36 protein-coding genes are annotated in these 40,629 nt (G+C 72.7%); 24 read left to right on the forward strand and 12 right to left on the reverse strand.

Annotated elements, in window-relative coordinates:
* From MILUP08_RS03725 to MILUP08_RS03755, 7 genes are all read left to right on the forward strand, one after another.
* On the forward strand, positions 1-1,640 hold a 1,640-nt coding region (locus MILUP08_RS03725), incomplete at its 5' end, for a DUF5941 domain-containing protein (protein ID WP_083915798.1).
* 16 nt (positions 1,641-1,656) lie between these two features.
* Positions 1,657-3,867, forward strand: a complete 2,211-nt coding sequence (locus MILUP08_RS03730) for a bifunctional glycosyltransferase/CDP-glycerol:glycerophosphate glycerophosphotransferase (RefSeq protein WP_039905315.1) — start codon at positions 1,657-1,659, stop codon at positions 3,865-3,867.
* A gap of 132 nt (positions 3,868-3,999) precedes the next feature.
* Complete coding sequence (locus tag MILUP08_RS03735; protein ID WP_007454867.1) at positions 4,000-5,298, forward strand: ABC transporter ATP-binding protein; 1,299 nt, start codon at positions 4,000-4,002, stop codon at positions 5,296-5,298.
* 93 nt (positions 5,299-5,391) lie between these two features.
* Positions 5,392-6,417, forward strand: a complete 1,026-nt coding sequence (locus MILUP08_RS03740; protein WP_007454869.1) for a hypothetical protein — start codon at positions 5,392-5,394, stop codon at positions 6,415-6,417.
* Between the two features lie 62 nt (positions 6,418-6,479).
* Positions 6,480-6,944, forward strand: a complete 465-nt coding sequence (locus MILUP08_RS03745; RefSeq protein WP_007454871.1) for a DUF4442 domain-containing protein — start codon at positions 6,480-6,482, stop codon at positions 6,942-6,944.
* A gap of 60 nt (positions 6,945-7,004) precedes the next feature.
* Positions 7,005-7,811, forward strand: coding sequence for an HAD family hydrolase (locus MILUP08_RS03750; protein ID WP_007454873.1), 807 nt, complete (start codon positions 7,005-7,007; stop codon positions 7,809-7,811).
* Positions 7,808-10,180: a glycoside hydrolase family 65 protein gene (locus tag MILUP08_RS03755; protein ID WP_007454874.1), complete on the forward strand. Its 2,373-nt coding sequence runs from the start codon at positions 7,808-7,810 to the stop codon at positions 10,178-10,180. Before MILUP08_RS03750 ends, MILUP08_RS03755 begins: the two co-directional genes overlap by 4 nt.
* Before the next feature lie 45 nt (positions 10,181-10,225).
* Here the strand turns inward: MILUP08_RS03755 and MILUP08_RS03760 are convergent, their stop codons facing one another.
* Complete coding sequence (locus MILUP08_RS03760; RefSeq protein WP_007454876.1) at positions 10,226-10,405, reverse strand: hypothetical protein; 180 nt, start codon at positions 10,403-10,405, stop codon at positions 10,226-10,228.
* 168 nt (positions 10,406-10,573) lie between these two features.
* On the opposite strand from MILUP08_RS03760, the gene MILUP08_RS03765 reads away from it, so the two are divergent.
* Positions 10,574-11,251 (forward strand): dienelactone hydrolase family protein, encoded by a 678-nt coding sequence (locus MILUP08_RS03765; protein WP_007454878.1) that lies wholly within the window; start codon positions 10,574-10,576, stop codon positions 11,249-11,251.
* A 20-nt stretch (positions 11,252-11,271) separates the two neighbouring features.
* On the opposite strand, the gene MILUP08_RS03770 is transcribed toward MILUP08_RS03765, so the two are convergent.
* Entirely contained in the window at positions 11,272-12,465 is a 1,194-nt protein-coding gene (locus MILUP08_RS03770) for an AI-2E family transporter (RefSeq protein ID WP_007454880.1), read from the reverse strand.
* A 262-nt stretch (positions 12,466-12,727) separates the two neighbouring features.
* Between MILUP08_RS03770 and MILUP08_RS03775 the strand changes: the two genes are divergently transcribed.
* Positions 12,728-12,898, forward strand: coding sequence for an antitoxin (locus MILUP08_RS03775; protein WP_255787856.1), 171 nt, complete (start codon positions 12,728-12,730; stop codon positions 12,896-12,898).
* 70 nt (positions 12,899-12,968) lie between these two features.
* Here MILUP08_RS03775 and MILUP08_RS03780 read toward each other — a convergent pair whose 3' ends face one another.
* Positions 12,969-13,574 carry a hemerythrin domain-containing protein gene (locus tag MILUP08_RS03780; RefSeq protein ID WP_007454884.1) on the reverse strand — a complete coding sequence of 202 codons (606 nt, stop codon included), beginning with the start codon at positions 13,572-13,574 and terminating at the stop codon, positions 12,969-12,971.
* A gap of 168 nt (positions 13,575-13,742) precedes the next feature.
* Here MILUP08_RS03780 and MILUP08_RS03785 point away from each other — a divergent pair, with 168 nt between their 5' ends.
* From MILUP08_RS03785 to MILUP08_RS03820, 8 genes are all read left to right on the forward strand, one after another.
* Positions 13,743-14,996, forward strand: a complete 1,254-nt coding sequence (locus MILUP08_RS03785; protein WP_007454886.1) for a cyanophycinase — start codon at positions 13,743-13,745, stop codon at positions 14,994-14,996.
* A gap of 174 nt (positions 14,997-15,170) precedes the next feature.
* Positions 15,171-16,601, forward strand: coding sequence for a hypothetical protein (locus MILUP08_RS03790; RefSeq protein WP_007454888.1), 1,431 nt, complete (start codon positions 15,171-15,173; stop codon positions 16,599-16,601).
* Between the two features lie 66 nt (positions 16,602-16,667).
* Positions 16,668-17,606, forward strand: a complete 939-nt coding sequence (locus MILUP08_RS03795) for a MurR/RpiR family transcriptional regulator (protein ID WP_007454891.1) — start codon at positions 16,668-16,670, stop codon at positions 17,604-17,606.
* 90 nt (positions 17,607-17,696) lie between these two features.
* Complete coding sequence (locus tag MILUP08_RS03800) at positions 17,697-18,644, forward strand: transporter substrate-binding domain-containing protein (protein ID WP_007454893.1); 948 nt, start codon at positions 17,697-17,699, stop codon at positions 18,642-18,644.
* Between the two features lie 114 nt (positions 18,645-18,758).
* Entirely contained in the window at positions 18,759-19,610 is an 852-nt protein-coding gene (locus tag MILUP08_RS03805; protein WP_007454897.1) for an amino acid ABC transporter permease, read from the forward strand.
* Positions 19,607-20,374, forward strand: coding sequence for an amino acid ABC transporter ATP-binding protein (locus MILUP08_RS03810; RefSeq protein ID WP_007454898.1), 768 nt, complete (start codon positions 19,607-19,609; stop codon positions 20,372-20,374). Before MILUP08_RS03805 ends, MILUP08_RS03810 begins: the two co-directional genes overlap by 4 nt.
* Positions 20,374-21,543 (forward strand): M20 family metallopeptidase, encoded by a 1,170-nt coding sequence (locus MILUP08_RS03815; protein WP_007454901.1) that lies wholly within the window; start codon positions 20,374-20,376, stop codon positions 21,541-21,543. The genes MILUP08_RS03810 and MILUP08_RS03815 overlap by 1 nt, the downstream gene beginning before the upstream one ends.
* 86 nt (positions 21,544-21,629) lie before the next feature.
* On the forward strand, positions 21,630-22,955 hold the full coding sequence (locus MILUP08_RS03820; RefSeq protein WP_007454902.1) for an FUSC family protein: 1,326 nt from the start codon (positions 21,630-21,632) through the stop codon (positions 22,953-22,955).
* A gap of 10 nt (positions 22,956-22,965) precedes the next feature.
* Here MILUP08_RS03820 and MILUP08_RS03825 read toward each other — a convergent pair whose 3' ends face one another.
* The 8 genes from MILUP08_RS03825 to eccB form a co-directional block, all read right to left on the reverse strand.
* Positions 22,966-23,610 carry a C39 family peptidase gene (locus MILUP08_RS03825; RefSeq protein WP_007454904.1) on the reverse strand — a complete coding sequence of 215 codons (645 nt, stop codon included), beginning with the start codon at positions 23,608-23,610 and terminating at the stop codon, positions 22,966-22,968.
* 208 nt (positions 23,611-23,818) lie between these two features.
* Positions 23,819-24,226 carry a pyridoxamine 5'-phosphate oxidase family protein gene (locus tag MILUP08_RS03830; RefSeq protein ID WP_039905318.1) on the reverse strand — a complete coding sequence of 136 codons (408 nt, stop codon included), beginning with the start codon at positions 24,224-24,226 and terminating at the stop codon, positions 23,819-23,821.
* A 32-nt stretch (positions 24,227-24,258) separates the two neighbouring features.
* The gene (locus MILUP08_RS03835) at positions 24,259-24,597 is read right to left on the reverse strand and encodes a YkvA family protein (protein WP_007454907.1); all 339 of its coding nucleotides are present in this window, start codon (positions 24,595-24,597) and stop codon (positions 24,259-24,261) included.
* A 175-nt stretch (positions 24,598-24,772) separates the two neighbouring features.
* Positions 24,773-25,570, reverse strand: a complete 798-nt coding sequence (locus MILUP08_RS03840) for a hypothetical protein (RefSeq protein WP_007454908.1) — start codon at positions 25,568-25,570, stop codon at positions 24,773-24,775.
* Between the two features lie 275 nt (positions 25,571-25,845).
* Entirely contained in the window at positions 25,846-26,205 is a 360-nt protein-coding gene (locus tag MILUP08_RS03845; protein WP_007454910.1) for a hypothetical protein, read from the reverse strand.
* 209 nt (positions 26,206-26,414) lie between these two features.
* A complete protein-coding gene (locus MILUP08_RS03850; RefSeq protein ID WP_007454912.1) occupies positions 26,415-27,668 on the reverse strand; it encodes a WXG100 family type VII secretion target in 1,254 nt (417 codons plus the stop codon).
* Entirely contained in the window at positions 27,661-28,029 is a 369-nt protein-coding gene (locus MILUP08_RS03855) for a hypothetical protein (RefSeq protein ID WP_007454914.1), read from the reverse strand. The genes MILUP08_RS03850 and MILUP08_RS03855 overlap by 8 nt, the downstream gene beginning before the upstream one ends.
* A gap of 87 nt (positions 28,030-28,116) precedes the next feature.
* Positions 28,117-29,658 (reverse strand): type VII secretion protein EccB, encoded by a 1,542-nt coding sequence (eccB, locus tag MILUP08_RS03860; protein WP_007454916.1) that lies wholly within the window; start codon positions 29,656-29,658, stop codon positions 28,117-28,119.
* 159 nt (positions 29,659-29,817) lie between these two features.
* On the opposite strand from eccB, the gene MILUP08_RS03865 reads away from it, so the two are divergent.
* Complete coding sequence (locus MILUP08_RS03865; RefSeq protein ID WP_007454918.1) at positions 29,818-31,005, forward strand: type VII secretion protein EccE; 1,188 nt, start codon at positions 29,818-29,820, stop codon at positions 31,003-31,005.
* A gap of 21 nt (positions 31,006-31,026) precedes the next feature.
* On the opposite strand, the gene eccD is transcribed toward MILUP08_RS03865, so the two are convergent.
* Positions 31,027-32,424: a type VII secretion integral membrane protein EccD gene (eccD, locus tag MILUP08_RS03870; RefSeq protein WP_007454919.1), complete on the reverse strand. Its 1,398-nt coding sequence runs from the start codon at positions 32,422-32,424 to the stop codon at positions 31,027-31,029.
* Positions 32,425-32,590: 166 nt separating this feature from the next.
* On the opposite strand from eccD, the gene MILUP08_RS03875 reads away from it, so the two are divergent.
* The 6 genes from MILUP08_RS03875 to MILUP08_RS35110 form a co-directional block, all read left to right on the forward strand.
* Complete coding sequence (locus MILUP08_RS03875; protein WP_007454920.1) at positions 32,591-36,553, forward strand: type VII secretion protein EccC; 3,963 nt, start codon at positions 32,591-32,593, stop codon at positions 36,551-36,553.
* Positions 36,554-36,765: 212 nt separating this feature from the next.
* Complete coding sequence (locus MILUP08_RS03880; RefSeq protein ID WP_007454921.1) at positions 36,766-37,074, forward strand: WXG100 family type VII secretion target; 309 nt, start codon at positions 36,766-36,768, stop codon at positions 37,072-37,074.
* 25 nt (positions 37,075-37,099) lie between these two features.
* Positions 37,100-37,378, forward strand: coding sequence for a WXG100 family type VII secretion target (locus MILUP08_RS03885; protein WP_007454922.1), 279 nt, complete (start codon positions 37,100-37,102; stop codon positions 37,376-37,378).
* Positions 37,379-37,495: 117 nt separating this feature from the next.
* Complete coding sequence (locus MILUP08_RS03890) at positions 37,496-38,995, forward strand: S8 family serine peptidase (protein WP_051065657.1); 1,500 nt, start codon at positions 37,496-37,498, stop codon at positions 38,993-38,995.
* Positions 38,996-39,032: 37 nt separating this feature from the next.
* Positions 39,033-39,596 (forward strand): hypothetical protein, encoded by a 564-nt coding sequence (locus tag MILUP08_RS03895; protein WP_007454924.1) that lies wholly within the window; start codon positions 39,033-39,035, stop codon positions 39,594-39,596.
* An 18-nt stretch (positions 39,597-39,614) separates the two neighbouring features.
* Positions 39,615-40,629 (forward strand): WXG100 family type VII secretion target (locus MILUP08_RS35110; RefSeq protein ID WP_039905325.1); only part of this gene is annotated, 1,015 nt, incomplete at its 3' end.

The following is a 40,629-nucleotide window of genomic DNA, read 5'->3' on the forward strand; positions in this document are numbered from 1 at the left end:
ACCTGCCGACCCTGGCCGCCGCCGCGCGGGCCGCCGCCGTCGGCGCGCGGCCCGTCACCGCGCCGCTCGGCCCCGCCGGCGACGTGTCGCCGCTGCCGGCCGCAGGGGAGGCCGGACCGGGCGACCCCGGGTCCGCCGTGGACCGGCTCGTCGCGGGTCTCGCGGCGCTCGGCACCCTGATCTTCGCTCAGCGGGTACGTCTGCTCGTGGCGCACCGGGTCGAGGACAGCGCCGGGCTGGTCGCCGCCGAGGCGGCGGTGACGGCTGTCGACGAGGACCGTGCCGAGCTGCGGCTGTCGGTGAAGGAGAAGGACGACTTCTTCTCCACGTACTTCGTCAGCACCTGGTCTCCGTACGTGGTCCGGCTGGCGGCCCGGCTGCGGCTCACCCCGACCGGGGTCACGGTGATCTCGGTGCTGTTCGCGCTTGCCGCCGCGGTGCTGTTCGGGGTCGGCGGGCGGCCGGCGCTTGTCGGCGGCGCGGTGCTGCTCTACCTCGGCTTCGTGCTGGACTGTGTCGACGGCCAGTTGGCCCGCTACACCCGGCACTTCAGCGCGTGGGGCGGCTGGCTGGACACGATGGCCGACCGGGCGAAGGAGTACCTGGTCTACGCCGGCCTCGGCTTCGGGGTGAGTCACGCCGGGCTGGGCAACGGCTGGGCGTTGGCGATCGCGGCGATGACGTTGCAGACCGTCCGGCACATGACCGACACCTGGTACGGGGTGCTGCACGACGAGGCGGCACGCCGGCCCCGGACGACGGCGGGCGCCAGCGGCGGAATCGGTGACCGGCTGAACGCCGCCTCGACGCGGGTGCAGGCGGACACGGGCTCGCTGTCGTACTGGCTGAAGCGGACCGTGGTGTTCCCGATCGGCGAGCGGTGGGCGCTGATCGCGCTCACCGTGGCGCTGTTCAACCCGCTTGTCAGCCTCGTCGCGGTGCTGGTCTGGGGTGGGTTGGCGTTCGCGTACACCGGGGCGTTGCGCACGTTGCGGGCCCGCTGGATGTGGGTGCCGGTGCTGGACACGGTAGACGCGACGCTGCACCGCGACGACGGCCCGTTGGCCCGCCGGCTGCCGGTGGTCCGCCCGATGGGGCCGCTCACCCTGGCGGTGCTCGCCGCGCTCGGCCCGGCGGTGCTGCTGGTCGCGGCCCTGGTCGGCGACTCGCCGACGGGGCTGCGCTGGGCGGTGCCGGTGGCGTTGCTGGTGCTGCTGGCCGGTGGCCTCGGCGCCGGTGCCGCGCACAACGGCCCGCTTGACTGGCTGGTGCCGGCGGCGCTGCGGGCCGCCGAGTACCTGTTCGCGATAGCGGTCGGGGTGGTCGGCGGCGCGCCGGGGTGGCTGATCTTCGGCTACGTCTTCGTGCTCACCGTGCACCACTACGACCTGACCGCCCGGCTGGAGAAGCGGCAGACCGCGCCGCCGCTGCACGGCGCCACGCTGGGCTGGGACGGACGTTCGGTGCTGCTGGCCCTCGCGGCGATTGCCGGCATCGTGAGTATCGGCATGGCTACACTCGGTGCGTACCTTCTCGTGGTTTTCGTGGCGAGCGTCGTCCTGGCCTGGTTCGTCCGGCCGGCCCGTAGCGCGCGGGCGTCGGCCGCGCCGGTGGGCGCGGGAGGTGTCGCGCCGCGCTGACGGAGGGACGGCCCGGATGACCCTGATCAGTTTCGTGGTGCCGGCCTTCCGGGTGCAGGGATACCTGCGCGAGTGCCTGGACTCGATCCTCGGCCAGCCGGAGACCGACCTCGAGGTGATCGCCGTCGACGACTGCTCGCCCGACGCCAGCGGCGAGATCATCGACGAGTACGCGGCCCGCGACCAGCGGGTCCGGTCGGTCCGTCTGTCGGAGAACGTCGGCCTCGGTCCAGCCCGCAACATCGGGCTGGACCAGGCCGTCGGCGAGTACGTGTGGTTCGTCGACGGGGACGACTGGCTGGTGCCGGACTGCCTGCGGGAGGTCGCCGAGCGGCTGCGCGCGACCCGGCCGGACGTGCTCCTGGTGGACCACGTCCGGACGCACTGGAACGACACCGCCACCCGCAGCGCGATGGCCGAGGTGTTCCCGGAGTCGCCAGGTGCGGCCACCTTCCGCCTGCGGGACCGGCCGGAGGCGATGCGGCTGCTGCACACCGCCTGGAACCGGCTGGTCCGCCGGGAGTTCCTGGTCGAGCTGGGGCTGCGCTTCTCGGACGGCTGGTACGAGGACGTCTCGTTCAGCTACCCGGTGCTGATGGCGGCGCAGCGGATCGGCGTACTGGATCGGGTCTGCGTCAACTACCGACAGCGCCGCGCCGGCGCGATCACGAAGACCCGCGGGGACCGGCACTTCGAGGTGTTCCCGCAGTGGCACCGGGTCTTCCACCTGATGGACGCCTGGTCGCCGGCGGTGGACGCGCTGCGGCCGGCGGTCTTCGAGCGGATGGTCTGGCACTACCTGACCGTGCTCGGCAACGGTCAGCGGATCGCCCCGGAACTGCGGCCGGCGTTCTTCGCGCAGATCACCGCCGACTACGCGCGGTGGCTGCCGGACGGCGGGTACCCGGTGCCGGAGGGCGTCGAGGGAGTCAAGCACCGACTGGTGGCAGCCGGCCGGTGGCGGACGTTCAGCGCGTTGCGGGCCGCCAGCCGGGCCCGCGACACGGCCCGGAGGCAGGCGCGTACGGCCCGCCGTCGGGTCGGGCCGGTGGCCCGGCGCGGCGCACGGCTGACCCGCGACGGGCTGCTGCGCGAGTACTACCGGGCCGAGCTGCGCCGGCCCGTCGATCCGACGCTCGCCGTGTACGCGGCCTACTGGTACCGGGGATACTCCTGCAACCCGGCGGCGATCTACGAGGTGGCCCGCCGGCTGGCGCCCGGGGTGCGGGGCGTGTGGATCGTGCGCCGGGACAGGGTGGACGCCGTACCGGCCGGGGTGGAGTACGTCGTCGCCGGCACCCCGGCGTACTACCGGGTCCTCGCGCGGGCCCGGTGGTTGGTCAACAACGTCAACTACCCGGACTTCGTGCGCAAGCGGCCGGAGCAGGTGCACGTGCAGACCCACCACGGCACTCCGGTGAAGGTGATGGGGCTGGACCAGCAGCGCTACCCGATCGGCGCGGGCCGGATGGACTTCGCCGGCCTGCTGCGCCGGGTGGACCGCTGGGACTACAGCGTCAGCGCCAACAGCTTCTCCACCCAGATGTGGGACCGGGCCTACCCGGCCACGTACACGACGCTGGAGGTGGGCTACCCGCGCAACGACCGGCTGGTCACCGCCAGTCCGGAGGAGGTACGCCGGCTGCGCGCGGAGTTCGGCCTCGGGCCCGACGAGCAGGTGGTGCTGTACGCCCCGACGCACCGCGAGCACCTGCCCGGCTACCGGCCGCCCTTCGACCCGGACCGGTTCGTCGCCGCGCTCGGTGACTCGGGGCGGCTGCTGATGCGCAGCCACTACTTCCACGATCGGGAGCGTCGACCCGGCCGGCCGCTGGACGTCCAGCGGGTGCGCGACGTCAGCGGCTACCAGCGGGTGGAGGACCTCTACCTGGTCGCCGACGTGCTGGTCACCGACTACTCCTCGGCGATGTTCGACTATGCGGTGCTGGACCGGCCCATCGTGCTCTACGCGCCGGACTGGGAGGCGTACCGCCTGGCCCGCGGTGTCTACTTCGACGTCACCGCGGAGCCACCGGGGGCCGTGGCCACCACGTTCGCCGACCTGCTCGACCTGTTCCGCACCGACGCGGTGCGCTCGGACGCGGCGGACAAGGCCCGCCAGCACTTCCGGGGCCGGTTCTGCCACCTGGACGACGGGCGGGCGGCCGAGCGGGTGGTGCGCCGGGTGTTCCTCGGCGAGCAGCCCGAGCCGTCGGCGGGCTGCTGACCGCATCGGCACCCCCGTGCCGCGTAATAGCGGTGTCATGGCCCGAACATGAGACGTTTACCCGATGTGCGAAACGAATGATCCTGGTCACAGTCTTGTGGGGGTTCGGCCGACGACCTGGGGGAGGTGACGGTGAGCACCGTCGCGCTCAAAGATGTGACCAAAGTTTTCAAGGACGGCACGTTGGCCGTCGACAGCATAAATCTGGATGTGAACGACGGCGAGTTCATGGTGTTGCTGGGGCCATCCGGCTGCGGCAAGTCCACAGTGCTGCGCATGATTGCCGGTTTGGAGGACCCGACAACGGGCGCGGTGCTGCTGGACGGGGAGCTGGCGAACGACCTGCCGCCACGCGACCGCAAGATCGCGATGGTCTTCCAGGACTTCGCGCTCTATCCGCACATGACCGTGGGCGATAACATCGCCTTCCCGCTGCGGCTGGCCGGTGTGGAACCGGAGCCGCGCGGTGAGCGGGTCACCGACGTGGCGAGTGCCCTGGGCATCAGCGACGTGCTCGCCCGCAAGCCGGGCCAGCTCTCCGGCGGCCAGCGCCAGCGGGTGGCCATGGGCCGCGCAATCGTCCGACGACCGGGGCTGTTCCTGATGGACGAGCCCCTGTCGAACCTGGACAGTGGGCTGCGCGCCGAGCTGCGCGCGGAGATCTCCGGGCTGACCAGGGAGCTGGGCGTCACCACCGTCTACGTCACCCACGACCAGGCCGAGGCGCTGACCATGGCCGACCGGGTGGCCATCATGCGCCGGGGCGTGCTCCAGGACGTGGGCACACCCACCCAGGTGTACGGCCGCCCGGCGACGCTCTACGTGGCCGCCTTCCTGGGCAGCCCCCGGATGAACCTGCTGGAGGCGTCGGTCTACGTCCACCTGGACCGGTACGTCACGCTGAACCTCGGTGACCAGTCGCTCTACCTGCCGTGGAACGACATCCGCAGCCGGGCGGTGGCGCACTACCACGGTGAGCGGATCGTGGTCGGGATGCGAGCCGAGGCGCTCACCCCGGTCGCCCCGGACAGCCCCGGTGACGTGCTGCGCGGCCGGATCCGCTACCTGGAGCACCACGGGCACGAGTCGCTGGCGTTCCTCGACATCGGGGCGACCGCGATCATGGTGGACGAGATGGGCGCGCCCCTGGATCCGCCGCCGGTGGGCCAGCGAGGCCTGCGGCGGTTCGGCTCGGTGATGCAGCGACTCACCGGTAAGCCGGTGGACCCGCAGGAGCCGCCGAGCAGTGGCACCCAGACCAGCGTCCTGCCCGACCCGGGCCGGCACCACCGTCGCCCGGCGGAGCTTGCGGTGCGGCTGGCGCCGTACCCGGCGGTCACCGCCGGTCACCCGCTCGCCGTTTCGGTTCGGATGGACGCGCTGCACTTCTTCGACGAGCGTGGCGCCCGGATCGACGTGGGTTGGCGGTGACGCCACGCCGCAGCGGGGTGGCGGGACGCCCGTCCGGTGTCCTACCGTCTGCGCACCTAGTCCAGTATGTGACACACCGAGAGGGGTACACCCGTGTCGGGTGACCGTCCCAGCCCGCTCGTCATCGAGCGCATCCTGCGCGACCGGCAGGGCATCTGGCAGCAGATCGTGGCCGAGGGCGACCTCAATGCCCTGACCGGGCGGATGCTGGCCAGCTCCGCCGTCGCGCTCGCCTGCTACGGGGCGGTGCTCGGGGCGTTCCACAGCCCGTTGATGGCGCTCACGTCCGCGCTGAAGCTGCCGCTGCTGTTCCTGGTCACGTTGGCCATCTGCCTGCCCACGCTCTACCTGTTCAACCTGGTGTTCGGCGCCCGGCTGTCGGTGCGCCAGTCGCTGGCGCTGGTGATGGTCGCGATCACTGTCACCTCGATGCTGGCGGTGGCGTTCGCGCCGATCAGCCTCTTCTTCCTGATCACCGCGCCCGACTACGGCTTCTTCAAGCTGCTCAACGTGGCGATCCTGACGCTGTCGGCGCTTGTCGGGTTGCGTTTCCTGACCGGCGGGATGCAGGTGCTCAACGACCACGGCCTGCTCGCCCCGGCGACGAGCAGCGCCCCGGCCCAGGCCACGGTGCCCGCCGGCGCCGTTCCCGCCACGGTGCCCGCCGGCGTCGTTCCGGCCGCGGTGCCCGCCGGGTCGACGGGGGCCGCCGGCGCGGTTGCCGAGCCGGTCGCCGTTCCGGCCGGAGCGGCTGCCGGGTCGACGGCGAACGGCGCCGCGCCCGACGCCACGACCGCCGCGCCGGCCCCGGGGCAGGTTCCCGCGCAGTGGAACGGTCAGCCGGCCGGCGCCTCGTTCCCGCCCGGCATGATGCCCCCCGGCTACCCGGCGGCGCAGCGCCCGTTCGGCACCCCGCCGGTCCGGCGCGGCGAGCCGACGCAGCGTCCGGCCAGCATGACGCTGCTCTACATCTGGATTCTGCTCTTCGGGTTCGTCGGCACCCAGTTGGCGTGGACGCTGCGGCCGTTCTTCGGTGACCCGGACAAGGACTTCTCCCTCTTCCGCAGCATCGACGGCAACTTCTACGCGGAGATCCTGCGGACGATCGCCAACCTCTGACCCGTCCGCGTCCAGGGAAAACCCTGGTTGCCGCCCTGGTTACCGAGAAGTAACGTCGGGCCATGACCATCGACTCCCGCCAGGTGGCGGCCGGCATCCTGGAAGCGGTGCCGTTCGCCCGTACGCTCGGCATCGAATTCGTCGAGGTGGCACCGGAGGCGGACGGCGGGGTGCGGGCCGTCGTCCGGCTCCCCGACACGCCGGCCACCCACAACCACGTCGGCGGCCCGCACGCCGGGGCGATGTTCACGCTCGGCGAGACGGCCTCCGGCGCGGTCGTGCTGGCCGCCTTCGGGCAGCTGCTCGACCGGGCCGTGCCGCTCGCCGTCCGTGCCGAGATCGCCTACCGCAAGCTGGCTCGGGGGTCGGTGCTGGCCACCGCGCGGCTCGGGCGGCCCGCCCCGGAGGTGATCGCCGAGCTGGAGGCCGGTCGGCGGCCCGAGTTCGCCGTGGAGGTGGAGATCGCCACCGAGGACGGCACGCCCACCTCGGCGCTGACGGTGATCTGGACGCTGCGGCCGAACTGAGCCCGCCACGGGCGGCCGAAAACGGGTTTGCGGGCACTGCCGGGTGGTTAGATTCGTACCGTGCTGGGCCTACCTGCTCATGTGACCGCCTGTCTCTTCGATCTGGACGGTGTGCTGACGCAGACCGCCCGGGTGCACAACGCCGCCTGGACGAAGACGTTCGACGAGTTCCTGCGGCAGCGCGCCGCGGCAACCGGAGAACCCTTCCAGCCGTTCGACCCCGGTCCGGACTACAACCGCTACGTCGACGGCCGGCCCCGCGCCGACGGCGTCCGGTCGTTCCTCGCCTCCCGGGGGATCGTGCTCCCCGAGGGCAGCCCGGACGACCCACCGGACGCCGACACCGTCAACGGCGTCGGCAACCGCAAGAATGTCCTGCTGCTGGAACAGCTGCGCACCGCAGGCGTCGAGGTCTACCCGGGCTCGGTGCGCTACCTGAAGGCGGCGACCGCCGCCGGGCTGCGTCGGGCGGTGGTCACCGCGAGCGCCAACGGGCGCGAGGTGGTCGCCGCGGCCGGTCTGGAGGCCCTGCTGGAGGCGCGCGTCGACGGGCTCGTCGCCCGCGAGCAGAAGCTGCGCGGCAAGCCGCAACCCGACACCTTCCTGGCCGGGGCGAGGATCCTCGGGGTGGACCCGGCCCAGGCCGCCGTCTTCGAGGACGCACTCTCCGGGGTGGCCGCCGGCCGGGCCGGCGGCTTCGGGTACGTGATCGGTGTCGACCGGGTGGGGCAGGCCGACGAACTGCTCGCACACGGCGCCGACGTCGTCGTCAAGGACCTCGCCGACCTGCTCGACGCGGGCGACGCCGCCCCACCGGTGCCGCGCACGCCCGGCCAGGCACCGACCGGCGAGCGGGGTCTCGCGTGATCCGGGAACGGGCCTATCCCGTCGAGCCGTGGCACATCCGGGAGACCCGCCTGGACATGGACGTGCTGGCCCAGTCGGAGTCGGTCTTCGCGCTCTCCAACGGGCACGTCGGTCTGCGCGGCAACCTCGACGAGGGCGAGCCGCACGGCCTGCCCGGCACGTACCTCAACTCGTTCTACGAGCTGCGTCCACTGCCGTACGCGGAGGCCGGCTACGGGTTCCCCGAGTCCGGGCAGACCATCGTCAACGTCACCAACGGCAAGCTGATCCGGCTGCTCGTCGACGACGAACCGCTCGACGTCCGCTACGGCGAGCTGCTGTCCCACGAGCGGATCCTCGACATGCGGGCCGGCACCCTGCACCGGGAGCTGCACTGGCGCTCGCCGGCCGGTCGCGAGGTCAAGGTCCGCAGCACCCGGCTCGTGTCGTTCACCCAGCGGTCGGTCGCCGCGATCAGCTACGAGGTGGAGGCCGTCGACCGTCCGCTGCGGCTGATCGTCCAGTCCGAACTGGTCGCCAACGAGTCACTGCCGGCGCAGAGCAAGGACCCCCGGGTCGCGGCGGTGCTGGAGTCACCGCTCCAGGCCGAGGAGGAGCTGACCACCCCGGACGGCGGGCAGTTGATCCACCGCACCAAGGTCTCCGGGCTGCGGGTGGCCGCCGCCATGGAGCACGAGGTGCACGGCCCGGACCACACCACGATCGAGTCCGAGGGGTACGAGGACTGGGTGCGCACCACCATCGGCTGCGTGCTCAAGCCCGGCGAGAAGCTGCGGGTGGTCAAGTACCTGACGTACGGCTGGTCCAGCCGTCGTTCGCTGCCCGCGCTCCGCGACCAGGTCGGCGCGGCGCTGGCCGGGGCCCGCCTGGACGGCTGGGACGGGCTGCACCGGGAGCAGCGCAACTACCTCGACGAGTTCTGGGACGCGGCCGACGTGCTGGTCGAGGGCGACCCGGAGATCCAGCAGGCCGTGCGGTTCGGTCTGTTCCACGTGCTCCAGGCCGGCGCCCGGGCCGAGCAGCGGCCGATCTCGGCGAAGGGACTGACCGGCCCCGGTTACGACGGGCACGCCTTCTGGGACACCGAGATGTTCGTCCTGCCGGTGCTCACGTACACCCAGCCCAGCGCGGTGCGTAGCGCCCTGCAGTGGCGGCACAGCACGCTGGGGCTGGCCCGGGAGCGGGCCGAGACGTTGAACCTCAAGGGCGCCGCCTTCCCCTGGCGGACCATCGAGGGACCGGAGTCCTCCGGGTACTGGCCGGCCGGCACGGCGGCGTTCCACATCGCCGCCGACATCGCCGACGCGGTACGCCGGTACGTGCTGGTCACCGGGGACACCGCGATGGAGCGGGAGATCGGGCTGGACCTGCTTGTGGAGACCGCCCGGCTGTGGCGTTCGATCGGGCACCACGACCGGCACGGCCGCTTCCACATCGACGGTGTCACAGGCCCCGACGAGTACACCGCGGTGAAGAACGACAACATCTACACCAACCTGATGGCGCAGCGGAACCTGCTGACCGCCGCCGAGGTGGTGATGCGCTACCGGGACGAGGCGTTCCACCTCGGGGTCACCGACGAGGAGGCGGCAAGCTGGCGGGACGCGGCAACCTCGATGCACGTGCCGTACGACGACGAGTTGGACGTGCACCAGCAGGTGGAGGGGTTCACCCGGCTCCAGGAGTGGGACTTCCCGCACACGCCCGTCGAGAAGTACCCGCTGCTGCTGCATTATCCGTACTTCGAGCTGTACCGGAAGCAGGTCGTCAAGCAGGCCGATCTGGTCCTGGCGATGCACTGGCGGGGGGACGCGTTCACCCCCGAACAGAAGGTGCGCAACTTCCTCTACTACGAACGGCGGACGGTGCGGGACTCGTCGCTGTCGGCCTGCACCCAGTCGGTGCTCGCCGCCGAGGTGGGTCATCCCGACCTGGCGCACATCTACCTGCGCGAGGCCGCGCTGATGGATCTGCACGACCTGAACGAGAACACCCGCGACGGCGTGCACATGGCCTCGCTGGCCGGCGCGTGGCTCGCCCTGGTCAGCGGGTTCGGCGGCCTGCGCGACCACGACGGCGAGTTGTCGTTCGCGCCCCGGCTCTCCAGCCGGCTCAGTCGCCTGGAGTTCTCCCTCCAGTGGCGCGGGCTGGCGCTGCGGGTGGACGTCCGGCCGCACCAGACGACGTACTCGCTGCGCCACGGTGGCCCGGACGACGTGGTGGAACTGCGTCACCACGACCAGACGCTGCGGGTCACCTGCAACGAACCGGTGACCGTGCCGGTCCCTCCGGCCGAACCGTCGGGACCGCCGCCGGAGCAGCCGCCGGGCCGGTCGCCGCTGCTCCGGTTGCCCGAGCACGAGCAGTGACGGCCGGGGCGGGAGTGCTCCCGCCCCGGCCGTCGTCCGCGTACGTCAGATCGGCTCGCCTGTCGACGGGCGTCCGATCGCGTCCCGCGGCGCAGCCGCCTTGGGATCGTCGGGCAGCCGGGCCGAGGCGGCCTGGTCCCCGAAGTCCTGGTTGCGCTCGGCGTCCTGTTCACGCTTGGCGCGTTCGGTCATCTGCTGCTGCCGGGAAATCTGCTGCTTGGCCATCGTGATCCTCGCGATCCGTCGGGGCGCGGGTGCGCCTACACGGTCTGCGGTCGGTCGTCGCGTACCCGGCGGCCCACCCGGCAAACGCCGCGCCCGGTGACGGGCGGGCGCGCGTGCGACGCGGTGGCCGGGGTAAGCGGGCCGGAGGCGAGCACGTGGAGGTGCGGCATGGACGAGCAACGCAGCACGGTGACCATTCCGGTGCGGGACGCGCAGCTTCCCGCCGATCTGATGCTTCCCGCCGAGCCGGTGGGCGTGGTGCTGTTCGCGCACGGCAGCGGTAGCTCGCGGCACAGCCCGCGCAACGTCGCGGTGGCCCGGACGCTCACCGGTCGCGGCCTCGCGACGGTGCTGGTGGATCTGCTCACCCCGGCCGAGGACGAGGTGGACACGCGTACCGCCGAACTGCGGTTCGACATCGGGATGTTGGCCAGCCGGTTGGCCGGGATCGTCGACTGGTTGGCCGCCGAGCGCCCCGCCGGTGACGTGCCGATCGGTCTCTTCGGTGCGAGCACGGGTGCCGCCGCCGCGCTTGTCGCGGCCGCGTCCCGCGCCGAGCGGGTGGGCGCGGTGGTCTCCCGGGGCGGCCGACCCGATCTGGCCGGCGCCGCCCTGGCCCAGGTGCGTACCCCGACGCTGCTGCTGGTCGGCGGTCTGGACGAGGAAGTGATCACGCTCAACGAGCGGGCGCTCACCGAGCTGGGCGACGTCGGCGAGCTGTGGGTGGTGCCGGGGGCCACCCACCTCTTCGAGGAGCCCGGCGCGCTCGACCAGGTCGCCGAGCACGCCGGCGCCTGGTTCACCACCCATCTCGCCCGGACGACGGCCGCGCCGCGCCGCTCGTGAGCGACGCGGCGCGGCCGCCTTCAGGAGCGTGCCGGCGTGTCCGTGGTGGAGCGGCGGCGCTGGACGGTGTCGATGACCCGCCAGAGGACGGCGGTGATCGGAACGCTGACGAAGGCGCCGGCGATGCCCGCGATGAGGGTGCCGGCGGTGACCGCCACCAGGATCACGGCCGGGTGCAGGCGTACCTGGCGCTTCATGACCAGCGGCTCCAGCAGGTTGCCCTCGATCTGCTGCACGGCGACCACCGCGGCGAGGGTGAGCAGAGCGGTCGTCGGCCCGTTGGCCGCCAGCGCCACCAGCACCGCCACCGCGCCGGCCACCGTCGCCCCGATGATCGGTATGAAGCCGCCGAGGAAGGTGATCAGGGCCAGTGGCAGGGCCAGCGGCACCCGCAGCACCACCAGGGCCAGGCCGATGCCGATGGCGTCGATCGCGGCGATCAGCATCGTGCCCCGGCTGTACGCGCCAAGCGTCTGCCAGCCGGCCCGACCGGCCTCGGCCACCACGGGTCGGTTCGGGCCGGTCATCCGGGACAGCGTCCAGTGCCACATCGACCGGCCGTCCTTGAGCAGGAAGAAGAGCAGCACCAGGGCCAGCAGTGCGGAGCCGACGACCTCGCTGGCCGTCCGGGCACCCGCCACCGGGTCCGGAGAGCTGCCGCTGAGCCCTTCCCGGGCCTGGTCGATCAGCTTGTCGAGTTGGGCGTCGCTGACCGGCAGGGTGGACGTGACGAAGTCGCGGCTGCGGTCGAGCCCCTGGGTCAGCTCCTGACTGAGCTGGTCGAACTGGCTGGCGGTCAGGTTCCACACCAGCGCGCCGACCCCCACCAGGATGCCGAGCAGCAGCAGCACGGTGAGCAGCGCGGCCAGTGCCGCGGGCAGGCGCAGCCGGCGTAGCCGGAGCAGCACCGGGTCGAGCAGCGCGGTGAGGAAGATGGTGGCGGCCAGGGCGATGGCCAGCGGAGCCAGCAGGACGGCGATCCGACCCAGCAGGTAGAGCCCGGCGATGATCACCACCAGACAGGCGCTCCACAGCACCGCGTTCCGCACCAGCCAGGGCAGGGCCGCCCAGGCCTGGCGGGGCCCGGTCTCACCGGGCGCCGTGGTGCCGGCCGTGGGAGTGGCGCCGGTTGTCCCGGTGGCCTGCGCGGTGCCGGTCGTCGGCGCGGTGCTGCTTGTCGGCCCGGCGTCCGCCCCGGGTTCGTCTGCCGTCATGTCGGCCCTCCTCGATCTCGGCGAGGTCGGTACCCGGCCGGCGACGCGCCGACACCCGAATCGCGCCAGCGCTGGGCCGGCCCTCGGAGTGACGGATGTGCTCTCCAGGCCCGGGGCGTGCCGCCCGCGCGGATCGTACGCCGAGGCGGGCCGGTCGGCGGCGCCTTCGCCATCCGCGCCCGGACGTCGGCGTTTGCGCCGACCGGCCCAGGGAACGCGAAGGGGGAACTACCTGAGGAGGAGGAGCGCCGTGGGTGACTTCATGGACAAGGCCAAGGACGTCGCGGACAAGCACGACAAGCAGGTCGACCAGGGTATGGAGAAGGCCGGCGACATGGCCGACAAGCGCACGGGCGGCAAGTACGACGACCAGATCGACAAGGGCGTGGACCAGGCGCAGGCGCGTACCGGTGAGGGCGACCAGGTCCGCTGACGGACCGGACATGTCCCGGGCCGCCGAGAACTCGGCGGCCCGGGACCGTCTCTGTCGGACGGTACGTCGGTCAGTGCTGCTGCTTCTCGCGTAGCTCGTCCATCGAGGTCGGCCTGTCGCTCAGTGCGTCACGCAGCCGGTCGATCATCCCGGTGCCGGGGGCGAGCAGCTTGTTCGCCGGCGGGTGGTCCGGCGCGGTCGGGTGTGGCCGGGTCGGTGCCACCTTCTTGAACGCCGTCACCTTCGCGGCCAGCTCGACCAGCTCCTCCCGGGCCGCCGCGGCGCGCAGCCGGGGGAAGAGGTCGCTCTCCTCGTCCTTCACGTGGTGGCGGATGGTGCTGGTCAGGTGGGCGAGCAGCTCGTCGAAGCGGGGGTCGGACGGGTCGACCGACTCCAGGTCCTTCATGGTCCGTTCGGCGTCCGAGTGTTCCTCGATCTCGTGCTCGGCGATCTGGTCGCCGTCGGGCAGCGCCTTGCGAGCCGTCGGATAGACGTACGCCTCCTCGGCCACCGCATGCCGGACCAGCTCGGCGATCACCACGTCGGCGAGCTGGCGGCGGTGTTCGGGCGTGCCCTGCCGCGTCTCCAGCTCGACGAAGAGGGTCTCGACCTCGCGGTGGTCGGCGACGAGGATGTCGACGACGTCCTGGTCGCCGGTGGTCTGTGGATCGGTCATCTGGGCCCCTTGCCGGTTGCGGTCGGTAGGTGTGTGGGCCCTGGTACCCCCCAGCGGTCGGGCAAACCTACGGCCACCGACGGATTTGACGGTGATCCGTTGTTCGCGTCGGGGTGCTGTCGTACGCTTCCCTCGGCCCGCCCTCACGGTCTCCAGTGAGGAGCAGTCATGCCCCTGAACCGTCTGCTGACCCTCGGGCTCGGCGCGTGCACGACGCTCGCGATGAGCGTCCCGCTGGCCGCGGCACCAGCCTCGGCCCACCCGTCGCACTCCCACGGCGGCAGTCTGGTCCTTGTCGGTGGCGGGCTCGCCGACGACAACGCGGCCGTGTACGACGACATCGTCCGGCTTGCCGGCGGTGTCGGCAGGGCGCGGATCGGCATCTTCACCGCGGCTGCCCCGGTTCCGGCCGAGGACCCGGACGCGGCCACTCCGGACTGCAACAACAGCGTCTGCAACGGCGACTACTACGCCACGCTCTTCCGGAGCTACGGGGTGGCGGATGCGCAGTGGATCCCGATCGACCTGGACCGGCCGGGCGCGGCCGAGGACCCGGCGGTGGTGCGCCAGATCGAGTCGATGACCGGTTTCTTCTTCGGTGGTGGTGACCAGTACCGCTACGTCACCACGATGACCCGGGAGAAGTCGCAGCGGGACACGCCGGCCCTGGCAGCGGTACGGGGCAAGCTGCGGGCGGGTGCGGTGGTGGCCGGCACGAGCGCGGGCGCGCAGATCATGGCCGGCCGCGACATGATCACCGGTGGTTCCACCGAGCCGGGTCTACGCGACGGGGCCCGGCCCGGCTACTTCGAGGACGCCGGCGTCCTGGCGTACCTGCCCAGGGGTGGTTTCGGCTTCTTCACCGACGGACTGCTCGATACGCATTTCTCGCGGCGGGGCCGGGAGGCCCGGTCGATCCGGCTGGCCGCGGACACGGGGCACCACCGGGTCTTCGGCCTGGACGAGGACACGGCGCTGGAGGTGACAGGCGTCGGCACCCAACGGCAGTCGCTGCGCGTGCTCGGCGCGCGCGGGGTGAGCGTGCTGGACCTGCGTCGGGCGCGGGTGACGAACTCGGCCGCGTGGGGCATCGAGGGGGTCGGGTGGAGCCGGCTCACCAGGGGTGACCGGTACCGCACGGACCGTTGGCAGCCGATCATCGCCCCGGGCAAGCAGCGCGTGCGCCCCGCCGGCGGCCCGTGCCCGGTGGTGCCTTCGGAGGACGTCTTCTACAACTACGAGCTGGTCGGCCTGGCCGAGGGTCTGGTCGGCAACCGGGGATGCGTGTCGGTGTTCGGCACGTCGTACGAGAAGGACCCGCAGTTCCGGGCCACGCTCACCAGGGGGCGGGGCCTCGCTGCCTGGCGGGCCGACACCGGCACCTCGTTCACCGGCGTGGTGATCGGCATCAACGCCGTCTAGGACGCGTCCGACCGACCCCGGGGCACGTGGCTGCCTCGGGGTCGTCGGCGTGCCCGCGACCGTGCCGGACGGTGCCGGCCGGTTCACGAGCTTGTAACAGGGGTTACGTATTGAGCAGCGACGGCGATGGATGTAACTTCTGTTTCATCGAATCGCGGCCCCTCGGAGGTGCCCATGTCCCCTTCCCGTAACCCCATCCGAAAGCGGCTCGCGGTGCTCGTCACCGCAGCCACCCTGCTGACCGTGGCGCCGATCGGAGTGACTGCCGCGCAGGCCCAGGTCACCCGGGTCCGGCAGGGCAGCGCGACGGACGTCAGCCGGGCGAGCTGGTCCGGCCCCGCGTACACCATGAACGGCTCGGGCGGCATCATCACCGCGACGATGAACCAGGCGATCGCCGCGATCCGTGGCGGCACCGGCTCGATCGATGTGGCGGTCGTCGCCGGATCGGGCTCCGGCACCCCGGAATGCGACGTGATCACCGGGCTCAGTGGCGTCAACTCCTGCACCACACTCACCCTCACCGCCGCCAGCGACGGCAACAACAGCCAGGTCAACACCGACATCCGCAACGCCGAGTTCGTCTACTTCGCCGGTGGCGACCAGTGTCGGTACGTGGCCTGGAAGGGCACCGCGCTGGAGGCCTCCGTCGAGTCGGTGGTGGCCAAGGGCGGCGGGGTCGGTGGCGGCAGCGCCGGGCACCACGTCAACAGCGACATCGTGTACGACGCCTGCGGCGGCAGCGCCACCTCGGCCATCGCCCTCGCCGACCCGTACGACACGTCGATGACCTTCACGACCGGGATGTTCCGCTGGCCGAACTACGCCGACACCGTCAACGACTCGCACTTCGTCACCCGGGACCGGATGGGTCGGCTCATGGCGTTCGTGGCGCGCTCCATCTCCGATGGTCGGACGAGCGGGGGCAGGGCCTGGGGCGTGGGCGTCGAGGAGGGCGCCTCGCTCTTCATCGACCGCTCCGGTCTGGCCACCCTCAGTGGACCCAGCGCGTACGTGGTGCTCGGCGATCACCAGCCGGAGGTGGCCGCCGCGGGCCGGCCGTTGACCTACTCCAACTTCAAGATCTGGCGACTGACAAGCGGCCAGAGCTACAACTTCGCCAACCGCCCGACCTGCGGCTATTACCTGAAGAGCGTCACCAACGGGGTCCCCGGCGGCAGCCTCTACAGCGGCACTCCGGTCACCGACTGCTCCACCCCGCCGCCCAGCGGCGGGTCCAGCTATGCCGAGGTCGAGGCCAACGACTCCCGCGCAACCGCCAACGACGTGACCGGCCGCAGCTACCCGCTGACCGTCACGGGGGACATGAAGAGCACCACTGACCGGGACTACTTCGCGGTCAGCCTGGCCAGCGGACAGACCCTGTCCGTCAACTGCGCGGTGCCCACCGCGTACGACGCCGATCTCTACCTGCTCAGCTCCACCGGGAGCACGCTGACCCGGTCGGTGAACGACGGCGCCGGCACGGACGAATCGGCGTCCACCACCCGTACCGCGTCCGGCTCGGCGACCTACTACGTCGAGCTGGAGGCGTACTCGGGGTCAGGCGGCGCGGACTACGGCTGCACCGTCACGAAGTCCTGACCCCCGGCGCGGCGCGGACGCGTTCGGCGCGTCCGCGTCGCCTCGGGCCACGGCTAGGCTCAGCGCGTGTCGACCTCCGATCACGCCGACCAGACCGGCCCTCGGCCGACGGCGTCTCCCAGCGGTCCCGACCGCGACGGCGCCGAGCCGGCCGCCGTCGGGGTGGCCGCCCTCATCCGGCAGCGCCTCGGTGAGTGCAGCCCGGCCGAGCGGCGGGTGGCGCGGGCCCTGCTCGCCGCCTATCCGGCGGCCGGGCTCGGCACGGTGGCCGCACTGGCCGAGCGGGCCGAAGTGAGCGCACCGACCGTGCTGCGGTTCCTGAGCCGTCTCGGCTTCGGGGGCTATCCCGAGTTTCAGCGCGCGCTGCGCGACGAGTTGACCGAGCGGGAGACGTCGCCGCTCACCGCGTACCGGGCGGCGGAACGTACCGGCGAACCGCCGGCGGGTGCGCTGTCCCGGGCGGCGGCGCGGCTGCCCGAGGCGGTCGCCCGCACCCTCGTCGAGCTGCCCCAGGGCGAGCTGGACGCGGCGGCCCGGCTCCTCGCCGACCAGCAGTTGCGGGTCACGGCGGCCGGTGGCCGGTTCTCCGGGCTGCTCGCCCACTATCTGGTGCTGCACCTGATGCAGGTGCGCGGTGGCAGTCGCCTGCTGCCGGCCAGTCCGGTGGAGCGCACCGACATGCTCGTCGACGTGGGTCGGCGTGACCTGGTTGTGCTCTTCGACTTCCGGCGGTACGAGGAGCCGACGCTGGCGTTGGCCCGCGAGGTGACCGCGCGCGGCGCACGGGTGGTTCTGTTCACCGACCGGTGGCTGTCTCCGGTGGCCGGTCTGGCCGAGGTGGTGCTGCCCGGCCGGGTGGAGTCACCCTCGCTGTACGACAGCTTCGTACCGGCGTTGGCCCTGGTGGAGACGGTGGTGGCGGCGGTGATCGACCGGCTCGGACCGGTCGCGGGCACCCGTCTGAAGGCGATGGAGCAGGCGCAGCAGGAGTTCCACATCGGCTGACGGCCGTTACAGAAAACTGTAACCCCACAGAAATAGTAATGTGCGTTACAGTCCGGGTGCTGGTTCGTCTGGCACCCGGAAGGACACTCCATGCGCATCCGTCAGCTCGCCCTGGCCGCCACGGCCACGGCCCTTCTCGCCGTCACCGCCGGCTGCGGCGGCAGTTCCTCCACCGCTGCCGGCTCCGGCGGCAAGATCCCCACCGTCACGGTCACCGTCGAGGGCGTCGGCCCCATCGGCACCGACGCCGACCTCGCCCGGAAGGTTCCCGCCGACCTGCGCGGCCGTGGCACGGTGACGGTCGCCACCAACGCCCCCTACGAGCCGTTCATCGACTTCAAGCAGGAGGGACGGACCGACGAGTTCAAGGGTCTCGACCATGACCTCTTCCTCGCCGCCTCGGCCCGACTCGGCCTCAAGGCCACCTTCACCCAGCAGCCCTTCGACGGACTGGTGCCGGGCCTGCAGGCCGGCAAGTACGACGCCATCGCCGGCGGCATCACCGACAAGAAGGAGCGCCAGCAGGTGGCGACCTTCGTCGACTACTCCGCCTCCGGCACCGGCTTCCTCGTCAAGGCCGGCAATCCGCTCGGCGTCAAGACCGTCGCGGACCTGTGTGGCCGCAAGGTCGCCGTGCAGAAGGCCAGCAACCAGGCCAAGAACCTCGCCGCGTACTCCAAGGGCAGCTGCGCCGGCAGGGCCGTCGAGGTCAAGGAGTACCCGGAGAACCCGCAGGCGGTGCAGGCGCTGATCGCCGGCAACGTCGAGGCGGTGGCCGCCACCAGGGTCAACCTGGTCGACACCGCCAGCGCCCTCGCCGGGAAGGCGGAGCTGGTGGCCGACCCGGCCGCCCCCAACGGCTGGCTCGCCAGCCCGAACGGCTTCGGCTTCCTCAAGAGCAAGAAGGACGTCGCCGAGGCGTACCGGGCCGCCGTGCAGTCGCTTGTCGACGACGGCAGCTACGCCAAGATCCTCGACCGGTGGAAGCAGGCCCCGATCGCGGTCAAGCAGGCCACCATCGACCAGGCCATCGACTGACCCCGCGGAAGGCGACCCCCTGAACCGCGGTCGCCGGGCGCCCTTTCCACACCGTGAGGGCGGGCCCGAAAGGCGCCCGGCGACCGCCGCACCGTTTCGCAGGAGGCACTGCACATGAGCAACACCGAGACCGTACGGGTGGTCCCCGTGCGGCACTACGGTCGGTGGCTGACCGCGCTGCTCGTGGTCGGACTGGCAGCCCTGTTCCTCCGGGCACTGCTGGCCAGCCCCAACCTTGAACCCGCCACCATCGGCGACTATCTGTTCAAGGACTACGTTCTCGACGGCGTGGTCACCACGCTCTGGCTGACCCTGCTGGCGATGGTGCTCGGCACCGTCGGCGGCGTGGTGCTCGCCGTGCTGAGGCTGTCGCCCAACCCCGTGCTGACGGGCCTCTCCTGGGCCTTCATCTGGGTCTTCCGCGGCACCCCGCTGCTCGTGCAGATCATCTTCTTCGGCTTCCTCGGCGCGCTCTTCCCCCGGCTGACGCTGAGCCTGCCGTACACCGGCACCGTCCTGTTCGACCAGCCGACAAGCGTGGTGGTCACCGGCACGGTCGCCGCCGTCCTGGCCCTGTCGCTCAACGAGATGGCGTACGCCGCCGAGGTGATCCGGGGCGGCATCCTGGCCGTCGACAGTGGCCAGACCGAAGCCGCAGCGGCGCTCGGCATGAGCCCGGCGCTCATCCTGCGCCGGGTGGTGCTGCCCCAGGCGATGCGCGTAATCATTCCGCCGATGGGCAACGAGACGATCACCATGCTCAAGTCCACAGCCCTTGTCTCGATCATCGCTGGACGGGATCTGATGACCGCCGTGCAGACCGTCTACCAGGGCAACTACAAGGTGATCCCGCTGCTGGTGGTCGCCGCGATCTGGTACCTGGCGCTGGTGAGCCTGCTCTCCGCCGGACAGTGGGCGATCGAACGGCGATTCGGGCGCGGCTTCTCGCGAGGAGGAGTGCGATGACGCACCCACCCATGGTCCGCGCCGAGGCGGTCACCAAGCGGTACGGCCCCATCGAGGTGCTCACGGGCATCGACCTCGTGGTGGCGCCCGGCGAGGTGGCCTGCCTGCTCGGTCCCTCCGGCTCGGGCAAATCCACCTTCCTGCGCTGCATCAACCACCTGGAACGCATCGACGGCGGCCAGCTCTGGGTCGACGGTGAGCTCGTCGGCTACCGACGCAGCGGCGACCGACTCCACGAGCTGAAGGCCCGCGAGGTGGCCCGGCGCCGCCGGGACATCGGCATGGTGTTCCAGCGGTTCAACCTCTTCCCACACCTGACCGCCCTCGGCAACGTGATCGAGGCGCCGATCCGGGTGCTCGGCACCGCCCGGGAGGCGGCCCGCGTCGAGGCGCTGCGACTGCTGGAGCGGGTGGGGCTGGCCGAGAAGGCGAACGCCTACCCCGGGCAGCTCTCCGGAGGACAGCAGCAACGGGTCGCGATCGCCCGCGCGTTGGCGATGCACCCGAAGCTGATGCTCTTCGACGAGCCCACCTCGGCGCTCGACCCGGAACTGGTGGGTGACGTGTTGGACGTGATGAAGGGCCTCGCCACCGACGGTATGACGATGATCGTGGTGACCCACGAGATGGGCTTCGCCCGCGAGGTGGCCGACTCGGTGGCCTTCCTCGACGGCGGGGTGGTCGTCGAGGCCGGCCCGCCGGCTGAGGTGCTCGGCAACCCGCGGCACGATCGCACCCGCGCCTTCCTCGACAAGGTGCTCTGATGGATCCGCTGCTCACCGCCGCCGGCGACCGGCTCACCGCGTACCACGAGCGGCTGGCCGAGCTGGTCGGCATCGATTCCGGGTCCGGGCAGCTCGACGGGCTGCGCGCGGCGGCCGACCTCGTGCAGACCTGGTGCCTGGCCGCCGGCCTGGCTGTCGAACGGGAGCCCGTCGCCGATCCGGCCGGCACGCCGCTGGGCGACGTGTTGATCGCTCGCCGGCGTGGACGCGGCACCCGCCGGATCCTGCTCGCCGGCCACCTGGACACGGTGTTCCCGCCGGGCACGGCCGCCGCACGTCCGTTCCGTGTGCAGGACGGGCGGGCGTACGGCCCGGGGGTGTGCGACGACAAGGGCGGCGTGCTCGCCGGCCTGGCCGCGATCGAGGTGCTGGCCAGGCTGGAGCTGGCCGATTACGGCGAGCTGATCCTGGTCTGCACCCCGGACGAGGAGATCGGCTCGCCCGGCAGTCGAGCCCTGTTGTGCCGCCTCGGGTCCGAGGTCGACGCCGCGCTCTGCCTGGAGTGCGCCCGGGACAACGGCGACCTGGTGTCCGCCCGCAAGGGTGTCGCGGACCTGGAGGTCACCCTGCGGGGCCGGGCGGCGCACGCAGGTATCGAACCGGAACGTGGTGCCAACGCGCTGCTCGCCGCGGCCCGGCTGACCGTCGCGCTGGACGCGCTCAACGGCCGCTGGCCCGGCGTGACGGTGAACGTCGGGCACCTGCACGCCGGAGATCGGCCGAACGTGGTCGCCGATCAGGCCCGGATGCTTGTCGACCTGCGCGCCTGGCGCACCAGCGAGTACGAGGCGGCGCTGGCCGAGATCCGTCGGTTGGTCGCGGTGCCGACAGTTCCCGGAGTCCGGGCCGACGTGGTCGTGCACGCGCCCACCCCGCCCTGGGAGCCGAGCCCGGCCGAGAATCGACTCGTCGAACTCGCGGCGAAGGTGGGGGCCGGGCTGGGCGTACCGGTGTCCCACACGGCCACCGGCGGATGCGCCGACGCGAACCTCCTGGCCGAGGCGGGCGCGGCCGTGCTTGATGGTCTCGGCCCGGTCGGCGGCGGGGACCACGGTCCGGCCGAGTGGTTGGACCTCGATTCCGTGGTACCACGCATCGCCCTGCTCGCCGGCCTGATCGGCGAGGTCAGCCGGATCGGCGGCGGCTGACCTCGACGGATGGTGCCACAGGTGTCCCTGGTGAGTGCGAGACGGAGGGGCACGATTGGCGGGACGACCTCGGGGTAACCGCCGCCATGGCCGACGACCGCCCACCAGCCGATCCTGACCGGTCACGGCTCGGCGAGGCCGCCGAGCGCAGTGGCCGGACGGTTGGTCGGGCGTGGCACCGCGGTGGGCAGGCCGGCCGGATCCGGGCCCGGCAGTTGGAGGTCACCCTGGTGATCGCCGTCCAGGCCGGGCTTGCCGCGGCGCTCGCCGGCCTGATCGCGCAGCACTTCCTCGGCCCCGGCGCGCACGTCTTCGCTCCCGCCGCCGCCGTCGGTACGATCGCCACCGCCATCGGCCAGCGGGCCCGGCGCACCTTCGAGCTGCTGTTCGGTGTCGGCCTGGGCATCGTCATCGGCGACACGCTGCGCTTCCTCATCGGCTCCGGCCCGTGGCAGACCGGCGTGGTCGTTGCCCTGGCCATCGCCAGCGCCCTCCTGGTCGCCGGCAAGGGCGGCCCGTTGGTCGGTCAGGCCGGCGGTACCGCCGTACTGATCGCCACGCTGGCCCCGATGGAGCGTGGCCTGGAGCTGCCCAGGATCGTCGACGCGCTCGTCGGCGGTGCGGTCGGTCTCCTGGTGGTGGCGCTGCTGGTGCCGGTCAACCCGATGCGCGTGCTGGACCGCGCCGCCGCGCCGATCTTCGCGGTCCTGCGCGAGCAACTCGCCGAGCTCGCACGGGCGGTACGCGAGCGCGACGTCGACCGGACGAAGGGTGTTCTGGAGCGGCTTCGCGGCACCGAGGGCGACGTGGGACGACTGAACGACTCGCTGAGTGGTGCGGAGGAGGTGGTCACCATCGCGCCGGCGCGCTGGCACCGCCGCCAACAGTTCCACGAGTACGCCCGCAGCGCGTCGCACCTGGAGCGGCTGCTGTTGGACACCCGTGCCCTGGCCCGCTGGTCGACGACCGCCCTGCAGTACGGCGAGCCGATCCCGTCGGAGCTGCCGGACGCGATCGCCCGGTTGGGTCAGGCGGTGGAGGAGATGCGGAGGGAGCGCCGGGTCGGCGACACCCCGCAGTGCACCCGGAAGCTGGTCGAGGAGTGTGCCGAGCTGGCCGGGCGCTCCGCCGCCCGCGGGGTCAGGTCGTTCGGCGACGCGCTCGTCACCGGTCTGCGTACCGCGGCCAGCGACCTGCTCCGCGCGGCCGGCTGCGAACCGGACGACGCCAACCGGATCGTGCGCAGGGCGGCCGGCGCGGGAGAGGCGGCGATCTCCGCGCCGGCCCGACGTCACCTGCACCGCGCCCGGCCGACCCGGGCCGCTCGGGCACGTCGGCGAGCGCACCTCGCCAGCCGTCGGCGCGACGACGACCGGGCCGGCCTCTCCACGCGGGAGAGACCGGCCCGGTGAGACCGTCGGGTCAGGAGGAGTAGCCGCGCTCGGCGATCCAGTTGGCGACCTTCGGCAGGCTCACCCAGTACTCGCCCAGTGCCGGGTCGGCCGGGTCCGCGACGCGAATGACGTCCCCGCCGTCGCGGTAGCCGACGAGCGTCAGGTAGTGGCCGCCCTCGTACGAGTGCGGGTTGCCGTCGGCGTCCACGGTCGTGCCCTTGATGTTGGCCACCACCGGCCGGCCGGCGTCGATCGCGGCCAGCACGTCCCGGCGGAGCTTCTCGACCTGGTCGGGCCGGGCCACCGCGTCACGGATCTCGGTGGTCCGGTAGCGACCGCCGGTCAGCTCGTTGAGCACGCGGGTGGTGTCCAGAGCCGACGGAGTGCCCGCCTCGGTGGTGCCGAGCCGCTTGGCCACCTCGTCCTGGGACAGCGCCTTGCCCTGCGCGGAGAGCGCGATCCGGGTCGCGGCCGGGCCGCAGTAGAAGAAGTTCGGCTGCGCCTGGTAGTCGATGTCGAGAATCCGCTCGGCGCTGCGACCGCTCTGGCTCGACGACGACGGGGCGCCCTGCGCGGGGGCCGCCTGCGCGGCGACGGCGGGGCCGAGGGCGCAACCGCCGGCGACCAGCAGGCCGACGACGGACAGGCCGCTCTTCTGCACGATCGGGTTCATGGTCGAGTCTCCGTTCGGGGGTGTGCCGCCTCCGTGGCGGTCTCGGCCGTGCGTACCGGGGACGTAACGGCCCTGCTCCGGCCGGCATTCCGCCGCCGTCTGCCGCTCAGGGCGTCGTGACCAGGTGTAACGGCTGCCGGCGGCGGGGGATTCCGCAGGCGTCGACTGAGTGCCGAATAGGTCGAACGGGCACGTAACGGACGGGCGGTCAGAGGCTGCCGAGCAACCCCGTCACGGTGATCTCGATGACCACACGCTCCGGATTCGGGCGTGGTGTCCGGTACCGCTCGGCGTAGCGGCGCTCCGCCTCCGCGACGGCGGCTCGATCCGACCGGAGCACCGCCCGACCCTCGATCGTCAGCCAGCGGCGGCCATCCACGTGGCAGACGGCCACCGGAGTGCCCGTGGCGCCGGCGGCGGCCACCTGCCGCGCCTTGCGGGACGTGCCGGAGGTGATCACCCGGGCCACCCCGGCCGCCGCGTCGAGGGTGACCCCGACCGGCACCACGTGCGGGGTGCCGTCGGCGCGCAGGGTGGTGAGCGTCGCCAGGTGCCGTTCCGCGCAGAAGGCGGCGACCCGGTCGTCACGGATGTCCAGCCGATGATCGCCCGCCACGTCCGTCCCCCGTCCTTGTGCGCCAACCCCGATCATCGTACGGAGCGGGAGCGGCCCGGATCCGGCGGCGCGTCCGGCTGCCCGGGCAGGCGTAGGCCGGCCGCCCGGCGCTTGTGCACGAGCCGCGTGAGATAGATCAGCGCGCCGGCCAGAACGCCCATGTCGTCCAGGTAGATCGGGTCCGGGAGGATGTCCACCGGGAAGATCGTGTAGATCAGCGCCCCGTAGAAGGCGACCTTGCCGCCCGTGCCGAGCCCGGTCAGCAGCCGCCTCGTCCGCACCACGCGTACCGCCAGCACCACCGCGCCGACAAGTGTGGCGAGCGCCAGGATGCCGGCGATCACCACGACGATCCACGCCTGTCGGGACATGCCGTCACGCTAGCCCACCGACGCCGGTCCGGCCCGGCGCGCCGCCTCCGAAACGGCCGGCCCCCCGCGCCGAGTTGCCCGCGAAGCGACCGGTCCGGCGCGGCGCGTTGCCCCGACCTGACGGCCCGAGCGGCGCCGCGCTGCTTTCGGGGACCGGGCGTGCCGAGCCGCCGGATCAGAAAGCCGGGACCGCAGCCCGACCGCGGGCGACCACGGTGTTCTCCCGGGTCTGCTCGACCGACGGCCGGAAAACCTCGCTGAGCGGCAGCACCGACGCCGACTCCGCCACCCGCCGTCCGGTCGCCGCATGGGCCTCCTCGCGGAGGCTGCGTGCCGCCGCCACGGCCAGCTCGGCCGCCCGCCAGGCCGCCTGCTCCCGCTCCTGGGCGGCGACGTGCCGGGCCGCCAGGTTGTCGCGGATCGCTCGCTGCAGCACCAGTTCCTGCTCGACGGGGTGCAGCCGCGGGTCCCAGCCGTCGCGGTGCGCGAAGACGTCGCTGAGCTGCTCCACCGACAGCTCCCGCCGCCAGTACGCGTCCAGCGCGGCCCGGTGCAGGTAGCGCTCGCGGTCGGCGTACTCGGCAGGGGTCCGGGCGGTCTGCGGCAGCGGCATCGCGGCCGCCGCGCCGAGCCGCCGTACGCCGGCCTCGGCCGCCTCCAGTGCCTGCCAGGCGGCTTCGACGGTCTCCTGCGCGGCCACCCACTCCGCCCGTCGACGCTGGGCGGTGGCGGTGGCGCGCTCGGCGGCCACCGCGATCTCCTGCGCGTAGCGGCTCTGCTCCCGTTCCTGCTGCGCCTGTTCGAGATCGCTGGGCATGGCCGCGTTGCGGATCCGGGCGGCCGGGTCGAGGCGGAGCCGGCCGGGTCGCAGCAGGAGCGCGGCGACGGCGACGACCACGACCCCGAGCAGGCTCAGCCAGATGGCGGCGGCCCGGGGCATGTCGGGCAGGACGGCGGAGAGGACGGTCTGCATGATCAGCACCTCGCGGTCGAACGACGGTATCGACGGATGGGTCCTGACGGCACCGGGCCGGTCGCGCGACTGGTGTCGCCGCGCCGGGCCCAAGTGGTCGGGGTGAGCTGCGGATGGCCGCCGGAGGCTCGGGCCGATCACCCGCCGGGCGGGGATCGGGCGAGCCGGATCGGGTCTCGCTGCGGGTCGCGCCGACGATGGCGGCGACCCGGGCACCCGGACGCACGACCCGAAGCCGGGTCACGGGGAGCGTCGGGGGGCCGGACGGCCTGGGGTCAGCTGGTGGGAGGGCCGCGTCGGGGCGGGGTGCCGCGGCCGGGCGCAACGGCCGGCGCGTGCTGCGCGCCCGCGAGGACCGGGCCGGTCGGCGCGGCGACGACGGCCTCGCTGCTCGGCCGGGGCGCGGCCGGCTGGCTCGTACGCTCGGTGGCCGCGGTAGCCTCGGGTCGAACGGCGTCCACCCGGCTGCTCACGGCGCTGGGCCGTAGCTGCGCCTGAGCGGACGGCGGCGTGGCGGCGAGGGCGCCGCCGAGACCGACCGCGAGCACCAGCGCGGTGACCGCCAGCCGGGTCAGCTCCCGCAGTGACCACAGCACGGCCCACCGGGCTGGGCGGACCAGGGCTGCGGACGACACCCGACCAACCTATCGCCCGGCCCGGTCTGGCGCAGCACCACAGCGGGTGCAATGGGGGTGACCGCCACCACCGCCGACACTGTGGACGGTGGCGACCCGCGGATGTGCCGCACGCGGGTGCCGAGGGGTGAACCACGGTGACCCCCGCCGCGGCACGCCGGCAGGGGTCACTCGGAGGATCTCGTGCGGCGCCGGGCGCCGTCGACGGGTCAGCCGGCGGTGCCGAGCACCGGCGGCGCTTCGTCCCCGGCGTCCCGCCACACCATCTCGTCCTCGGTCAGCCAGGTCAGCCGGTCGTCGGACTCGTCGTCCTCGGGGCGACCGTGCCCGCCGAGCACCCCGGGACGGTTGCCGCCCCGGCCGTTGCCCGCCAGGCCCTGGCGCCCTCCCGCAGCCGCCCGACCGGCCTCGCCGCGACGACCGTCGATGCTGCGCCCGACGCCACTGGCGGAACGGCTCTCGGCGGCGGCAGCGCCGCCGGTCGGCCGGGCCGCCGTGGTGGGCGTGCTGCTCGACCCGGCGAGCGCGGAGGTGCGCAGCACGCCGCCGGCCGGTGCCCCGAAGAGCAGGCTCGACCCGCCCGCGGCGCTGGCGGCGACGGCGGTCGACCCGGACAGCCCGGCCAGGCCGGCCGCGCCGCCGAGCACCGGGTCCGCGCTGGCGAGAGAGGTGGTGCCTTCGAGGTCGCTGCCGGAGCCCTCCGGACCGATGACGACGACCGAGCTGCCGCCGTCCTGGCCGGGGACAAAACCGCCCCCGCCGGCCGGCGGCGGTGCCACGCCGTCGGGCGTCCCGACGGTCGCGCCGCCGGTGTGCGCGGTCAGGCCGGTGGCGGCCGGAGCGGCCGACGGCGTCGTGGTGGCCGGGCCGCTGCGCGGCGTCGGCCGGTCGTCGTTGGTCGTCTGCGGAGTGTCCGGGTGGGGGTGGGGCGGGTCGACCACCCTGTCGTACGCGGAGAGGTCGTAGCCGGCGGCCAGCTCGGCCACCACGTTCACCATCCGCTGGTGGGCCTTCTCCTGCTCTTCCTTGTCCTGCTGGTGGCCCATGATGCCCCCGACCACGGCACCGGGCAGACCGAAGGCGGCGCCCTTGAGCGCGCCCGAGACGGCCTGGTCGTTGTCGTCGGTCTCTTCCGGGTTCTCGGCCTGCTTGTGCGCGGTGCGCAGCTGGCCGGCCATCATCGTGAGGCCCTGCTTGATGCCGGACATGCCCTCGCCCAGCGCGTCGGAGTGGTCGACGATAAGCGCCAGCCGGCGTTGGAACTCCTGACCGGCCGAGCCCGTCCAGGTGTTGCCGAGCTTCTCGAGGTCGCCGCTCAACTCCCTGCCGAGGCCGTCCAGGATGCCCTTGAGGGCGGCCCACTGGGCCGCGATCCCCTCAATCTGCTCCGGCTTGCCGGCCATCACCGCGTCGTACAGCTCGCGGTGGCTCTTGTCCTGGTAGCGCTGGGTGTACTCAGACACTGCCGTCCCCCTTCGGCTGCAACGCCCGGTCGACACCGGTCAGCGCGGCCGTGATGTCGGTGGCGTTGGCCGCGTTGCGCGCCTCGGCGGTGCGGTAGTTGGCCAGGATGGTGCTGGTCGCCTGCTGCGCCGCCTGCACCGCCTGCCGGAGCCGCTCGGCCTGATCCACGTACGACTGGTGGACCTCGCTGTAGCGGCGCGAGTTCTGGGTGGCGTCGGTGAACGAGCCCAACGCCGGAGGGCTGCACTGCATCTCGGTGTTGAGCTTGCGCAGCACCGACTCGGCCTGACTCAGCCGCGATGCCAGATGCTTGTGGAAGTCCTCAAGGGACAGCAGGTCGACTTCCGTCCGCCCGGTCATGGCAACATCCCCGTCGTTCTGGTTGACAACCGTCAGCGAGCCCAGGTTAGTCCACTGTCGCGACCCGGGGCGACCCGTCCGAACGGCTCAGTCGTCGGCACCGGTCGATGCTCCGGGCACCCCACCGCCCGTGCCGCCGCTCGCCGGGGCGCCCGTCGCCGGGGCACCCGTGGCCGAGGTGGACGACGTCGGCTGCGGCACGGACCCGGTCGCCGGCGTGTCACCGGGCGCGAACTGCACGAGCGCGTCCGTCCGGTCCAGGGTGGGCCCGGTCGGGATCAACGCGAGCAGCGAGCCGGGCACCGCAAGCGGGGTGACCCCCTCGTAGCCGAGCGCCCCCAGTGTCTCGGCGGAACCGAGCGGGTACCGGACGCCCTGCGGGCTGATCAGGTAGACCGTCGCGCCGGCTGCGCCGGACCCGCTGGTGCCGGCGCCGGACGCGGCCTGGGCCAGCACGCCCTTGCCGCCGGGCAGCAACACCGACTCGGCCGTACGCACCGCGTCCCGGTTGGTCTGGCGCACCGGCACCGAGCCGGGCTCGTCCGCCGACAACTCCGCCGGCACCCGGTCGAAGACCTCCAACGTGGTGGTCGGGGGGCCACCCGCGCTGCCGGCCCGGTACGTCGCGCAGAGCAGCGTCTGCCCGGCCCGGGCCTGGTACAGGGCGGGCAGCGTGCGGGGCATCCCGTCCGCGTCCACCCGCTGCTCGGTCAACAGCCGGCCGGCCTGGTCGGGCGTGATGTCGGTGATCTGACCGCCGCCGCTGATGAGCAGCAGGGCCGTGATCTCACTGATCGAGACGAGACCTTCCCGCGCGAGCACGTAGTGCTGCCCCGCCGCCTGGAAGACCTGACCGATGGTGGCGGGTCGGCCGGCGACGCTCAGCCCGCTGCGGTCACCCATTCCGGGCAGCGACGGCTTGCGCAGCGGCGGCCCGGCCGGCACGGCGTTGAGCAGTTGCTGCCCGACCGGCAGCGGTGTCGTGCCGCTCATCCGCAGCGCCGCCACCGCCTGGTCACCGCCGCGCACCTCGAGCCGGGAGTCGCCGGTGAGCAGGTGCCGCTGACCGTCCACGGTGACGAGTACGGCCCGGTCACCGAGCGGCGCACCGCCGGGCAGCGCGCGGTCGATCACGACGCGGGTGGTGGAGCGGCGCGGGTCGGCCGGGTCGGGCACGTCGCAGACCGACCACGGCAGGCCGGTCAACGACTTGCGGTCCGGCAACGCGTCGGGAGCGCCGACGATGCCGACGGTGTGGCCCCGTGGTCGGTCCCGCAGCGCCGCCTGCGACATGGTGCGCACCGCGGGGTCGGGCTCGTTCAGGATCAACCGTGCGGAGGTGTAGTTGAGCGTCGGATGGAGCTGGCCCTCGGCGAACACGTACGTCGCCCCGGTCTCCCGCTCGATGACCAGCGTGTTCTCTTCCAGCGGCGCGGCGTTCCCGGTCAACTGGCCGTACGCGCCCACACCGCCGAGCACCACCGCCGCGGCGATCACACTGCCCGCGACCGCCATGCCGAGCCGTCGCATCGGCAGGTTTGTCGTCTCCGGATCACCCGACATGAGCGCGGAGACGATCCGACGGGTGACGAAGCGGTACGCCTGCACCTGATCGCGGCGGGTCCGCATGACTTACCTCCGGCGGGGTGGATCCGCGACGATGTCCTCGGGGTGCCGTCGCGGGCTTCCCTACGATAAGGGGCCGACGGCGGGTCCTCGGGGCCGCCGCCGGATCGGTGCCGGGCCGACCCGGCGCAGAGTCGTACCGTCCAGGAGGGACCGTCAGCGATGACACAGGTTCAGGCGCCACCCGCCCGAGCGGTCACGAGGCCGTCCGACGTCCCGGCACGGGTCACCCCGGCGGCCGACCGACCCGGTCGGGGTCGCATCGGTCCGGTGCTGGTCGGCCAGCTCGTCGTACTCGAGGTGTGTGCCGTCGCCGTCTGGGCCGCGACGGCCGGTCCGAGCTGGCTGCTGGCCACGGTGGCCGCTCTGGCGCTTGCCGTCGTGGTGGCCGCGTTCGCCCGCCGTGGTGGTCGCTGGTGGTTCCACGACGTGCTGCTGCGTCGCCGGCTGCGGCACCGCCGCGAACGGGCGGCCGCCGCGCTGGCCGGCGGCACCGCCACGGACCCCCGGCTGGCCGCGCTCGCACCCGAGCTGGACGTCATCGAGCTGACCGACCGGGGCACCCGGCTCGGCATCGGGCAGGACGACCAGGGCTGGTTCGCGGCGGTCGCGCTGCAGCCGGTCACCGGCGCCGCGGTCGGTTCGGTGGACGCGGCGACAGTGGACCGCGCGTTGCGGGTGCTCGCCGACTTCTCGGCTCCGGTGTCCAGGGCCCAGGTGGTCGCGCACACGCTGGTCTGGTATCCGGCCCCCGGAGCGCCACCGGCTGCGCACCGGACCGTCTGGGTGGCGCTGCGGCTCACGGTCCGCGACGCGCGGGTCGAGACGGTGAGTCGGGGCGGCGGGCTGCCCGGCGTCCACCGGACGCTGGCCGCCGGGATCGGCCGGTTGGGCAAGGCCCTGACGGCCGCCGGGCTGGCCCACCGGCCGCTGGGTCGCGACGAGCTGCGCGCCGCCGTGGTGTCCGCCGCCGGGTTGGACCTGGTGCCGGAGCCGCCGACCGAGAGCTGGCGAGGGCTGCGCGGCGGCGGCTGGACGCACCACTGCCTGACCCTGCGCGGCCGCCCGGACGCGCCCCTCGGCCCGCTTGTGGACGCGATCACCGCCACGTCGGCCCCCTCGCACACGGTGGCCGCGGCGGTGTCGCCCGACGGGCGCATGGCAGCCCCGCTGCTGCGGGTCGCGGCCATGGACAACCACGTCGAGGCCCTGGTCAAGGCCGTCCGGGACGTCGCCCACCGTGCCGGCACACCGGCCCGGCCGATGGACGGGCAGCACGGTCCGGGCGTCTACGCCAGCGCGCCTGTCGCGTCGGCGGTGGGCGGCGCCGGTCGTCGGCAGCCCCGCTGACGGCCCGCCGGGGCTCCGCGGTCAGGGCCGCAGGTTGACGATCCAGCCGTACAGGCCGCCGACCCAGACGGCGAGCGGCACCAGCGCGATGATCAGCATGATCTCGACGATGTCGAGCAGTCGGCCCCACACCGGCGAGATGCGCTTGCCGGCGACGCTGAGGCCGTAGATCAGGCTGACCACGGCCGCCAGCAGCAGGCCGCCGAGGATCAGACCGAGCCGGACCGGAAGCGATCCACCGGCGAAGGTCGCGGCGGCGGTCAGGCCCAGCCCGACGGTGCCGGCGAGCAGCACCGGAACGCGCTGGGCCCGCCCCAGGAGCGGACGCGCCCGCAGCAACGACAGCAGGGCCAGCACCAGGCACAGCAGCACCGCCGGCAGGCTGCCGTCCAGGGCCAGGACCAGCTGCGCGCCGAGCACCAGCAGCGACACCGTCCACAACAGACCGGTGAGGAACTGATCGGCGCGGTCGCTCCGCTCGAGCACCTGCCGTCCGTCCACCGACTCGCTGTCGGTCTTCAGGTCGTCCGGGCCGGTCGGGATCGACGGCACCGGCAGCCGGGCCAGCCGGTAGGCCACCATCGGCAGCGCCGGCACCATGCCGAACGCGACCGCCGCCACCACCGCGGCCCCGGCCGCGGCGTCGATGCCGAAGGCCAGGCAGAGCAGCGCGCCCAGACCGGTCCCGGCGCCCACCCCGATCGCCGAGAAGAACAGGGGGTACCGGTCACCGACGGCCACCACGGCCACCGCCCCGGCGATCACCACGGCGGTGGCCGCGAGCAGGACGTGCGGACTGGCCAGCTCTGTCAGCTTTCGGTCACCGGCGAGCAGCAGCAGGCCACCGGTGCCCGCGTGCCCCAGCCCGACCATCGCCAGCACCGAGCCCGTCCCGCTGTCACCCGCCGCCCGGGAGAGCACCGCCGCGCCGACCAGCAGCGCCACCGCGACCAGCAGCGCGGCCAGCGCGCCGGGCAGGTGGGGAGGGCCGGTGAACAGGGCGGCCAGCGCGGCCGCGCCGAACGCCGCCGCGGCGAACAGCACCGCGAACGACCGGGTCGCGCCGACCTGCCAGGAACCCGGCCGTTGGGTGGTCGCGGTGGCGACCGCGTCCACCACGTCGTCGAACACGACCTCCGGCGCGGAGGCGGACCGGGGGTTGAAGTACAGCACCTCGCCGTCGCGGACACCGAGCTGCGTGGCCGTACGACCACCGTCCAGAGGTGCGCCACCCAGGCGGGACAGCGCCCAGCCGCCGTGCCGCACGCCGTCGTCGGCGAGGTCCTCCCCGGCGTAGCGCAGCAGGGTGGGCAGGAGGTCCGCCATCGGCACGTCCGACGGCAGGGCCAGGTCCATCCGGGTACGGGGGGCCACAATGGTGATCCGGCTCAGACCACCGGTCGCCGTCTTCGTCGCCACAGTGGCCTCCTGGTGTCCATCTACGATCAGCGGGCCGTGGTCCCGCGGTGCGGGCGCACCGCGCCCACGGGAGATTACCTACGATGACGGGCACGTACAGTGCCCACCCGCAGGCTTCGCGCCGCGCCGGCACGACAGCAGGGCCACTTCTGGGGAGGAGACAGCCGTGAGCACGGTCGTGTTCCGCCGACCTCCGCGCCAGCCGGGGCCGTCACTGCCGCGCGGCGAGGTGGTGCTGGAGTCCCCTCCCGAGCTGCCCGAGCCGACGCCCCGCGGGATGGGGCAACTGCTCATGATCCTGCCGATGATCTGCGGTGTCGGCGCGATGGCGTTCCTCTACGCCGGTCGGGGCGGCGGCACGATGACCTACGTCGCCGGTGGCCTGTTCGGCGTCTCGATGCTCGGTATGGCCCTCGGCTCGCTCGGCAACGGCGGAAACGACAAGGCCGAGCTGAACGCCGACCGCCGCGACTACATGCGCTACCTGGCGCAGATGCGCAAGCGCACCCGACGGGCAGCGGCTCAGCAGCGCGACGCGATGAACTGGCGGCACCCCGAGCCCGACGCGCTCTGGTCGATCGCGGCGTCCCGCCGGCTGTGGGAGCGGCGGATCACCGAACCCGACTTCGGCGAGACCAGGATCGCGCTCGGCCCGCAGCGGCTGGCCGTGGAGATCGTCCCCCCGGAGACCAAGCCGGTCGAGGACCTGGAGCCGATGAGCGCCATCGCGCTACGCCGGTTCGTCCGCGCACACTCCACCGTGCCCGAGCTTCCGACCGCGCTGTCGGTGCGCGCGTTCAGCCGGGTCGTGCTGCGCGGCGACCGCGAGCCCGTGCTCGACCTGACCCGGGCGGCCCTGGGCCAACTGGCGACGTTCCACGCCCCGGACGACCTGGTCGTCGCCGTGGTCGCCGCGCCCGACCGGCAGCCCGCCTGGAACTGGGTGAAGTGGCTTCCCCACGCCCACCACGCCGGCCGGACGGACGCGGCCGGCGCGCGTCGCCTGGTCTTCGCCAGTCTGGCCGAGGCCGAGGAGTCCCTCGCCGGCGACCTGGCCGGGCGACCCCGGTTCACCGCCGAGGCCAAGCCGCTCACCACCGCGCCACACGTGATCGTGGTGGTCGACGGGGGCGAGATCTCCCCGACCTGCCAACTCGTGGGCCAGGGGCTGCTCGGCGTCACCCTGATCGACCTCTCCGGGACGGTGCCGCGCGACGCCGGCCGCTGGCTGCTCTGCCTGGACGTGGGCGACGGCACCGCCCTCGACCTGATCCGGGGCAGTTCGTCGTCGCGGCTCGGACGACCCGACCGGCTCACCGCCGAGGCCGCCGAGGGGCTGGCCCGGCAGATCGCGCCGTACCGGCTGTCGCAGCAGCAGGCCAGCAACGAGGAGCCGCTGGCCCGCAGCACGGAGCTGCCCGACCTGCTCGGCGTCGGCGACGCCGCCGCCGTGGACGTGCACCAGACCTGGCGGCCGCGCGGTCACCGGGACCGGCTGCGCATCCCGCTCGGCGTCGGCCCGGACGGCAACGTCGTCGAACTCGACTTCAAGGAGTCGGCGCACGAGGGCATGGGCCCGCACGGTCTGGTCATCGGCGCGACCGGCTCCGGCAAGAGCGAGCTGCTCCGTACGGTGGTGGCCGCGCTGGCGGTGACCCACTCGTCGGAGGAGCTGAACTTCGTCCTGGTGGACTTCAAGGGCGGTGCGACGTTCGCCTCGCTGGACGCGTTGCCGCACACCAGCGCGGTGATCACCAACCTGGCCGACGAGCTGCCGTTGGTCGACCGGATGCGCGACGCCCTCGCCGGCGAGATGGTGCGTCGGCAGGAGCTGCTGCGGGCGGCGGGCAACTACGTCTCCCGCTTCGAGTACGAGAAGGCCCGGGCGGCCGGTGAGCCCCTGGCGCCGATGCCGAGCTTGTTGATCATTTGTGACGAGTTCAGCGAGTTGCTGGCCGCCAAGCCGGACTTCATCGACCTGTTCGTGATGATCGGCCGGCTGGGTCGGTCGCTCGGCGTGCACCTGCTGCTGGCCTCGCAGCGCCTGGAGGAGGGCAAGCTGCGCGGCCTGGACACCCACCTGTCGTACCGGATCGGTCTGCGGACCTTCTCCGCCGTGGAGAGCCGGATCGTGCTCGGTGTGCCCGACGCGTACGAGCTGCCGAACGCGCCCGGCCACGGCTACCTGAAGACGGACACCAGCACGATGCTGCGCTTCCGGGCCGCGTACGTCTCGGGGCCGTACCGGGCGCCCGGCCAGCAGGCGTCCGCGTCGCAGGCCCTGGTGCAGCGCCGGATCGTGCCGTACGGCGTCACCTTCATCCCGACGCAGGCCACGCAGGTGTCGGTGGACGCCGTGCCGGAGCCGGAGCAGCCGGCCGACGGCAAGGCCGTCGCGATGCTGGACGTCCTGATCGACCAGCTCAAGGGCCGGGGCCGGCCCGCGCACCAGGTGTGGCTGCCGCCGCTGGCGGACCCGCCGGGCCTGGGCGAGCTGCTCGGCCCGCTGGCCGTCGACCCGACCTACGGGCTGTGCACGGCGTCCTGGCCGGGCCGGGGTCGCCTCACCGTGCCGGTCGGTGTGGTGGACCGCCCGTACGAGCAGCGCCGCGACCCGATGATGGTCGAGCTGGCCGGTGCCGGCGGCAACGTGGTCATCGTCGGTCGTTCGCTCAGCGGCAAGAGCACGATGCTGCGGTCGCTGCTGGCCTCGCTGGCGCTCACCCACACGCCCCGTGAGGTGCAGTTCTTCTGCCTGGACTTCGGCGGTGGCGCGCTGCGCAGCCTGGAGCGTCTGCCGCACATGGCCGGGGTGGCCGGCCGCCGCGACGTCGAGGCGGTGCGCCGCACGGTGGCCGAGGTGGTCGCGGTGCTTGACGAGCGGGAGATGCGCTTCGCCCAGCACGGCATCGACTCGGTGGCCAGCTACCGCCGTCGTCGGGCCGCCGGCGAGTTCGCCGACGACCCGTTCGGTGACGTGTTCCTGGTGGTGGACGGCTGGAACACCCTGCGCCAGGACTACGAGGAGCTGGAGCAGACCATCACGACGCTCGCCAACCGGGGCCTCGGCTTCGGGGTGCACGTGGTGCTCACGGCGGTGCGTTGGGCGGAAATCCGGATCAACATGCGCGATCTGCTCGGCACCAAGCTGGAGTTGCGCCTGGGCGACGCGGCGGAGTCCGAGATCGACAGGCGCTCGGCGATGAACGTGCCGGAGAAGTCGCCCGGCCGGGGCCTGACCCGGGACAAGCTGCACTTCCTCACCGCGATCTCGCGGATCGACGGTCGGCGCGACATCGAGGATCTGAGCGAGGCGTCCGTCGCGCTGGCCGGGCACGTGGCGGCGAACTGGCCGGGGCGGCCGGCGCCGAAGGTGCGGCTGCTGCCGCGTCGGCTGCCGGTGTCCGAGCTGGCCCGGATCATCGACCGGTCGGCGCCCGGTCTGCCGATCGGCGTCAACGAGTCGGCGCTCGCGCCGGTCTACCTGGACCTGGCCAACGAGCCGCACCTGACGGTCTTCGGCGACGCCGAGTGCGGCAAGACCAACCTGCTACGGCTGATCGCCCGGGGCATCACCGAGCGGTACACGCCGGCCCAGGCGCGGCTGGTGATCGCCGACTACCGACGTGGGCTGTTGGGCGCGGTGGAGGGCGATCACCTGCTCGACTACGCGCCGTCCAACCAGGCGTTCGCGCAGGGGCTCGGCTCGATCCGCAGCGCGCTGTCCAACCGGCTGCCCGGCCCGGACGTGACGACCGCGCAACTGCGGGACCGCAGCTGGTGGAAGGGCCCGGACCTGTACATCCTGGTGGACGACTACGACCTGGTGGCGTCCGGTGGCAGCAACCCGCTGAGTGCCCTGCACGAGCTGTTGCCGCAGGCCCGGGACATCGGTCTGCACCTGATCGTCGCGCGTCGGGTCGGCGGGGTCTCCCGGGCGCTCTACGAGCCGGTGCTGCAGCGGCTTCGCGAACTGGACTCACCCGGCCTGCTGATGTCCGGCAACCGGGAGGAGGGCGCGGTCTTCGGCACGCTGCGTCCGAGCCCGCAGCCGCCCGGTCGGGGCACGCTCGTCCGTCGCCGCGACGGCCAGCAGTTGATCCAGACCGCCTGGTCCGAGCCGGCCTGACCGAGCCCTTCGGGTCGGATTCCCGTCCGATCGGCTCGCACAAACGACGCGATTCACCGCCATCCATCGAACGGTGCCGGTCAGGGCTGCGGTCGCTGGACTGATTCCGCTACGGTCTCACTTGGAGTGTCCGTCGGTGGGGTGTTGCTGCCTTGCCGCGGGGGAGAGGCGCGGCAAAGCCGCAGCCACAACATGACGGAAGGGTGTGAAGCATGGCGTTCGAGGTCGAAGCTGCGAGTCTGCATACCGCCGCGAGTGACGTGCGGTCCACGCGCAGCGAGGTCGACGGCGAGCTGAAGAAGCTGTGGAACGTAGTCGACGACCTGGCCATGGCGTGGAAGGGTCAGGCGTCCACGGGGTTCCAGTCGCTCATGCAGCGGTGGAACGAGGACACCGTCAACCTGCTGACCGCAATGGACAACATCGCGGACCTGCTCGACAAGTCGGGTACGACGCACCAGGTCAACGACGAGGAGCAGCAGCAGATGCTGGACAAGTTCCACTCTGCTCTCAACCCGTGATCCGTAGCCAGCAGAGGAGGAAGTCGTGACGATCAAGGTTGACTACGCGGTCCTCGAGAGCAGCAACCAGCAGATGCAGGCGATCTCGAAGACCATCGACGAGAAGCTGGACACGCTGCGGTCGATGCTGTCCAAGCTCGAGTGGGAGGGCGAGGACCGCACCGCCTACGAGCAGCACCAGGCGAAGTGGGACTCGTCGGTCCGGGACATCAACCGGATCCTGAACGAGATCGGTGGTGCCGTCGGCATCGCCCGCGAGAACTACGTCTCCACCGAGATGAGCAACTCGAAGGTGTGGGGCTGAGACAATCGCCGATGCGGCTCCGGTCCGGCTCGACCGGGCCGGAGCCGCATTGTGTTGGCGTCGGCGGGATACGGGAGAGCGATGCGTACGGGGAAGCCTTTCCGATCGACACGGGCCGTGGGCGCGGCCGCGCTGGCGTTGTGCGCCGCGCTGGCCCCCGCGGTGACTGTCGCGCCGGCGCCGGCGCAGGCCGCTGACACGGTTCGCAGCTATCAGTGGTACCTGGACTACCTCAAGATCCCCGCCGCGCACAAGATCACCAAGGGCGCGGGTGTCAAGGTCGCCGTCGTCGACGGTGGGGTGGACGCCAACAATCCCGACCTGCGCGGTCAGGTGTTGCCCGGGCACGGCACCAACGCTGCGGCCGCCCCGGACGGCCGACGTGACGACGACAAGGAAAAGGGGCACGGCACCAAGATGGCCGGCATCGTCGCCGGGCGCGGCGGTGGCGACATGCACGCGTTGGGCATCGCCCCGGCCGCGAAGATCATCCCGGTCTCGATGGGTGCCACGTCGAGCACTGACGACGTGGTTCTGGGTGTCCGGTGGGCCGCGGACAACGGTGCCGACGTCATCAACTTGTCGTTGGCCACCGCGCAGGCGGTGGCTCCTCCCGAGCTCGTGGACGCTGTCAACTACGCGTTGAGCAAGGATGCCGTGGTGGTCGCCTCCGCAGGCAACATGGAGCAGGGCGACCGACAGGTCATCTCGCCCGCCAACATCCCCGGCGTCGTCGCCGTCACCGGGTTCGACAAGCAGGGCCGCTTCTTCGCCGGTTCGGTGCAGGGCCCGGAGGCGGTCATCGCGAGCCCGATGGAGAGCATCATCGGGCCGGTGCCCAAGGGTGTTTCACCGAACGGTTACACGCTGGCCAGCGGCACCAGTTCGGCGGCCGCCATCATCTCCGGGGTGGTGGCGCTGATCCGTTCCGAGTACCCGAAGCTCGACGCGGCCAACGTCGTCAACCGACTGGTCAAGACCGCGCGCGACGCCGGGCCGTCCGGCCGTGACCCGCAGTTCGGCTTCGGCACGGTCGACCTGATGGCAGCGCTGACCCGGTCGGTGCCCCCGGTGACGGCGAACCCGCTGACGGAGGGCGCGGCGGCCGGTCCCACCCGTCCCGGCGGTGCCGCCCGGCCCGGTGACGACGACGGTCCCGCTGTCGAGTTCGGGGTGACGAACAAGGCCGGCGCCATCGCCCAGGTGGTGCTCTGCCTGGGCGTGCCGATCATCGCGCTTGTCGTCCTGCTGGTGGTGCTGCGACGGCGCAAGCGGCGCGCACCGCCGGCCGGCGGCCCGTACCCTGGCGCGCCCGGCACGCCGCCACCCGGCTGGCCCGCCACCCAGCCGACACCGGCCGGGTACGGCCCACCGCAGCACCCCGGGGCATCCGGCCCGCCGCCGCAGCACCCCGGTGCATACGGCCCACCACCGCAGCACCCTGCGGGATACGGCCCGCCGCCGGGCCAGCCTGGGCCCGGATACCCGCCGTCGAGCTATCCCGCGCAGGGCTATCCGCCGGCGCCGACCGCTCCGGTGCCACCGCCGGGCGCGTCCGGCTGGCCGGGCCCGGGCCAGGCGGCACCGCCGCCCGACCCGCACCAGCAACAACAGTGAGCGCAGACCACCAGTCAGGGTTTCGGGGAGGGGACCGATGACGGACGACAGGACCAGCCAGCCGGCACGGTACGAGAACGACGACCTCTACATCCCGGTGCCGGTGGGCGGGTTACCGACGTCGGGTCTGGCCATCACCGGCCTGGACATCGACAACGTCAACCACGCCGAGACGCCGAAGGGCCTGGTCACCGCGCCCGGCGAGGCGGGCGTCAAGACCGAGTGGGACGCGACGAGCCTGGACTCGGCCATCACCTGGCTGGAGACCCACGCCGCGTACCTGAACAAGCTCTCCTACGACATGGTCGACATCCAGGACCTGATGGGTGGCGCGACCAGCGGCGTGGCCGGCGGAGCCGGCGGGCAGCCGAGTCCGCTCGGCGGGTTCGACTGGGCCGCCCGGTTGGCCGCCAAGCACCAGGGGCTCTACCAGGGCACCGAGTCCGGTGTCCGGAAGCTCTCGCAGAACCTGTACGACGCAGCGGAGGCGCTGCGCCAGGTCAAGCAGAACTACGAGACGGCGGAGGAACAGAACAGGATGTCCGCCGCCGACATGCAGCGTGTCTTCGGCGACGTGGCCGGCAACGGCGACGGTCGCTAGGACGGGGGAGGACGGCAGATGGGCCTGAGCTGGGAAGAGATGTGCCAGAAGGTCGTCATCGACGGCCGGCCGGGCGACGTGGAGAGCGCCGCCCTCGGCTGGGAACAACTGATCAAGAATCTCAACAACGTCAAGCAGAGCCTCGACACCAACATCAAGGACCTGGGCACGACCTGGAAGGGCCCGGCGTACGAGGCGTTCAAGGGGCACATCGAGCAGATCTCCAAGGACACCGGGCAGCTCGTGGCGGACACGCAGAAGGGCAACGGCATCGTCCAGTCGCTCAAGACCGCCGCCGACAATCTCACCAAGGCCCAGCGGGACTTCCCGATCCCGGCGACCTGCGTCAACGACGTCCTGGAGGCGCGCAACGCCAAGCTGACCCTCGGGGTCGGCTTCTTCGAGGCGAAGGTCTCGCCGGACTTCCTGGGCTGGTTCGACCCGGTGACCGCGATCGCCGACTGGATCAACGACCAGTCGGAGGACGCGTCCCGGGTCTACGAGCAGGTCAGCGGCGACTACCAGGCCATCGCGCCGGGCATGCACGGTGATGCCAGCCCCACCGTCGTCAGGGACCCGACCCAGCAAATCCCCAATCTGGACAATGGCGGTGGCGGTGGTGGGGGCGGCGGTGGTGTGCCGAAGCTCGGCGGCGGCGGCTCCGGGGGTGGCCTGGGCGCAACGCCCTCGATCGGCGCCACCGCCATGCCGGACACCGGCAACCTGCCCAGCGGCTCCGGCGCCCACCCGGACCTCTCCGGCGGGTACGACTCCGGCACGGGTAACTACCCGGGCACCGGTGGCGTCCCGGGCGTCGGCGGCGCGGGCGACGAGTTCAGCAGCGGCCTCGCGGGTGCGGGCGGCGGCGGGTCGCCCGGCCTCGGCTCCGGCCTCGGAGGCGGCGGCGGCCTGGGCTCGTCCGGTGGCCTCGGCAGCGGCGGCGGCGCGGGCAGCGCCGGAGCACTCGCGGGTGGCGGCGCGCTCGGCCGGGCGGTCTCGCCGGGCATGGGCCCGATGATGGGTGGCGGTGCGG

Source organism: Micromonospora lupini str. Lupac 08 (assembly GCF_000297395.2).
Classification (GTDB): domain Bacteria; phylum Actinomycetota; class Actinomycetes; order Mycobacteriales; family Micromonosporaceae; genus Micromonospora; species Micromonospora lupini.

Coding starts and splice junctions, on each gene's coding strand:
- MILUP08_RS03730 (WP_039905315.1), top strand. CDS start 1,657: ATGACCCTGATCAGTTTCGTGGTGCCGGCCTTCCGGGTGCAGGGATAC.
- MILUP08_RS03745 (WP_007454871.1), top strand. CDS start 6,480: ATGACCATCGACTCCCGCCAGGTGGCGGCCGGCATCCTGGAAGCGGTG.
- MILUP08_RS03760 (WP_007454876.1), bottom strand. CDS start 10,405: ATGGCCAAGCAGCAGATTTCCCGGCAGCAGCAGATGACCGAACGCGCC.
- MILUP08_RS03765 (WP_007454878.1), top strand. CDS start 10,574: ATGGACGAGCAACGCAGCACGGTGACCATTCCGGTGCGGGACGCGCAG.
- MILUP08_RS03770 (WP_007454880.1), bottom strand. CDS start 12,465: ATGACGGCAGACGAACCCGGGGCGGACGCCGGGCCGACAAGCAGCACC.
- MILUP08_RS03775 (WP_255787856.1), top strand. CDS start 12,728: ATGGACAAGGCCAAGGACGTCGCGGACAAGCACGACAAGCAGGTCGAC.
- MILUP08_RS03780 (WP_007454884.1), bottom strand. CDS start 13,574: ATGACCGATCCACAGACCACCGGCGACCAGGACGTCGTCGACATCCTC.
- MILUP08_RS03785 (WP_007454886.1), top strand. CDS start 13,743: ATGCCCCTGAACCGTCTGCTGACCCTCGGGCTCGGCGCGTGCACGACG.
- MILUP08_RS03790 (WP_007454888.1), top strand. CDS start 15,171: ATGTCCCCTTCCCGTAACCCCATCCGAAAGCGGCTCGCGGTGCTCGTC.
- MILUP08_RS03800 (WP_007454893.1), top strand. CDS start 17,697: ATGCGCATCCGTCAGCTCGCCCTGGCCGCCACGGCCACGGCCCTTCTC.
- MILUP08_RS03805 (WP_007454897.1), top strand. CDS start 18,759: ATGAGCAACACCGAGACCGTACGGGTGGTCCCCGTGCGGCACTACGGT.
- MILUP08_RS03810 (WP_007454898.1), top strand. CDS start 19,607: ATGACGCACCCACCCATGGTCCGCGCCGAGGCGGTCACCAAGCGGTAC.
- MILUP08_RS03815 (WP_007454901.1), top strand. CDS start 20,374: ATGGATCCGCTGCTCACCGCCGCCGGCGACCGGCTCACCGCGTACCAC.
- MILUP08_RS03820 (WP_007454902.1), top strand. CDS start 21,630: ATGGCCGACGACCGCCCACCAGCCGATCCTGACCGGTCACGGCTCGGC.
- MILUP08_RS03825 (WP_007454904.1), bottom strand. CDS start 23,610: ATGAACCCGATCGTGCAGAAGAGCGGCCTGTCCGTCGTCGGCCTGCTG.
- MILUP08_RS03835 (WP_007454907.1), bottom strand. CDS start 24,597: ATGTCCCGACAGGCGTGGATCGTCGTGGTGATCGCCGGCATCCTGGCG.
- MILUP08_RS03840 (WP_007454908.1), bottom strand. CDS start 25,570: ATGCAGACCGTCCTCTCCGCCGTCCTGCCCGACATGCCCCGGGCCGCC.
- MILUP08_RS03855 (WP_007454914.1), bottom strand. CDS start 28,029: ATGACCGGGCGGACGGAAGTCGACCTGCTGTCCCTTGAGGACTTCCAC.
- eccB (WP_007454916.1), bottom strand. CDS start 29,658: ATGCGGACCCGCCGCGATCAGGTGCAGGCGTACCGCTTCGTCACCCGT.
- MILUP08_RS03865 (WP_007454918.1), top strand. CDS start 29,818: ATGACACAGGTTCAGGCGCCACCCGCCCGAGCGGTCACGAGGCCGTCC.
- MILUP08_RS03880 (WP_007454921.1), top strand. CDS start 36,766: ATGGCGTTCGAGGTCGAAGCTGCGAGTCTGCATACCGCCGCGAGTGAC.
- MILUP08_RS03895 (WP_007454924.1), top strand. CDS start 39,033: ATGACGGACGACAGGACCAGCCAGCCGGCACGGTACGAGAACGACGAC.